General features: G+C 68.5%; 42 protein-coding genes. 21 read left to right on the top strand and 21 right to left on the bottom strand.

The features are described from left to right. Positions 1-196, bottom strand: a 196-nt coding sequence (locus tag ACYDAT_RS08850) for an acetyl-coenzyme A synthetase N-terminal domain-containing protein (protein ID WP_461440669.1), incomplete at its 3' end; no start/stop codon positions are given. 59 nt (positions 197-255) lie between these two features. Continuing rightward, positions 256-504, bottom strand: coding sequence for a hypothetical protein (locus tag ACYDAT_RS08845; protein WP_461440668.1), 249 nt, complete (start codon positions 502-504; stop codon positions 256-258). A gap of 105 nt (positions 505-609) precedes the next feature. Here ACYDAT_RS08845 and ACYDAT_RS08840 point away from each other — a divergent pair, with 105 nt between their 5' ends. From ACYDAT_RS08840 to ACYDAT_RS08820, 5 genes are all read left to right on the top strand, one after another. Then, positions 610-1,050, top strand: a complete 441-nt coding sequence (locus ACYDAT_RS08840) for a hypothetical protein (RefSeq protein WP_461440667.1) — start codon at positions 610-612, stop codon at positions 1,048-1,050. Next, a complete protein-coding gene (locus ACYDAT_RS08835; protein ID WP_461440666.1) occupies positions 1,047-2,213 on the top strand; it encodes a class I SAM-dependent rRNA methyltransferase in 1,167 nt (388 codons plus the stop codon). The genes ACYDAT_RS08840 and ACYDAT_RS08835 overlap by 4 nt, the downstream gene beginning before the upstream one ends. Positions 2,214-2,371: 158 nt before the next feature. Beyond that, on the top strand, positions 2,372-3,166 hold the full coding sequence (locus ACYDAT_RS08830) for a sulfite exporter TauE/SafE family protein (protein WP_461440665.1): 795 nt from the start codon (positions 2,372-2,374) through the stop codon (positions 3,164-3,166). Positions 3,167-3,326: 160 nt separating this feature from the next. Continuing rightward, positions 3,327-3,599: an EamA family transporter gene (locus ACYDAT_RS08825; protein WP_461449658.1), complete on the top strand. Its 273-nt coding sequence runs from the start codon at positions 3,327-3,329 to the stop codon at positions 3,597-3,599. 86 nt (positions 3,600-3,685) lie between these two features. Then, complete coding sequence (locus ACYDAT_RS08820) at positions 3,686-4,930, top strand: nucleoside recognition domain-containing protein (RefSeq protein ID WP_461438665.1); 1,245 nt, start codon at positions 3,686-3,688, stop codon at positions 4,928-4,930. A 91-nt stretch (positions 4,931-5,021) separates the two neighbouring features. On the opposite strand, the gene ACYDAT_RS08815 is transcribed toward ACYDAT_RS08820, so the two are convergent. The 4 genes from ACYDAT_RS08815 to ACYDAT_RS08800 all read right to left on the bottom strand — a co-directional run bounded on the left by ACYDAT_RS08815 (position 5,022) and on the right by ACYDAT_RS08800 (position 8,087). After that, positions 5,022-5,831 (bottom strand): DUF3014 domain-containing protein, encoded by an 810-nt coding sequence (locus ACYDAT_RS08815; RefSeq protein ID WP_461449656.1) that lies wholly within the window; start codon positions 5,829-5,831, stop codon positions 5,022-5,024. A 71-nt stretch (positions 5,832-5,902) separates the two neighbouring features. Next, complete coding sequence (locus ACYDAT_RS08810; protein ID WP_461438663.1) at positions 5,903-6,103, bottom strand: hypothetical protein; 201 nt, start codon at positions 6,101-6,103, stop codon at positions 5,903-5,905. A gap of 76 nt (positions 6,104-6,179) precedes the next feature. Then, complete coding sequence (locus ACYDAT_RS08805) at positions 6,180-7,058, bottom strand: cytochrome c oxidase assembly protein (RefSeq protein WP_461438662.1); 879 nt, start codon at positions 7,056-7,058, stop codon at positions 6,180-6,182. 42 nt (positions 7,059-7,100) lie between these two features. Beyond that, complete coding sequence (locus tag ACYDAT_RS08800; protein ID WP_461449654.1) at positions 7,101-8,087, bottom strand: pyridoxal-phosphate dependent enzyme; 987 nt, start codon at positions 8,085-8,087, stop codon at positions 7,101-7,103. Positions 8,088-8,206: 119 nt separating this feature from the next. Here ACYDAT_RS08800 and pepN point away from each other — a divergent pair, with 119 nt between their 5' ends. Beyond that, positions 8,207-10,876 (top strand): aminopeptidase N, encoded by a 2,670-nt coding sequence (gene pepN / locus ACYDAT_RS08795; protein ID WP_461438660.1) that lies wholly within the window; start codon positions 8,207-8,209, stop codon positions 10,874-10,876. A gap of 193 nt (positions 10,877-11,069) precedes the next feature. Here pepN and ACYDAT_RS08790 read toward each other — a convergent pair whose 3' ends face one another. After that, a complete protein-coding gene (locus ACYDAT_RS08790) occupies positions 11,070-12,551 on the bottom strand; it encodes a RimK family protein (protein WP_461438659.1) in 1,482 nt (493 codons plus the stop codon). Positions 12,552-12,724: 173 nt separating this feature from the next. Here ACYDAT_RS08790 and ACYDAT_RS08785 point away from each other — a divergent pair, with 173 nt between their 5' ends. Then, positions 12,725-13,198: a GNAT family N-acetyltransferase gene (locus tag ACYDAT_RS08785; RefSeq protein WP_461438667.1), complete on the top strand. Its 474-nt coding sequence runs from the start codon at positions 12,725-12,727 to the stop codon at positions 13,196-13,198. A 9-nt stretch (positions 13,199-13,207) separates the two neighbouring features. Here the strand turns inward: ACYDAT_RS08785 and ACYDAT_RS08780 are convergent, their stop codons facing one another. Beyond that, complete coding sequence (locus ACYDAT_RS08780; protein WP_461449652.1) at positions 13,208-14,206, bottom strand: chorismate transformation enzyme, FkbO/Hyg5 family; 999 nt, start codon at positions 14,204-14,206, stop codon at positions 13,208-13,210. A gap of 91 nt (positions 14,207-14,297) precedes the next feature. On the opposite strand from ACYDAT_RS08780, the gene ACYDAT_RS08775 reads away from it, so the two are divergent. From ACYDAT_RS08775 to fabG, 8 genes are all read left to right on the top strand, one after another. Continuing rightward, on the top strand, positions 14,298-14,576 hold the full coding sequence (locus ACYDAT_RS08775) for a phosphopantetheine-binding protein (RefSeq protein ID WP_461438657.1): 279 nt from the start codon (positions 14,298-14,300) through the stop codon (positions 14,574-14,576). A gap of 186 nt (positions 14,577-14,762) precedes the next feature. Then, positions 14,763-15,443 (top strand): hypothetical protein, encoded by a 681-nt coding sequence (locus tag ACYDAT_RS08770; protein ID WP_461442258.1) that lies wholly within the window; start codon positions 14,763-14,765, stop codon positions 15,441-15,443. Further along, complete coding sequence (locus ACYDAT_RS08765) at positions 15,440-15,742, top strand: hydroxymyristoyl-ACP dehydratase (protein WP_461438655.1); 303 nt, start codon at positions 15,440-15,442, stop codon at positions 15,740-15,742. Before ACYDAT_RS08770 ends, ACYDAT_RS08765 begins: the two co-directional genes overlap by 4 nt. Continuing rightward, entirely contained in the window at positions 15,739-16,683 is a 945-nt protein-coding gene (locus ACYDAT_RS08760) for an LpxL/LpxP family acyltransferase (RefSeq protein WP_461438654.1), read from the top strand. The genes ACYDAT_RS08765 and ACYDAT_RS08760 overlap by 4 nt, the downstream gene beginning before the upstream one ends. After that, positions 16,619-17,266, top strand: coding sequence for a LolA-related protein (locus tag ACYDAT_RS08755; RefSeq protein ID WP_461438653.1), 648 nt, complete (start codon positions 16,619-16,621; stop codon positions 17,264-17,266). The genes ACYDAT_RS08760 and ACYDAT_RS08755 overlap by 65 nt, the downstream gene beginning before the upstream one ends. Continuing rightward, complete coding sequence (locus ACYDAT_RS08750) at positions 17,263-19,623, top strand: MMPL family transporter (protein WP_461449650.1); 2,361 nt, start codon at positions 17,263-17,265, stop codon at positions 19,621-19,623. The genes ACYDAT_RS08755 and ACYDAT_RS08750 overlap by 4 nt, the downstream gene beginning before the upstream one ends. Then, positions 19,617-20,045 carry a phosphotransferase gene (locus tag ACYDAT_RS08745; RefSeq protein WP_461449648.1) on the top strand — a complete coding sequence of 143 codons (429 nt, stop codon included), beginning with the start codon at positions 19,617-19,619 and terminating at the stop codon, positions 20,043-20,045. Before ACYDAT_RS08750 ends, ACYDAT_RS08745 begins: the two co-directional genes overlap by 7 nt. Continuing rightward, positions 20,042-20,788, top strand: coding sequence for a 3-oxoacyl-ACP reductase FabG (fabG, locus tag ACYDAT_RS08740; RefSeq protein ID WP_461449646.1), 747 nt, complete (start codon positions 20,042-20,044; stop codon positions 20,786-20,788). Before ACYDAT_RS08745 ends, fabG begins: the two co-directional genes overlap by 4 nt. A 119-nt stretch (positions 20,789-20,907) precedes the next feature. Here fabG and ACYDAT_RS08735 read toward each other — a convergent pair whose 3' ends face one another. Continuing rightward, positions 20,908-21,384, bottom strand: a complete 477-nt coding sequence (locus tag ACYDAT_RS08735; protein ID WP_461449644.1) for an outer membrane beta-barrel protein — start codon at positions 21,382-21,384, stop codon at positions 20,908-20,910. 423 nt (positions 21,385-21,807) lie between these two features. Further along, positions 21,808-23,121, bottom strand: coding sequence for a glycosyltransferase family 9 protein (locus ACYDAT_RS08730; RefSeq protein ID WP_461449642.1), 1,314 nt, complete (start codon positions 23,119-23,121; stop codon positions 21,808-21,810). 426 nt (positions 23,122-23,547) lie between these two features. Between ACYDAT_RS08730 and ACYDAT_RS08725 the strand changes: the two genes are divergently transcribed. After that, entirely contained in the window at positions 23,548-25,929 is a 2,382-nt protein-coding gene (locus ACYDAT_RS08725; RefSeq protein WP_461449640.1) for a TonB-dependent receptor, read from the top strand. Positions 25,930-26,006: 77 nt separating this feature from the next. Here ACYDAT_RS08725 and mnmG read toward each other — a convergent pair whose 3' ends face one another. After that, complete coding sequence (gene mnmG / locus ACYDAT_RS08720) at positions 26,007-27,878, bottom strand: tRNA uridine-5-carboxymethylaminomethyl(34) synthesis enzyme MnmG (protein ID WP_461449638.1); 1,872 nt, start codon at positions 27,876-27,878, stop codon at positions 26,007-26,009. Between the two features lie 678 nt (positions 27,879-28,556). Between mnmG and ACYDAT_RS08715 the strand changes: the two genes are divergently transcribed. Continuing rightward, positions 28,557-28,748: a hypothetical protein gene (locus ACYDAT_RS08715; protein ID WP_461438645.1), complete on the top strand. Its 192-nt coding sequence runs from the start codon at positions 28,557-28,559 to the stop codon at positions 28,746-28,748. A gap of 184 nt (positions 28,749-28,932) precedes the next feature. Here the strand turns inward: ACYDAT_RS08715 and ACYDAT_RS08710 are convergent, their stop codons facing one another. The 8 genes from ACYDAT_RS08710 to ACYDAT_RS08675 all read right to left on the bottom strand — a co-directional run bounded on the left by ACYDAT_RS08710 (position 28,933) and on the right by ACYDAT_RS08675 (position 37,659). Beyond that, on the bottom strand, positions 28,933-29,523 hold the full coding sequence (locus tag ACYDAT_RS08710; protein ID WP_461449636.1) for a lysophospholipid acyltransferase family protein: 591 nt from the start codon (positions 29,521-29,523) through the stop codon (positions 28,933-28,935). Then, positions 29,520-29,942 carry an alternative ribosome rescue aminoacyl-tRNA hydrolase ArfB gene (gene arfB / locus ACYDAT_RS08705; RefSeq protein WP_461449634.1) on the bottom strand — a complete coding sequence of 141 codons (423 nt, stop codon included), beginning with the start codon at positions 29,940-29,942 and terminating at the stop codon, positions 29,520-29,522. The genes ACYDAT_RS08710 and arfB overlap by 4 nt, the downstream gene beginning before the upstream one ends. Before the next feature lie 203 nt (positions 29,943-30,145). Then, complete coding sequence (ubiB, locus tag ACYDAT_RS08700) at positions 30,146-31,807, bottom strand: ubiquinone biosynthesis regulatory protein kinase UbiB (protein ID WP_461438642.1); 1,662 nt, start codon at positions 31,805-31,807, stop codon at positions 30,146-30,148. After that, positions 31,804-32,448 carry a ubiquinone biosynthesis accessory factor UbiJ gene (locus ACYDAT_RS08695; RefSeq protein WP_461438641.1) on the bottom strand — a complete coding sequence of 215 codons (645 nt, stop codon included), beginning with the start codon at positions 32,446-32,448 and terminating at the stop codon, positions 31,804-31,806. The genes ubiB and ACYDAT_RS08695 overlap by 4 nt, the downstream gene beginning before the upstream one ends. 64 nt (positions 32,449-32,512) lie before the next feature. Continuing rightward, a complete protein-coding gene (locus tag ACYDAT_RS08690) occupies positions 32,513-32,977 on the bottom strand; it encodes a tRNA (cytidine(34)-2'-O)-methyltransferase (RefSeq protein ID WP_461449632.1) in 465 nt (154 codons plus the stop codon). A 13-nt stretch (positions 32,978-32,990) separates the two neighbouring features. Next, the gene (locus tag ACYDAT_RS08685) at positions 32,991-36,308 is read right to left on the bottom strand and encodes a S41 family peptidase (protein ID WP_461442061.1); all 3,318 of its coding nucleotides are present in this window, start codon (positions 36,306-36,308) and stop codon (positions 32,991-32,993) included. A gap of 157 nt (positions 36,309-36,465) precedes the next feature. Beyond that, a complete protein-coding gene (locus ACYDAT_RS08680) occupies positions 36,466-36,702 on the bottom strand; it encodes a hypothetical protein (protein WP_461442060.1) in 237 nt (78 codons plus the stop codon). Positions 36,703-36,792: 90 nt separating this feature from the next. After that, positions 36,793-37,659 (bottom strand): NAD(P)-dependent oxidoreductase, encoded by an 867-nt coding sequence (locus ACYDAT_RS08675; RefSeq protein WP_461449630.1) that lies wholly within the window; start codon positions 37,657-37,659, stop codon positions 36,793-36,795. 193 nt (positions 37,660-37,852) lie between these two features. On the opposite strand from ACYDAT_RS08675, the gene ACYDAT_RS08670 reads away from it, so the two are divergent. Beyond that, positions 37,853-38,386, top strand: coding sequence for a peroxidase-related enzyme (locus ACYDAT_RS08670; protein WP_461442059.1), 534 nt, complete (start codon positions 37,853-37,855; stop codon positions 38,384-38,386). 7 nt (positions 38,387-38,393) lie between these two features. Here the strand turns inward: ACYDAT_RS08670 and ACYDAT_RS08665 are convergent, their stop codons facing one another. Next, positions 38,394-39,359 (bottom strand): L-threonylcarbamoyladenylate synthase, encoded by a 966-nt coding sequence (locus ACYDAT_RS08665; protein WP_461449628.1) that lies wholly within the window; start codon positions 39,357-39,359, stop codon positions 38,394-38,396. Positions 39,360-39,372: 13 nt separating this feature from the next. Next, positions 39,373-41,283 (bottom strand): biosynthetic arginine decarboxylase, encoded by a 1,911-nt coding sequence (gene speA / locus ACYDAT_RS08660; protein WP_461449626.1) that lies wholly within the window; start codon positions 41,281-41,283, stop codon positions 39,373-39,375. Between the two features lie 190 nt (positions 41,284-41,473). Between speA and speE the strand changes: the two genes are divergently transcribed. The 3 genes from speE to ACYDAT_RS08645 all read left to right on the top strand — a co-directional run. Then, complete coding sequence (speE, locus tag ACYDAT_RS08655; protein ID WP_461449624.1) at positions 41,474-42,325, top strand: polyamine aminopropyltransferase; 852 nt, start codon at positions 41,474-41,476, stop codon at positions 42,323-42,325. A gap of 7 nt (positions 42,326-42,332) precedes the next feature. Further along, positions 42,333-43,244 carry an AEC family transporter gene (locus ACYDAT_RS08650; RefSeq protein ID WP_461449622.1) on the top strand — a complete coding sequence of 304 codons (912 nt, stop codon included), beginning with the start codon at positions 42,333-42,335 and terminating at the stop codon, positions 43,242-43,244. 37 nt (positions 43,245-43,281) lie between these two features. Then, positions 43,282-43,584 (top strand): hypothetical protein (locus ACYDAT_RS08645; protein ID WP_461449620.1); only part of this gene is annotated, 303 nt, incomplete at its 3' end.

The raw sequence follows: 43,584 nt of genomic DNA, 5'->3' as shown, positions 1-43,584 counted from the left end.
GGAAGTCCTCGCGCGCAAAGCTGGTGTCCTTGATGCGCATGGGAAAGCGCATCCAGTCCAGCCGCTGCGCGACGCGACTCCAGAAGCGCTCGGGATCACGCACCGATTCGGCATACAGGCGCGCGTAATCCGCGGCCTTGATGCGCGCGCGCGCGGCAAAGGCGGGATCAACGGGATGCAAAGGCTGGATAGGCATGGGAGACCTCGAATCAGAAGGAGCAACGCGGCCACGCACGGCGGCTGCGCGAATTGCGCTCAAGAGTGCGCGGGGGGTTCATCCGGCGGACGCTGCTGGCGCAGCATGTCGCGCAGCACCTGCATCTGGCTGTCGTTGAGCTGCTCCTCGCGTGCGCTGCCGGTGATGCGCGCGTGCGCCAGCGCCAGCACCGCCCAGATACCACCGACGAAACTCAGCAGCAAGCCCAGGCCAAGCCAGCCTGGGCCGCGCAGAACCAGCACGATCACGATGCCGCTGGCAAATACCAGCATACCCAACCACGGCATGGACAGCTCCTCGAAATGGATACGCACAAGGCAATTTAACCTGTAGCGCCGCGGCCGGCGCACGCTGCGCTGCGGCTATCATCGCGGTTTGATACGGAGACGCGCATGTCCGCGATGATTCATCGCCTGATCGGTGTGCCGCAAATTGCCGGTGGCTTCTGGGGGCTGTTCGAATTGACCGGTCACGCGTTCACGGTGCGCGAGCCGCTGTGGTTCGCGCTGCTGCTGCTGGGCGCGCTGCTGTTTCTGCTGATCCTGATCGCGGGCGTGTGGCTGATCAGCGGCGACGCGCGCGGCAGCGCGTGGTCGCAGTGGCTGCAACTGGCGCAGGTGCCGATCCTCGGCACGCCTTGGCTCAGTTATGGCTGGCATGTCGGCGCGGTGGCGGCGCTGGGCCTTGCGCGCGGTGGCCACTGGAGCTTCGGCTACCGCGTGCCGGACATCGGCTGGCAGTTGTACCCTGGCGGCAGCGCGCACTGGTTCCTCGGGCTGAACTTTCTGGCGCTAATCCTGTTTCTGCTGCTCAAGCTGACGCGCCGCGCATGAACGAGCCGCTGAGTCCGTATCCGCGCGTGCGCCTGCTGGCGCCGCGCCTGCCGCAGCATCCGGCCATTTTTCGCCGCGCACTGGAATCCGACGTGCGCTTGGCGCCGGGCAGCGTGGTTGATCTGGTGGATGACGGTGGCCATTTTCTGGCGCGCGGCTTCTGGAACGGCCACGCGCGCATCGGCCTGCGCGTGCTCACGCGCGACGCGCACGAAAGCATCGACGGCGACTGGATCGGCGCGCGCATCGCCGCGGCGCTGGCGTTGCGCGCGCAGCTCGATCTGGACGTGGAACAGGGCGCGCTGCGCCTGATCCACGCCGAGGGCGATGGTTTGCCCGGCCTGGTGGTTGATCGCTACGTCGATCTGCTGGTGATCGAATACTTCGCCGCCGGCATGTGGAAGCTGCGCGGCGCGGTGGAAGCGGCGCTGCGCGCGCGCTATCCGGAAGCGACGTTGTATCACTACGCCGAGGCGCATGTGCAGAAGCAGGAGAGCTTCGACTGCAGCGCGGCACCGCTGCCGGCGCCGCGCTGGGTGCGCGAGCACGGGCTGGAGTTTCAAGTGCAGCCCGGCATCCGCCACAAGACCGGATTCTTCGTCGATCAACGCGACAATCGCGCGCGCCTGGGTGCGTGGGCGCAGGGGCGCATGCTGGATTTGTGCTGCAACAGCGGCGGCTTCGCGCTCAATGCCGCGCGCGCCGGGTGCGTGGCGGTGACCGGGATCGATCTCGATCCGGAAGTGCTGCAACTGGCGCGCGCCAATGCCGCGCGCAACGCGCTGCGGGTGGAATTCATCGTCGCCGATTTGTTTCCCTATCTCGAACAGGCGCTGGCCGCCGGGCAGCGCTGGGACACCGTGGTGCTGGATCCGGCCAAGCTCACCCGCGATGCCGCCAGGTTGCCGCAGGCGCTGCGCACCTACGTGGCGATGAACGCGCTGGCGCTGCGCGCACTGGCACCGGGCGGCCTGCTGCTGAGCTGTTCGTGCACCGGATTGGTGGACGAGCCGGCGTTTCTGGAGGCGCTGCGTCGCGCCGCGGCGCTGGTCGGGCGCGAGCTGCAAATTCTGCATGTGGGCGGCGCCGGGCCGGATCATCCCTGGCGCGTGGCGGCCCCGGAAGGGCGGTATCTCAAGGCCGTGTTCGCGCGCGTGGTCTGAATGTTTTGCGCGCCACGTGGCTACAGTTCGCTTACGCGGGCTGGCTGCCAGCGGGTGTTGCGGAACTGTGGTGGGGCGGGACTGTCGTATCAGCAGGCGCTAATTTTAGCGTGGTGCGGCATGCGCTGGCGCCCTCCCCATTCGACAGGCGATGCGTGATGGTTCATCTGAGCTTGCTGCAGGATGTGCTGGCCGTGATTTCCGGCCTGGCGGTGGGATTTTCGCTGGGCTTGATCGGTGGCGGCGGATCGATTCTGGCGGTGCCGCTGCTGTTGTACCTCGTTGGCTACCCCGATCCGCACGTGGTGATCGGCACCACCGCGCTGGCGGTGTCGGTCAACTCTTATCTCAACCTGATTCCGCACGCGCGTGCCGGCAATGTGCGCTGGCGCGCGGCGATCGTTTTCGCCATTGCCGGCGCCATCGCCGCGCTGGGCGGTTCGATCCTGGGCAAGGCGGTGAACGGTCACAAATTGCTGTTCCTGTTCGCGATCCTGATGCTGGTGGTGGCGTTCCTGATGACGCGCCCGCGCGCCGAGCACAGTGGCGACGCGGTGCATCGCCCGCTGGCGGTGGAAACGATCTGGCTGATCGCAGTCGGCGCCAGCGCCGGATTGCTGTCGGGCTTCTTCGGCATCGGCGGCGGCTTTCTGATCGTGCCGGGCCTGATGCTGGCCACCGGCATGCCGATCCTTGCGGCCATCGGCACATCACTATTCTCGGTGGGCAGTTTCGGCATGACCACGGCGCTGAGCTATGCGTGGTCCGGCCTGCTCGATTGGCGCATCGCCGGGCTGTATATCCTCGGCGGCGTGGTCGGCGGCTGGGTCGGCGCAAAGCTCGCCACGCGTCTGGGCAAGAACAAGAAAGCCCTGAACTGGATCTTCGCGGTGATCGTGGCACTGACCGCGGTCTACATGTTGTACAGAAACCTCGCCGCGTTTCATCTGTGACCTCGCGCGGCGAACGCGGTGCGCTGCTGGCGCTGGCCGGCGGCTTGTGTTGGCATTGGGCACGGGCGCTGGCCAAGCGGTTGTTCGAGCGGCGTAGCGTGACGCCGCTCAACCTCAGTGCATCGCAGATGCTGCATGGCACCGTGTTGCTGGTCTGCTGGTGCCGCAGCCGATTGTGCCATGGACGCCGCCGTTCATTGTCGCGGTGGCCTACAACGTGCTGCTGGCCTCGGGCCTGGGCTGGGCGCTGTGGCTGTTGGTGGTGCAGCGCTTGCCGGCGCAGATGGCCAGCCTGACCAGCCGCGCCATCCCCATCGTCGGCGTGCTGCTGGCATGGCTGATCCTGCACGAGCGCCCGCGCGCATGGGAGCTGGGCGGCATCGGTTTGATCGCGTTAGTTTTGTTGTCGCTGCGCCGCGCGCCGGCGCGCTGAGCGCGGGTGCGTCTGGCGCCATGATGCGCGCCTGCTAGCATCGGCCGCACGCCGCAACGGCGCGCAGGGTGCAGCGCGGGAGTCCGATGCTCAACCGCCTCTGGCTGGGTTTTTTCCTCACCGCCGCGCTCGCCGCGCTGGCGCGCTGGTCGCTGGGCGATGTCGCCGTGTTCGCGGCCATCGTCGACAGTCTGTTCGCCATGGCCAAACTCTCGGTCGAGGTCATGGTGCTGCTGTTCGGCACGCTCACGCTGTGGCTGGGGCTGCTGCGCATCGCCGAGCGCGCGGGCTTGGTGAATGCGCTGGCACGTGCGCTGGGCCCGCTGTTCCGACGGCTGATGCCCGAGGTGCCCGCAGGCCATCCGGCCATCGGCCTGATCACGCTGAATTTCGCCGCCAACATGCTCGGGCTGGACAACGCCGCCACGCCGATCGGCCTGCGCGCCATGCGCGAGCTGCAAACCCTCAACCCCAGCAGCGATACCGCCAGCAACGCGCAGATCCTGTTCCTGGTGCTCAACGCCTCGTCACTCACGCTGCTGCCGGTGAGCATCTTCATGTACCGCGCGCAGCAGGGCGCGCCCGACCCGACGCTGGTGTTTCTGCCCATCTTGATTGCCACCAGCGCCTCGACTCTGGCGGGTTTGCTCAGCGTGGCATGGATGCAGCGCCTCAAGCTGTGGGACCCGGTGGCGCTGGCCTATCTCGGCGGCGGCGCACTGCTGTTGGGCGCGCTGCTGGCAGGGCTGGCGACATTGAGCACGGCGGCGCTGGCCAGTGTCTCGGCGCTGGTCGGCAATCTGGTGTTGTTCGGCGTGATCGTGGCGTTCTTGCTGGCAGGCGCGATCAAGCGCGTGCCGGTGTACGAGGCTTTCATCGAAGGCGCGAAAGACGGCTTCGGCGTGGCGCGCGATCTGCTGCCGTATCTGGTGGCGATGCTGTGCGCGGTCGGCGTGTTGCGCGCATCGGGCGCGTTGGGCTATGCGCTGGAGGGTATTCGCTGGGTCGTGCACGGCCTCGGCATGAACACCGATTTCGTCGCCGCATTGCCCACTGCGCTGGTGAAACCCTTCTCCGGCAGCGCCGCGCGCGCCATGCTCATCGAGACCATGCGGCACTATGGCGTGGACAGTTTTCCGGCACTCACCGCCGCGACCATGCAGGGCAGCACCGAGACCACGTTCTATGTGGTGGCGGTGTACTTCGGCGCGGTCGGCATCAAGCGCGTGCGCCACACCGTGGGTTGCGCGCTGCTGGCTGACTTGGCGGGGATCATTGCCTCGATCCTGGTGTGCGCGTGGTTCTTCGGCGGTGCGGCGCACCGTGGTTGAGCGCACGCCGCCGCGTCAACGCGGCGCAGAGTTGGACAAGGCACGCCGCCGCATCAACGCGGCGCAGAGTTGGACAAGGCACGCCGCCGCATCAACGCGGCGGCAGGGGCTGCCCGGCCAGATCGGCGCGGATGGCGCGCAGCTTGGCCTTGATCGTGGCGGAGTCGGCCGCGCCGATGCGCAACATCGTGCGCTGCCCGATCGACAGCGACTGCAGCGCCGGAGCGGCGTAGTCCCACATGCCGTTCTTGCCCGCCACCAGCTTCGGCAGCGTGGCGCGATCCGGTGTCGCCAGCAGGTTGTCGATCACCACGATCAGGCGGTCGTTGAAGTAGCCATGCGGATAACCGAGCTGCTGATACGCCTGCTGGAACAGCGGATAAAAATGCACGTACCAAGCCACCAGCACCGGTGTGGGGATGGCCTCGATCACGCGCATGTAGGGCGCGTAGCGCGCGTCATTGTCGAGGTTGATCGTGGTCTGGCCGCCATTGACGTTGACCAGAAACGCGCCCTTGGGATGGTGCACCGGCAGCACGTCGCTGCCCAACGAGCGGTCGGGCAGTGCGTTGACGGTGGCGACGATGTGCTGGATCAGCGCCCGCGGCTTCAGCAGCGCGCGCAAGCCTTCGCCACCGGGCAGCGCCGCCAGCGCATTGACGATGGCCGCGTCGTCATTCAGCGCCGGCAGCGGCGCCGACGACGTGGCGGCGGGCGCGCCGCGCACGTGTTCGATCGAATAATGCTGCGGCGCATTGGCGATCGCGCCCGCTGCGGTTTCGCCGGGCGCAGGGATGCTGACCAGGTGCAGCGCGCGTTGGTGGGCGTAGTACAGCCAGCCGCCCAGCGCCAGCACCGCCACCACCACGATGCCCCAGATCCAGCCTTTGCCTTCGCTCATCTTGATGCGCTCCGCGTTGCCTATCGAAATCGTTGGAGTTCCGCCCGCACGCCGGGTTCCACGGCGCCGCCTCAGCGCAGCGCCGGCCCGCGCAGCACGCGCGCCGGCAGCATGAGCAGCGCCGCGACCAGGGCCAGCACGCCGCCTACCGCGAAGCCGACCAGCCGAAACGGCAGCAGCAGCAGCCACAGCAGCGGATACAGCAGCAGCGCCAGCAGCGCCAGCGGCCAACACAGCACCAGCAGGATCAGCCACAGCAGAAAGGTGAACATGCGCGCGCGACCCTCGGAATGAGATCGTATCGTCGCGCGATCAGCACACGATTGCGAGCACCGCGGCGCGCGTGGTTCAGGGCGCGGCAGGCAGTGGGCGCGTGGTGTGGGCGCGGCGCGGGCGCGGCGACAGGCGCATCCAGGTGTGCAGCGCCAGCAGCGCGGCGATGGCCTCGATGATGGCCGCGGGCACCCAGGTGATCAGGCCGCCGTACTGCTGATCGGTCAACACGTTGATGTCGAGGGCGCGACCGCAAATCGAGAAAATCGGGTACAGATCGGTCTTGCTGAAGGTGATGATGGCGCCGACCAGGATTTGCGGCGTCATGCTCAGCGCCGGCGACAGCACGCGCAGACCCGGTGCCATGCGCGCCGGCGGGCGGCGGCGGTGATCCAGCACCAGACCCCAGTAGATCAGTCCGCTGAGCAGCATGCTCCAGTTCATCAGCAGATACAGTCGCCAGTCGAGCATGGCCAGCGTCATCACCCGCGGGATCAGCCACACCAGCACCAGCGCCACGAACAGCAGCGTGGCCAGCAGCGGGTTGAACAGCAGCGCCGCCACGGCACGCCATGGCCAGGCGCGCGCGAACGGCCGCAACAGGCGCGCGCGCCAGTGCAGCGGCAGCGCCGCGCGCCATACGCCCAGCGGATAGGCCAGCATGATCAGCAGCGGTGCCAGGTGATGCATCAGCACCTGCTGGATGCGATCGACGAAGAACTGGTGCAGCGCGTAGTAGTCGAAGTGCGTCAGCAGCGCGAAATACACCAGCGCCATGCCGCACCAGAACAGCGCTTGACGCGCGCGCGGCACGCGCCGGCGCTGCGCGCCCAGCGCATACAGCAGCGCCGCCGCCAGCCATACCGCCAGCAGCGTGGGTGAGAACTCCCATGGAATCAGCAAGTCCAACATGGTGCGTGCGCTCGCCTCGTACACCGCGGGGCAGGCCAGCATATCGCGCCACCCAGCCCGCGCGAGCCTCTGCGGCGGTGCGATTCAGCCGGTGCCGCAGCGCGCGCAAAAGGCGATGGCATCCAGATCGACATTGCCGCCGGAGAGAATCAAACCCACGCGGCGACCAGCGAAGCGCGCACGCTGCTGTAGCACGGCGGCGAGCACGGTGGCACTGGAGGGTTCAACCATTTGCTTGAGGTGCTGCCACAGCAGGCGCATCGCGGCGCGCGTTTCATCGTCGCCGACAGTGATCACCTTGGCGCCAGCTTCACGCAGCAGCGCGAAGTTGGGCGCACCGAGCGTGGCGCGCAGGCCATCGCAGATCGTGTCCGGGGTGAGCGCGGTGACGCGCGTGCCGCTGCGCAGCGACGCGGCGGCATCGGCCGCGCCCGCCGGCTCGGCGAGGATCAATTCGCAGCGCGGGGCGATCGCGCGCAGCGTCAGCGCGCTGCCGGCGGCGAGGCCGCCGCCACCCACCGGTACCACCAGCGCGTCGAGATCGGGCAGCACGTGCAGCAATTCCAGCGCGGCGGTGCCCTGACCGACGATCACCGCGCTGTTTTCGTAGGGATGGATCAGCGTGGTGCCCAGGGTTTGTGTGAGTTCAATACAGGCCGCCTCGCGCGCGGCTAGCGTGGGCGCGCAGCGATGCACGGTGGCGCCGGCGGTTTCGATCAGCGCCAGCTTGGCGCGCACCGCGCCCTCGGGCACCACAACGTGCGCGGGAATGCCGCGACTGGCCGCGGCTAGCGCCAGCGCGGCGCCATGGTTACCCGAGGAATGCGTGAGCACGCCGCGTGCGGCGCTGGCATCGGGCAGCGCCCACACCGCGTTGCAGGCGCCGCGGAACTTGAACGCGCCGCCGCGCTGCAGATGCTCGGCCTTGAAGTGCAGCGTGGTGCTGCTGCGCGCATTGAGTGCTTCATCGCGCAGGATCGGCGTCAGCCGCGCGTGCGGCGCGATGCGTGCGGCGGCGGCGAGCACCGCGGCGAAATCAGGTAGTGCGGCGGTGCGCGAGGCGTGCGACATGAATGCATCCGATACCGGTGATGCGAAATCATGCCGCAAGGCGTGCATCCAACGCACATTTCACCGCGGCGCGCGCGAGTCTCGCTACGCTAGGCGATCCCCCGAATTCGAGCAGCCCCATGTTGCAGCGCGATGCCGACGGCGCCACGACGCCCGCTCTGAAAATCCGTCTCGGCGACTACCAAGCGCCTGCCTGGCGCATCGCCGGCGTCGAACTGGTGTTCGATCTGGACATCGCCAGCACCGAGGTTTACGCCCGCCTCGAACTGGAATCCACCGGCGCCACGCCGGCGCCGCTGCGCCTCGATGGCGAGGGCCTGGAGCTGATTGAGCTGCGCCTCGACGGCAAGCGGCTCGGCCCTGCCGACTATCACGAGGACGTGCATGCGCTGCAACTGTCCAAATTGCCCGCGCGCTGCGTGCTGGAAAGTCGCGTGCGCATCCATCCGCAGGCCAACACCGCGCTGGAGGGTTTGTATCTGTCCGGCAGCGCCGAGCGCGGCTTTCTGCTGACGCAGTGCGAGGCGCAGGGCTTTCGCCACATCACTTATTTTCTCGATCGCCCCGATGTGCTGACGCGCTACTCGGTGGAGCTGCGCGCCGACGCCGCGCGCTTTCCGGTGCTGCTGGCCGGCGGCAACGCGGCCGGCAGCGGCGCGCTGGCCGACGGCAGGCACTGGGCGCGCTTCGATGATCCGCACCCCAAGCCCGCGTATCTGTTCGCGCTGGTGGCCGGACGCCTGCAATGCATCGAGCGGCCCTACACCACCGCCGAGGGCCGCGCGGTGACGCTGAAGCTGTGGGCCGAGGCTGACGCCATCGCACAATGCCAGTACGCGCTGGGCGCGCTGCAACACGCCATGCGCTGGGACGAGCGCGTATACGGCCGCAACTACGATCTGGACGTGTTCCATGTCGTCGCCACGCACGATTTCAACATGGGTGCGATGGAAAACAAGGGCCTCAACATCTTCAACGCCAAGTACCTACTGGCCGACGCCGACGCCACCACCGACGAAGGTTTCCGCGCGGTCGAGGCCGTGGTCGCGCACGAGTACTTCCACAACTGGTCGGGCAACCGCGTCACCTGCCGCGACTGGTTTCAGTTGTCGCTCAAGGAAGGCTTCACCGTGTTTCGCGAGCAGAGTTTCTCGGCCGACATGCACTCGCACGCGCTCAAGCGCATCGAGGACGTGGCCACGCTGCGCCGCGCGCAGTTTCCCGAGGATGCCGGTCCGCTGGCGCACCCGGTGCGTCCGGCCGAGTATGCCGAGATCAACAATTTCTACACCGCCACGGTGTACGAAAAAGGCGCGGAACTCATCCGCATGCTCGCCGCGCGCCTCGGGTCGGAGGCTTTCCGCCGCGGCACCGATTTGTACTTCGCGCGTCATGACGGCAGCGCGGCCACGGTCGAGGATCTGCTCGCCGTGCTGGGCGAAGCCGCTGGCGTGGACCTCACGCCCTACCTCGCCTGGTACGCGCAGGCCGGCACGCCGCGACTGTCGGCGCGTTGTCACTACGAGCCGGCCACGCGCCGCTACGTGTTGCGTCTGGCGCAGCACACCGCGCCCACGCCCGGTCAGCCCGACAAGCGCCCGCTGCCGATCCCGCTGAAGCTGGCGCTGTTCGCGCGCGATGGCCGCATGCTGCCGCTGCGCTTGGCCGGCGAAGCCGCACCCGCCGGCACCGAGCGCGTGGTGGAGCTGACCGATGCCGCCGCCGAGTTCGTGTTCGAGGACATCGACGAAGCGCCGCTGCCATCGCTGCTGCGCGGCTTCTCGGCACCGGTGATCCTGGAATGCGCCAGCGCGCCCGAGGATCTGGCGCTGCTGCTGCAGCACGATGCGGATGGCTTCAATCGCTGGGAGGCTGGTCAGCACCTGGCCGCCGATGCGTTCCGCACCGCGCATGCGGGCAGCGCGCATAACGCCGCGTTGGCGGCGTGGACCGGCGCGCTGAAGGCGTTGTTTGCACGCGCCGATTTCGACGACGAGGCGCTGCTGGCCGAACTGCTGGCCGCGCCCGCGGTCAGCGAACTGGAAGCGCTGGTCGAGCCGCACGACCCCGACGCCGTTGATGCCGCGCGACGCCAGCTCGAACGGGCGCTGGCACGGGCTCTCAACGCCGCGACGCTGGCCGCGCGCTACGCCGCGCTGCACGCCGCCGAGCAGGGCGCGCACGATGCGCGCGCGCAGGCGCGACGCCGGCTGAAACGCCGCGTGCTGGAGCTGTGGGTACTGGTCGATCGCGCCGCGGCGCTGGCCGCCGCCGAGGATCAGTTCGCGCAGGCCAGCGGCATGAGCGAGCGCCTCGCCGCGTTGCGCGTGCTGACGCGCCACGCCGATGCCGCTGCGCGTGCTGCTGCCCTGGCCGCGTTCCGCGCGCGTCACGCGCAGCAGCCGCTGGTGCTGGATGTGTGGTTCGCGGTGCAGGCCGAAGTGCCCGGCGGCGCCACACTGGACACGGTGCGCACGCTGCTGAGCGATGCCGCGTTCACGCTGCGCAATCCCAATCGCGTGCAGGCCTTGCTGGGCACCTTCGCGCGTCAGAACCGCACCGGCTTTCATCGCGTCGATGGCGCCGGCTATGCGCTGCTGGTCGAGCAGTTGCGCGTGCTGGATGCGCTCAACCCGCAAACCGCCGCGCGCATCGCGCAGGCGTTCAACGACTGGGCGCGATTGGAACCCGTGCGCCGCGCCGCGGCCGAAGCGCAGTTGCGCGCGCTGGCGGCCACGCCGGGGCTGTCGCGCAATCTGGCCGACATCGTGCAACGCAGTTTGGCTTGAAAACAGGGACTTGGGACTTGGGACGAAGCCTTGCGGGTTTCAGATCGGGGTCGTCATCCCCGGGCGCGCGCAGCGCGAGCCGGGGATCCAGTGCTGTTGCGAGAGCCGCTTCTGGATGCCCGCCAACGCGGGCATGACGCCGCACACGGACCCGGCCATGAGATGCTCATTCCGGTTTCCGAGTCCCGACTCCTCAGCCAACAATCCCCAGCCGCTTGCGTTCCAGACGGCGCAGGAATTCCTGCATCACGCGCAGGTACAAATCCTCGCCGAGATAAGCATCCTCGACGCCGGCATCGACCGAGGGATTGTCGTTGACCTCGATCACCACGGTGCGCTCGGGGGTTTGCTTGATGTCGACGCCATAGAAGCCGTCGCCGATGGGTTGCGTGGCGCGCAGGGCCAGCTTGATGACCTCGGGCGGCGCCTCGCGTACCGGCAGGGTCTTGAATCCGCCACTCTTGGCCGTGCCCTTGGCACCGTGGTTGTAGATCTGCCAGTGACCGCGCGCCATCGAGTACTGGCAGGCGTAAAGCGTTTCATGGTTGAGCACGCCGATGCGCCAGTCGAACTCGGTGTACAGAAACTCCTGCGCGATCACCAGCGCGGTGTGCTGGAACAGCTCGCTGGCGGCGCGATCCAGATCGGTGCTGGTTTCCACCTTGATCACGCCGCGCGAGAACGAGCCGTCGGGGATCTTCAGCACCATCGGAAAGCCGAGCCGGTCGGAAAGGTCGCGCAACTGCTTGGGATCGTCGCGGTAGAGGATTTCGGTGCGCGGCGTGGCCAGCTTTTTCGAGCGCAGCAGATCGTGCAGGTAGATCTTGTTGGTACAGCGCAGGATCGAGGTGGGGTCGTCGATCACCACCATGCCCTCGCGCTCGGCCTTGTGCGCGAAGCGGTAGGTGTGGTGATCCAGCGCCGTGGTCTCGCGGATGAACAGGCCGTCGTATTCGGCCAGGCGCGTGTAGTCGCCCTTGTCGATCGGATCGACCTCGATGCCCAGCTCCTTGCCGGCGGCGATGAAACTCTTTAGCGCCTTCTTGTTGGACGGCGGCATGACCTCGTTGGGATCGATCAGCATGGCGATGTCGTAGCGATACAGGCGGCGCGCGCGCGGCTTGCGCCACAACTTGCGCGCGAAACTGTCCAGGGTCTGCGCGAAGGCGTCTTCCTGCGCATCGTCCAGCGTGTGCAGACCGATCGGCTTGATCGCGCTGATGCGCCACATGCGCTCGCGCTCGAACTCGATGCGCAGCAGCGGCGCCGGGAACGACTCGAACACGCCACGCGCGAGATCGCGCAACTGCGGGTACGAGGTCTCGCCGAAGTACACGAGGATGCCGAAATCGGTGGTGTCGCGCCCGCCGGCCGGCAGAAAATTGGCCAGCTTCTGGTTGAGATCCTCGACATCCAGCCCGTACAGCGAGCGCCGGCGCAGGTCGTTGATGGTGCGCACCGAGGGGATCACGCGATGGCCGCGTGCCTCGCCGAGCAGGGAAACGTAGTAGCCGGTGCCGAGGTACTTGTAGCTGCGGCACAAATTGATGACGTGGGTGCGCTCGTCACCACCCACCGGCTCGCGCAGGTAGTCCGTGGCGGAAACGACATTGTCGGAGGGGTAGTACGAGCCCCAGTCCGTGCTTTTTTCGACAACGATGACCAGCCGGGCCATGACTCCTCGCGCGTGTGCTGCAGAACCGCGTGGGGACGTTCTCCAGCGCGCGGGCGGCGCGTTTTGGGCACCGCGCCGCGCGCGCGCAAGACCCGCGCGCGCCGCGGTAGCGGCCGGATCAGCAAAAAAGCTTGCAGCGGCGGCGCCATGTCACTACCGTGCGCGCCGTGCAGATGCCCCGCGATCCAGAACCTCCCGGCCGAGTCCACGTCCGCCGCGCCGACGCCGTTGATCTCGACGCGCTGCTGGCGCTGGAAACGCGCGTGTTCCGCTCCGACCTGATCAGCCGCGCGCAGTACCGCCGCCATATCGACAGCGACACCGCGCTGGTGCTGGTGGCCACGCAGGCCGGCACGCTGCTGGGCTCGGTGGTGGTGTTCTTTCGCCGCGGCAGCCGCAACGCGCGCCTGTACTCGCTGGCCAGCGCGCCGGAAGCGCGCGGTCGCGGCGTCGGTGCCGCCTTGCTGCGCGCCGCCGAGCAGGCCGCGCGCCAACGCCGCTGCCATGGCATGCGCCTGGAAGTGCGCGGCAGCAATCGCGCCGCGCAGCGTCTGTACGAGACGCGCGGCTACTGCCGCCACGGCCTGCACCGCGGCTACTACGAGGATGGCGCCGACGCGCTGCGCTACGCCAAGACGCTGGACTGAACCCGCGTCTCAAGCCCCGCTCAAGCCGCGCCAGCCATCGATCTCCACCAGCAGTTCGGCGCGGCACACGTCGCCCAGCACGATTTGCAGCGGCGTGGTCGCCGGCAGCCGCCGCGCCAGCGTCGCGCGCAAGGCGGGTAGATCCTGCGCGTGGCGCAGATACACCTTCAGCGGCGCGTGCGCATCGAAGCCTGCCGGCATGCCGGCCGCGCCCAGCAGCGCCTCGATGTTGGCCAGGCTTTCCTGCAACTGCGCGTTGAAGTTCCCCGCGTGCAGCGAGGCGTGGCCGACGATGCTGGCGGTGCCAGAAATCGCCAGCGCGCCATTGGGCAGGCGCATGCCGCGCGCGAAGCTTGGCGCGGTCGGGCCATACTGGCGCGGATAGCGCCACGCCGAAAGTTGGCGCGGATTCTCCACGCGCGTGCCGGGCTGCGCGCACGCCAGCCAGTACACGATCAGGCCGCGCACCGGATCGTGGTGACCGATCGCGGTGGCGGCCGGATAAGCGTCGACGAAACCGTCACCCAGGCCGCGACTGCGGCCCGCGCAAAACAGCTTGTAGCGCTCGACATCACCGGCGCCGGCGTTGATGTCGGCCAGGTAATTCCAGCCGCGAAGCACGTGGCGATCGGGCTGCGTCGCCTGGAAGGCGCGCAGCGCGGCATAGGCGGCGGCGGCGGCGGCCTCGATGCCGCCGTGAGCGGATTCGTCCAGTTCCAGCGCGGCCGCCAGCCAGCCGCCGCCGCGCGCCCAATGAATCGCGTCGCGTTGCCCGGTCGACACGGCTGCCTGCACGTGCCAGACCTCGTGCGCCGCAGCGTCGAGCAGCGGCGCCAGCGGCAGCCGCAAGTGCAGTGCGCCGGCGCTTGAATGCGCCGCCGCACCGCGGCCCGACGCGGCGCCAAAATCGAAACGTGCCAGCGTGCCGGTCGCCAGCGGCGCCGCGGCGGCGCTCAAACCGATGTGCAGGGCGGCGATCAGATCGGGCTGGGGTACGGGCTTGGGCATCGGAGCGTGGAACGAGTCCGGGCGGTCAAACGCGCAATGTTACAATGCGCCGCCGCCGCGCTTGCGGTCTTCCCTGACGCGCCCACGCTCCATGCCCATGCAAAGCCCCGCCGAACAGGAACTGGCCAAGCTGATTGTCAGCAGCCTCAACCTCGAACACCTGCGCGCCGCCGATCTCGATCCGGAAGCGCCGCTGTTTGGCGGCAGCCTGGGCCTGGATTCGATCGACGCGCTGGAGATCGCGCTGGCGGTGTCGCGCCACTACGGCATCCACCTGCGCGCGGACCACGCCGACAACCGGCATATCTTCGCCAACTTGCGCGCGCTGGCCCAGCACATCGAGCACGAACGCCGCGCCAGCGTGGTTTAGAACCTGTGAACCAATCCCCTTGCCTACTGCGGCTGAGCCTGAGCGTGGCCGGCAGCGTTGCGGGGGCCCCGAAGATCGCTCACGTGGCTCGCGCTACGCTCGTGATTTTCTGCACCCCGCGCCTTGCCGGCCACGCTCAGGCTCAGCCTCGCGACGGCAGGGGATTGATTCACAGGTTCTGAGCGCATGTCTCGCGCACTCGGCGCGCTGCTGTTCGTGGTCTGGGCGCTGGCCGCGCATGACGCCGGAGACACGGGCTCGGCCAGCGCCGCGACGCTGGCGCTGGGTGCGTTGGGCGCGCTGGTCCTGCTGCCCGCACTGGGCGCAACCCGTTCGCGGCTGCGCGCCACGCTATTGTTGCTGGCGTGGTGGCTGCTGCTGGCGTTGCTGCTGCGCGCCGCGGCCACGGCGCTGCCGCTGAGTTTGCCGCCGGTGCTGCTGCCATTGCTGCTGGCGTGGTTCTTCGCGCGCACGCTGCGGCCAGGGCACGAGGCGCTGATCACGCACTTCGTGCGCTTGAGCGAGGGCAGCGAGCAGGCCGCGCATCCAGCAGTGCGCCACTACACGCGCCGCCTCACCGCGTTATGGGTGCTGCTGCTGCTGGCGCTGGGTCTGTGCGCGGCGGTGTTGGATGCGCTGCGCGTGCCGCAGGGCTGGCTGGCATTGCTCGGCGTGCAATCGCCGTGGCCGCTGTCGATGCACGCCTGGAATGCATGGGTCAATGGCTGGGCTTACGTGGTGCCCGTGGCCGCGCTGCTGCTGGAGCTGGCGCTGCGTCGTCGCTTGCTGCCCGAGGCACCGCCGCCGCATCCGCTGCGCTTCGCGCGCGCGCTGCTGGGCCATTGGCGGGAGTTGCGCGCGCCATGAGCACGCGGATCCTGCGCAGCGCGCTGTGCATCGCGCCGACGCACGCGTGTCTGGCCGGGCATTTTCCCGGACGTCCGCTGGTGCCGGCGGTGCTGCTGCTGGATGCGCTGGCGGTGCTGCTGGAAACACACCGGCTGCACATGGTCGGCCTGCCCGAAGCCAAGTTTCTCGCGCCGCTGGCGCCTGGCGTGAGCGCCGAACTGGAGGTCGAGGCCAGCGACGCCACGCAGTGGCGCTTTCGCATCAGCCACGCCGATACGCTGATTGCGCGCGGTCGCGTGCAGGTGGTGCCGGCATGAGCGGCTGGCAGGGTCGACGCGAGGGCGGCGGCTGGTTCGCGCTGTGGCTGATCCGTTTCATCGGTCTGCACCTGGGGCGCGCGCCGGCGCGGCTGCTGCTGTATCCGGTCACGCTGTATTTCTTCATGCGACGCGGCAGTGAGCGCCGCGCCTCGCGCGCCTATCTGACGCGCATGTTCGGCCGCCCGGCGCGCACGCGCGAGGTGCTGCGCCACTTCCATGCTTTTGCCGCGACCACGCTGGACCGCGTGTTTCTGCTGGCGCGCGGCGCGCGGGGCTTCCACTTCGAGATCAGCGGGCTGGATGCGCTCGAACAAGCCTTGGCCGGAGGTCGCGGTGCGTTGCTGATCGGCGCGCATGTCGGCAGTTTCGAGGCGCTGCGCGTGCTGGCCACGCGTCGCCCTGATCTGGATCTGCGCCTGGTGCTGGATCGGCAGCAGACCCCGGCGTTGAACATGCTGCTGGAAGCACTGGCGCCGACGCTGCGCGCACAGGTCATCGACGCCGCGCAAGGCGGCGTCACGGTGATGCTGGCGCTGGGCGAGGCCGCGCGGCACGGCGCGCTGCTGGCGTTGCTGGGCGATCGCGCACGTCACGGCGAGGCCACCTGTCGCGTGCCGCTGCTGGGCGCCGCCGCACCGCTGCCCGCGGCACCGTGGCGCGTGGCCGCGGCGCTGCAGGTTCCGGTGCTGTTGAGCTTCGGTCTGTATGCAAGCCGCAGCCGCTACCATCTGCGCTTCGAGGCTTTCGCGGAGAGCATCGAATTGCCGCGCGCGGCGGATGCGCGCGCCGTGGCGATACAGGCCTGCGCCGCGCGCTACGCCGCACGCATCGAGGCGCAGTTGCGCGAGTCCCCCTACAACTGGTTCAACTTCTATGATTTCTGGCAAACACCTGAGTTTGTGCCTGCTGCTGGCGACGCTGCCAGCGCTGGCGGCTGAGTCGGATCCCGCCGGCGCCGCGCGCGCCATGGCGCTGGTGCGCACGCTGGCGCGCCCGGCGCCGGCGCGCACCGCGTACACCGAGGTGCGCTTCGTCGGCATGCTTGATCGCGCGCTGGTGCTGCGCGGCGAGATGACCTGGCTGGGTGGCAGCCGGCTGCAGCGCAGCGTGGTCACGCCGTACCCGGAAACCACCACCATCGATGGCGACACGGCCACCTTGCAACGCGGCCAGCGCGCGCCGCAGAAGTTCTCGCTGGGGCGCGCGCCGGAGCTGAAGGATCTGCTCGGCAGCTTCATCGCGCTGCTGTCCGGCGACGCGCTGGCGCTGGCGCGCAACTTCACCCTGCACGCTTATGGCAATCAAACGGCATGGACGCTGGATCTAGCCCCGCGCGATGCCGCGGTGGCGCGGCGCATCCGCGATATCAGCATCGACGGTAGCGGCAAGACCATGCGTTGCATGCGCGTGGATGAAACCGATGGCGATACCACCTTCACCCTGCTTGGCCCGTTGGGCGATGCCAAGTTGCCGGATGCGCCCACGCCCGCGGGCCTGGCCACGTTGTGCGCGGGCGCGTGAAGAACGAAATTCACGCGACCGATCCGCCACGGCGCGCTGCACGCGGCGTCATCGTGCTGCTGCTGTGGCTGCTGGCGCTGGGCGCGCTCGGCGCCTACAGCGCGTGGCAGTTGCGCATCAGTTCGGACTTGCGCGCGTTTCTGCCGGCGCCACGCACGTCGCTGCAGCATCTGCTGCTGCGCGAGCTTGGCCAGGGCGCCGGTGCGCGCACGCTGCTGCTGGCGATCCGCACGCCCGACGCCGAACGCGCGGCGGCGCTAAGCAGCGCGCTGCGCGCGCGCCTGGTTGCCAGTGGCCAGTTCAACACCGTGCAAAACGGCAGCGGCGATCTGCAGCAGATCGCGCCGGCGTTGTTGCCGTATCGCTATCTGCTGGCGCCGACGCTGGATCATCAGCGCTTCGATGCCGCGTATCTGCGCAGCGAGCTGGAGCAGCGCCTCGACGATCTCGGCGCGCCCGGCGCCAGCGTGCTCAAGCCGCTGTTGCCCAGTGATCCGACGCTGGAAACCCTCAAGCTGGCCGAGCGCTGGGCGCCACGCCACGCGCCGCCGTTGCGCCATGGCGTGTGGTATGCCGACAGCGCCGCGCTGTTGCTGCTGGAAACGCGCGCCGCCGGCTTCGATCCGGATGCGCAGGCGCGCGCGGTGCGCGTCATCGAGCAGGCTTGGACCGGTCTGCCGCAGCACGCGCAGGCGCATCTGGAATTGAGCGGTCCCGGTTACTTCGGCGTGGTGGTGCAGGCACTGACCCGGCACACCGCCGAGCATCTGGGTTGGGCGGCGGGCGGCGGTCTGGTTTTGCTGCTGCTGCTGGCATATCGCAGTGTGCGCGCGGTATTGCTGGCGGCGCTGCCGCTGCTGAGCGCGGCGCTGGTCGGCACCACGGTGCTGGCGCTGGTGTTCGGCGGCGCGCATGGCTTGACACTGGCATTCGGCATCACTCTGCTCGGCGTGGCGCAGGAATATCCGTTGCGCCTGCTCAGTCATCGCCGCATCGGCGAAGACCCGCGCGCCAGCGCGCGCGCGCTGGGTCCGGTGCTGCTGCTGGCGATGGCGTCCACGGCGATCGCTTATCTGGCGTTCTTCGCCTCGGGTGTGGCTGGTCTGCAGCAACTGGCGTTGTTCACGCTCAGCGGCATCCTCGCCGCCGGGTTGAGCACGCGTTACCTGTTGCCGATGCTGCTGCCGGTGGCGCGCCACGATGCCGGCGCGCAGCGCTGGCTGGCGGCGCTGGCGCGTGGCCTGACGCGGCTGCCGCGCGCGCGTGTCTTTGCCGCGCTGCTGGCGCTGGCCGCCGTGTTCGTGCTGCTGCTCGCGCCGGGGCCGTGGTGGCAGAACAATCTCGCCGCGCTGACCCCGGTACCGCGGCCGCTGCTGCAACGTGAAGGCGTTCTGCGCAAGGCACTCGGCGCGCCGGATGTGCGCTATCTGCTGGTGCTCGAAGGCGACAGCGCCGAGCAGGTACTGCGCCACAGCGCGGCGGCCGCGCCCGCGTTCGCGCCGCTGCTGGCGCAGGGGACGCTGGAGACCTTGATGTTGCCGAGTACTTATCTGCCGCCGCTGGCGGTGCAGCGCGCGCGCCAGGCGCGGCTGCCCGATCGCGCGCAATTGCAGGCGGCGCTGGATCAAGCCTTGCATGGCCTGCCGTATCGCGCCGGTTTGTTCGCACCGTTCGTGCGCGATGTCGAAATTGCGCGCACCTTGCCCCTGCTGACGCCGCAGGCTTTCGAGCACACGCCGCTGGGCGGGCTGCTGCGCGCGCTGCTGATCGAGCGTCACGGGCGCTGGTTTGGCCTGGGCCTGGTCGGCGGCGTGCGCGATCCGGCCGCGTTGGCGCGCGCGGCGCAGGCCACGCACGGCTTGGTGCGCCTGGTCGATCTGAAAACCGAAACCGAGTCCTGGGTGGCCAGCTATCGGCAGCGCATTCTCGCCGCGCTGGGGGGCGCCGCGCTGCTGCTGATCGCGGTGGTGACGCTGGGCCTGCGCCGCTGGCGCGCGGTGCTGCGCATGCTGGCGGCGCTGGCACTGGCGTTGTTGTTGACGTTGGCGGCGCTGCGTTTGCTGGTCGGCGCGCTGAATTTGTTTCATCTGGTGGCGCTGCTGCTGGCGGCGGGGCTGGGCCTGCACTACGCGCTGTTCTTCGAGCGCGCACGTCATGCGGCCGCCGACGAGCGCCTGCGCACCCTGCACGCCACGCTGCTGTGCGCGGCTTCGACCCTGCTCGCTTTTGGCGTGTATGCGCTGGCCTCGCTGCCGGTGCTGCGCGCGCTGGGCCTGACCGTGACCCTGGGCATCGCCGCCAACCTGCTGGCCGCGGCGCTGCTGACCTGGCCGCGTGTGACGCCGCCCGCATGCTGACGCGTGCCGATTGGGCAGGACTGATTCCGCACGCCGGGCGCATGGATGTGCTCGATCGCGTGCTGCACTGGGATAACGAGTGCCTGCAAGCCGAGGCCATGGCACCAGATGCGACGCACCCACTGGCGCGCGCCGGACGTGTGCACGCGGTGCATTTGTGTGAGTACGGCGCGCAGGCCGCGGCGGTGCACGGCGCGTTGTTGGCGCGCGCGGTGCACAGCACGGCGCCGGCCGGCCTGCTGGCGGCGCTGCGCGCGGTGCGGTTGCATGGCCAGTGGATCGACGCCGCGGCGCCGCTGCATATCGCGGTGCGGCGCCTGGCGGCGTTGCCCGAGGCCGTGCAGTATCGTTTCGAGGTCGCGCAACTGGGCGCGACACTGGCGCAAGGCCAGGTACTGATCGCCTTCGGGGCCGTGCCATGAATCCCACCGCGCGCAGTGATTTTCCGCGTCGCCTGCTGCTCACTGGCGCCAGCGGCACGCTGGGCACCGCCTGCGCGCGCGCGCTGGCGGCGCAAGGCTGGGCGCTGCTGCTGCACGCGCATCACGGCGCGCAGCGTGTCGCGGCGCTGATCGATGAACTGCATGACGACGGCGCGCAAGCCGAGGCGCTGATTTGCGACCTCACCCATGCCGCGGCCACGCACGCGGCCATCGCGCACGCGCTGGCGCAGACGCCGATCACCGCGCTGGTGCACGCCGCCGGCGTGCACGACGACGCACCCATGGCCGGCATGCGCGCCGAGCAGTGGCACGGCGTGATCGACCTCAGCCTGCACGGTTTTTTTCATGCCGCGCAGCCGCTGCTGCTGCCGATGGCGCGCGCGCGCTTCGGACGCATCGTGGCGCTGGGCTCGGTGGCGGCGCGTCTGGGCAACCGCGGCCAGACCAATTACGCCGCGGCCAAGGCCGGGCTGGAAGGCGCGGCGCGCTCGCTGGCGCGCGAGATGGCCAATCGCGGCGTCACCGTCAACGTGGTCGCGCCCGGCATCATCACCTCGCCGATGAGTGCGGCCGCGTTCGCTGCCGAGCAGATCAAGGCGTTGGTGCCCGCGCAGCGCGCCGGCACGCCCGAGGAAGTGGCCGCGCTGGTGGCATTTCTATGCTCGGACGCCGCCGGTTACATCAACGGCCAGGTGATCGGCGTCAACGGCGGCATGGCCTGAGCGCCACGCATCGCGCAAGGTGCGCGCAGCCAGGATCTGGTGAGCGCGCCACCACGCGCGCATGCCGGTACGGTTTCGCCCAGTCCTTGCACGTTGAAAACGCGAACGCCGTATTTTGTTCAGAAGCGATAATTGACGCCAATCAGAAACGTATTCAAATTTGTGCCGAGGCCGTTGAAATGAGGCACGAATTGGTATTCAGCGCGAATACTCACGGCCCTGGTCAAGCTGTAAGACAACCCCAAACCCAGCAGTGGATCGACGCCGCTGGCTTTGTACTTTCCGGTTGGACTCTCGGTCCAATACGACATGCCCAATAGACCAAGCAGATGGATGTGGTCTGCAATCCGATAACGACCGAGCGCACTCACGCTCAACAGCGTCATTTCATAGCCCATCAATGACTCATAGCCACCCTCCACGCCTATCGATTGGTTGAAATTATAACCTGCAGTCAATCCGAAATCAGACGAATTTCCATATCCGGAGGTTGTCGTCCTTGCAATGTTTGCTCCGAAATCAAAGCCGGGGCTGGCGTACGCTGCGGGCGCAGCCACTGCTGCCGTCAAAAGCATCGCCATCATGAACTTTTTCATCAATTGCATCCTTCTTGGGTGGATAAAATCGGACTTCTACGGACCGCAGTTGGCCGCGCTGGGTAATGGTCCGGCAGGTTCGGCAACGCTTGACAGTCGTGCGCCGACGCGGGTGTTACCGTGTCATCGTGGAAGCCATGCGCGACGGGTGTTGAGGGGGTTCTTGCAGCCAAAGTAGCGGCGGCCGTTTTTTTCTCTGCCCAACAAGTTTCGCCATCGCGATCTCTTGGGGTTTCCGTTGGTCGTGCGGTGGGCAGCCGCCCTTGCGTGGATCGTGGCCCGCGTTGCGCACCGATTCCAGTGTCACGGCGCGATCGTGTTCAGCTTCATCAGCGGATCACCCAGCGCCTGCAGCTTGCGCTGCCGGATCTCCTGATCGAACAATCCCAGTGGCGAGCAGTCATCCGGCAGGCTCCAGGCGAGTCACTTCACTTCGACATTAGCGGCGATCATGGGTTCCGCAAATTGACCGGAGATGGAGGTCAGGGGAGAGTCTCTCTCCGGCGCGATTGGCGTTGTGCTCACCAACGACGTGGTTTTGGGTACGGTGGCCAGCACGTTCAGGGAGCGCCGCCACATGCCGGCCGGCTGCTGCGCCAGCAGTTCCTGTACCGCCACCAACACCGCATGGTGTGCGATGTCGCGCGCGTCCGCCGCACACACCTGGCGATGCTGTACACCCTGTGGGGCCCAGCCCAGCACGAACGGATCCGTGCACACCATCACGGTCGGCGTGCCGACCGCGTCGGCCAGATGCAACGGCCCGGTGGGCGTGGACACCCAGAGATCGAGCCGACGCTGCACGCCAGCCATCTCCGCCAGGGACAGCTTCGGCAGCACCCGCGCCTGGGGCACGACCGCGCGGATGGCCGCCGCTTCCACTCGCTCCACGCCCGCCGCGAACAGGACGACGCATGCGCCGTCGGCCACCAGTGCCCTCACGAAACTCACCAGCACGTCCGCTGACCACGCCCTGTTGCGGTGTCGCCGGTCTGTGCGGTTGGGGATGGCGACCCCGACCAAGGGCGCGCCCTCCGGCACCATCAGCGCGCGCACCATTTCGGCCCCGCAGCGATCAGCCGCCTCTGGCACCTCGATGATGGGTCGTGGTTCGGGAAACGCGACGCCCAGCCGCTGCGCCGCCAGCCAGTAACGGCGCAGGTGGTGCGTGTCCTCGCAGCCCAGCACGAGGTTGAACGCAGGTGCTGTCCGCGGTGATGCGTTGGCCACCATGCGCACCGGTGTCCGGCTCGCCGCCGCGATCAGCACGCCCGACAGCACCTCGGTGCGCAGACTGACCGCGAGGTCGAAGCGCTGGCGCGGCAGCCACGCAGCCAGGCGTCCCCATGCCAGCGGGTCGCGGCGAAACTCCGGGCCGCGCGTCAGGTAAGGCAGCAGTGGCGCGACCGCCCGGTTCTTCGGGCTGCCCACCAGCGTGATCTCGGCTTCAGGCCACTTGCGATGCAGCGCCGCGATCAGCGGCGTGCTGCACAACAAGTCGCCGATGCGATCGCAGCGGACCAGGAGGATCCGGCGTGGCGGCCGCGCATCCAGGTCTTCCACCACCCGCGGGCGCCGGTCGAGCAGCCACGTGGCCAAGCCCGATGTCCATCGCATCAGCGGCACCTTCACCCGTATCCGCAGCGTCTTGAGCGCACCGCGCAGCGCCCTGCGGCGCCCAGCGGCGTTGCGGCGGCGGGGGTCACTTGCATCGCTACGCGGCATGCTTTTGAACATTGGAGCCTCTGGGGAAAACGGGTCGGTTCAAACCGGTTTGGCGGGTCGATTCCGGCCATGGTGAAAGCAAACTGCCGTTCGCCTTCCGCGAGCAAGAGGCTGCAGATTACGTGTTCCTGAAAACGGCGTATACCACATGAACGAACGGATGCATGGCCGCGCTACGCGCTTCGATCATGTTGCGTCACGGGCTCGTCCGCCGTGCTCGCCGCATGCGCGGCATTCCTGCGTTCGGACACCGCCGGCTACATCAACGGCCAGCGATCGGCGGCAATGGCAGCATGGCTTGCGCGCGACTTCAGCGGGGCGCATCGGCAGTCTTACGGAAACTTAAGTAAGCCGCCAGCTTTCCTTGAGTACAGTGACACGGCGCGGCAATGCGCAACGTCAAGCATGCGATCTCTGTCCCGAACCCAGAGGTCCGTCATGACCCGCAGCAGCGTACACCGCATTCACATTGGTCCATCCGCATCTCGCACGCTGGCCGCGACCATCGCGCTGGTGCTGGCCACCGCTGTCCACGCGCAAACGGCGCAGCCTGCACAAGACAAGGCGCAAGCCCTGCGGCGCATCGTCGTGCACGCCAAGGTGCTGGAGCCCGAAGGCATCAACGTGCGCGGACTAAGCCAGCGCGCCATTTTCAAATCGGCGCTGGGCGACAAGGTATTGGACCGGCAACAAATCGCCGCGGCCGGACCGGTCGGCGGCTCCGCGCAGGCGCTGGCGTACGCGCCCGGCGTGGCGGTGAGCAGCTACGGCGCTACTGGCAGTACCAAGTACCAGATCAGCATCAACGGCATCAAGCAGGGCTGGGGCGGATTTTCCGGCGGCGAGGTCGACAACGGCAGCATCGCCGTCAGCTTCGACGGCGTGCCCATGGTCAACCCGGCCACCGGATTGTGGGAGTCGCCCGAGGTGCCGCAGACCGGCCTGCTGGCAGGCATCCGCGTCACCTACGGCCCCGGCGATCCGGTCGATCGCTGGTACAACAATATCGGCGGCGCGATCGCCTTCGTGCCGCTGCAGCCCAGCGCGCAGCCGGGTGGCGAGCTCGCGCTGAGCTACGGCAGCTTCAACACCCGGAACGTGGCCTTCAATCTGCAGACCGGCAGCGTTGGCGGCTGGGAGACGGTGATCGCCGGCGGCGCCGGCAGCGCCAACAGCTTTCGCCGCTCGCCCGATGGCTACGCCTGGCCCAGCAAGAACTTCGCGGCATTCATCAAGACACGCAAGACCTTCAGCAACGGCGACATCAGCTTCGGCGGCTATATCGGTGACGGCCATGGCTGGCGTCCGACGCCGATCCCGCTGACGCCCGTGCCCGGCATCAGCGTCAACGGCCAGGACGCCAACGGCAATCCCAATCCCGGCCCGCTGCTCAGCCAGCAGACCACCGGCTACTACAGCGCGCTGAACCAGAACGTCTGGGCCAAGGATGACTACAACCGCACCTGGATGCTGTATGCGCGCCAGAACCTGCGCCTGGATGAGCACACCACCCTGCACAACCTGGTCTGGTATCGCCAGGGCAACCGCCTGCACAAGCACTTCAACAACTACGTGACCGGCGCCAGCAACCTGTACGAGTACAACAATCCCTACTCGAAAACCTACGGCGACAAGCTGTGGACCGAGTTGACGCTGCCGTACAACGACATCGCGCTGGGCGGCTATTTTCTCAACAGCAAGTACAACTCGCGCAATGCCTTCTACAGCCCGCTGGCGCCTTACTTCGGTTCGTATCTGGTGCCCAACGCCAAATTTCGCAGCGATTACTGGTACGTGACCGATCTGGCCGCCTTCATTCAGGACACCATCACCCCGGTAGCCGGCTTCAGCATCACCCCGGGCCTGCGCGCGGTGAGCTTCCACACCGACTACTACCCGCGCGGCAACGTCGATTTTGCCCAGGCTTATGCGCTGTATCCCGGCAATGACCAGGGCAAGCTGCCGGCCGCGAGCACCCGCTATGACAAGCTCGAGCCGTCGCTGTCGGCGCGCTGGCAACCGCTGCGCTGGCTGGCGCTGTATGGCAACTGGGGCGTGGCCTATCGCCTGCCCCCGGTAGGCGGCGGCGGCGGTCTTTATCAGAGCCAGCCGGTGGGCGGAAACATCCTCGAGCGCGGCCTCGAGTGGCAGGCCGGTGTCAAGATGCACTGGTACCAGGCGGGTGCGTTCCGCGATGTGTTGCTCAACGCCAATTACTACCACCTGCACTTCAGTAACCAGTTCATTGGCGTCAGCAGCGGCAATGGCCAGTTCCTCGGGCTGGGCACAGGCGATTCCAACTACCACGGCGTGAACCTCAGCGCCGAAGGCGCACTGGGCGTAGCGCATTTGTTCGGCAACGCCAACTTCGAGCAGGCGCACTTCAACCACTACGCATTCAACGGCACCAATTACGACGGTCTGCCGGTGTCTTATGTGCCCGACACCACGTTCAACGTCGGTGCCTATTACCGCGCGCCGATGGGCGGCGGCATCGTGCTGAAGCCGCGTGCCTGGTACCAGTACACGGGCAGTCAGCATGTCTTCGACAACAATCTCGGTGCGCCCAGCCAGCAGACCATGCCGGCCTATGGCACCTTGAATCTGTCGGTGGGCGCGGAGCTGCCGCGTGAACTGGCCGGCGGCCTCGCGCATTCGATCGAGCTGAACCTCGAGGTGCTCAACGCGCTGGGCAAGCGCTACAACGCCTTCGAGGAAATCTCTTCCGGCGGCTTGTACAACACGCCCACGGCCGGCTACGTACTGGCGCTGCCGGGTACGCCGCGCGTGATCTATGGCACGCTGGACGTGAAGTTCTGAAGATTGATCGGCACCCGGCACGCAACGCAATGAAAGCCGCGCATGGACGCGCAACCCACCCAGGCTGCGCGCGGCGTTCAGGCCGCGCGGCTGCGGCGCTTCAGATGCACCAGCAGCAGACCGATGGCGGCGGGGGTGACGCCGCTGATGCGCCCGGCCTGACCGACGCTGGCCGGACGGATCGCCTGCAACTTGCCCTGCGCTTCGGCCGAAAGCCCGCGCACGCTGGCGTAATCGAAATCGCCGGGGATCGGCGTATCGGCCTGGTGGCGCTGGCGTTCGATCTCGTCCTGCTGACGCTGCAGATAGCCCGCGTAGCGCGCCTGCACGTCCAGTTGCAGCGCCGCGGCGGCATCCTCGAGACCCGGACCGAAGCCGGGCACCTGCATCAGGCGCGGATAGTCCAGCTCGGGTCGGCGCAGCAGATCCAGTGCGCTGCATTCGCGCGTCAGGCTCACACCGCTGGCCGCCAGCGCGGCGCCCAGCGCGTTGCCGGGGCCGGCCCACAGCGCGCCCAGACGCGTGCTTTCAGCGGCGATCGCGATCTGCTTGCGCTCGACACGCGCCAGAGCTGCGGCGTCGATCAAACCCAGCGCGTGGGCTTGCGCGCTCAGGCGCAGATCGGCGTTGTCCTCGCGCAGCAGCAGGCGGTATTCGGCGCGCGAGGTGAACATGCGGTAGGGCTCGCTGGTGCCGAGGGTCACCAGATCGTCGATCAGCACGCCGATATAGGCCTGCTCGCGGCGCGGCGTCCACGGCGCCTCGCCGCGCACGTGGCGCGCGGCGTTGAGACCGGCGATCAGGCCCTGCGCGGCGGCCTCCTCGTAGCCCGTGGTGCCGTTGATCTGGCCGGCGAAAAACAGCCCGGCGATGGCCTTGGTTTCGAGTGAACTTTGCAGGCCGCGTGGATCGAAATAGTCGTACTCGATGGCGTAACCGGGGCGCGTGATCGCCGCGCGTTCAAGACCGGGAATGCTGCGCACCAGCGCCAGTTGCGCGTCGTAGGGCAGGGACGTGGAGATGCCGTTGGGGTACAGCTCGCCGCTGTCCAGGCCCTCGGGCTCGATGAAGATCTGATGCTGGTCCTTGTCGGCGAAACGCACCACCTTGTCCTCGATCGAGGGGCAGTAGCGCGGGCCGACACCTTCGATGCGTCCGCTGTACAGCGGCGAGCGGTCCAGCGCGGCGCGGATGATGGCGTGGGTCTCGGGTTGCGTATGCGTGATGTGGCAATGCACTTGCGGCGGCGCGGGCGCGCCGCGGCCGTCCAGCGCGAAGCACGGCAGCGGCAGCTCGCCGGGCTGCGTCTGCATCGCGCTGAAGTCCACCGTGCGCTTGTCCAAGCGCGGTGGCGTGCCGGTTTTCAGTCGACCCACGCCCAGATCGAGTTCGCGCAGGCGTTCGGCCAGACGCTGCGCCGGTGCCTCACCGGCGCGACCGCCGGCGTATTGCTCCAGTCCCACATGGATCTTGCCGGCCAGAAACGTGCCCGCGGTCAGCACCACGGCACGTGCATGAAAATCCAGGCCCATGGCGGTGCGCACGCCAACCACGCGCCCACCTTCGAGCAGCACGTCATCGACGGCCTGCTGGAACAGACGCAAGTTGGGCGTGTTTTCCAGCACGCGACGCACATGCGCCTTGTACAGCGCGCGATCGGCCTGACAGCGCGTGGCGCGCACCGCCGGACCCTTGGAGGCATTCAAGGTGCGCCAGTGGATGCCGGCGGCATCGGCGGCGCGGCCCATCAGCCCACCCAGCGCCTCGATCTCGCGCACCAGGTGCCCCTTGCCGATGCCGCCGATGGCCGGGTTGCAGCTCATCTGCCCCAGCGTATCGATGCTGTGGCTCAGCAGCAGCGTGCGCGCACCGCTGCGCGCCGCGGCCAGGGCGGCTTCGGTGCCGGCGTGACCGCCACCCACCACGATGACGTCGAAGATTTCCATCATGCGTACTCGTCAGTGCTCGATTCGCGTTGCGCCGGTGGCGGTCCCGGCGGTGACTACGCTCGCGCATCCTGCGCTCGCCGAGTCACCCGGCCCTCGGCAATCCTGCCGCGCGCGCGCGGCATGCGCCGCGCCGTGACGTGCCGGTCTGCGCCGCGCCGAGTGTCACCCCGCACTAGCGCGTGAATCACGCAAGTGCCTCTGCCGCAGCAGGCTAGGCCAACGTGGCATGGAACCTGCTGCAACATTCTCGCACTTCCATCCCGCAACGCGTTCGCGAGCACGCCAAGACCGGAATTCAGGGGCCGGTCGCGCGAGGGTGGGAGGAAGCGTCGGCCCGGGCTTGCCCGGGCCGTTTTCTTTGGTGCACGCGCCACGCAGGCACGCGCGATGCGCCCGTGCGGGGCGCAACAACTGCGAAGAAGATCTGGCGCCCGGCGGTCACAGGAACAGGGGGAATCCAGGATGACCGTTTGAGCCGGGCGCCAGAAGCCTGAAAAGTGGCGGCCTGCGCGCCGTAACACCCCGTAACACGCAGGAATGGTCGCAAGTTGTCATCGGCTGCCCCGCAGTGTCAAGGCGAACCCCGCGCTGTCGCGTTTTTGGTGCAGTCGGTGTTCATTCTCCGGCTTGGCATGCGACATGCATCACACCTCCCGTCAATTACCGGGAGTCCACGTCATGACCGCCATGAGCCTCAATTTGAACCTGATCCGCCAGCGCCACGACCTGATGGTCGAAGTCGGCACGCTGGAGTTGGCCCTCGATGCCATCCAGCAGCGCAAGGCCGCGGACGAGCGCGCCAAGCTGATTCCGCAAATCCAGGCGCGCATGCAGCGTCTCAACGACACGCTGGCGCATCTGCCGGCCTGAGTGGTACCCGCCGCGAGCACTGCCGGCGCAGCGAATCCTAGGGCGTCTTCCGCGCTCAAGCGGAAGCGCCGCGGTCAGGGATGACCTTGGCAGGCCACGCCGAGCGTGGCCTGCGCTTCGTGGCTGAAAGCGCAAGCGGGAAGCCGGCAGCCGGCAGGGCTTGCAAGGATGCATATCCCGCTCTTCACGCCCCGCGATACTTGCCGCGATAGGGCGCGTAGAAAGCGCGGATGCGCGCCATTTCGGCGTCGAGGTCCGGACCCATCTGCAACAGCGGGCCGAAGCCGATGGTCTTGCTCGGGTAGTCGAAGTACACCAGTTGCACCGGCACTTGGGCGCCGCGCGCGATCTGCCAGAAACCGGATCTCCAGCGCTTGACCGCGCGCCGCGTGCCTTCCGGGGTGATGCCCAGCCACAGCGCGTCGCTGTCGGTGAAATGCTGCACCATCTGCTCGACCACGCCGTAGGCGCGCTTGCGCTGCACCGGGATGGTGTCCAGTTTGCGCAGCAGCCAGCCCAGTGGCCCGCGAAACAGCTCGGCCTTGATCATGATGCCGACCTTCAGGCCCAGCGCGATCTTCATCAACATGCCCCAGACGCCATCCCAGAACGAGGAATGCGGCGCGCCGATCAGGATCACCTTGGGCACGTTCGGCAGCGTGCCCGCGAGACGCCAGCCGGCGCGCAGCAAGATCCAGCGGCACAGTCGCGCGCCGAAGCCTGGCGTGTGCTGTGGCGCGCGCGGCGGCGCGGCAGGTGGCAGATAGCCGCTCACGCGTCGGCGTCCGGACGACCGCGCGCGCGTTTGCGCCGCGCGCCGATGCGCTTGGCTTCGAGGCGGCGCTCCACCGCGCCGCGCGTCGGGCGCGTGGCCTTGCGCGGCTTCGGCACGCGCAGCGCGGCGCTGATCCACGCCGTCAGGCGCGCGCGCGCGTCGCTGCGGTTGCGCGCCTGATCGCGGAAGCGCCGCGCCTGCAGCACCATGATGCCTTGCTGATTCAGGCGCCGGTCGTGCAGCGCCAGCAGTCGCGCGCGCAAATCCTCCGGCAGTGCCGTGGAATGCGCGACGTCGAAGCGCAGTTCCACCGCGCTTTCAGTGCGGTTGACGTGCTGCCCGCCGGGGCCGTCGGCGCGCAGAAAACGCTCCACCAATTCGTGCTCGGGCAGACGCAGGCTGGGGGTGATGATCAGCATGGCACGAGCATATCAGTGGTGTCTTGCGGCTCGGAGGGCCGCTGCGCGTATCGTCGCTTCGGCCGGCGCGCTGCTGTCCAGTACGCAGCGCAGGCGGATTCGGAGGCAAACACATCGAGTGCATCGTGACGCCCGTAGCCCTTGCGGCGGGCGCTGGCGTAGCGGCCGGGCGGCAGCACGTCGAGGTCGCTGCGCAGCGCTGATCAGCCGCGCGGCGCGGCGCGGCGCGGCCACGCGCGCCACCATGCGAGCGAGCCCAGCGCGGCGAGCACGGCAGGCGCCACGACACCGAGCTGCGGCTGCAGTGTCCACAACAGCACTGCGAGGATCAGCAGCGTGCTGCCGAACAGGCCGCCGGCGAGCAGGCGCTGCGTGACGCGCGTGTTCGCGGCCAGCGCTTCCAGTTCGCGCGCGCGGATCACCAGTTCGCCGCGCCCGCTGGCGGCCTGCTCCAGCGTCTGGATGAGCAGCTCGGGCAGGCGCGGCGCCTGACGCATCCATTCCGGAGCGCGGCGCTTGATCTCGCGCAGCCACGCGCGCGGTCCGTAACGGCGGCGCAGGATCTGGCGCAGGATCGGCTCGGCCACCGCCCAGATGTCGATCTCCGGGTCGAGCTGGCGGCCCAGACCTTCGATATTGAGCAGGGTTTTCTGCAACAGGATCAGTTGCGGCTGCAGGGTCAGCTCGTACTCGCGCGCGGTCTGGAACAGTTTCATCGTGACCTCGGCGATGGAGATCTCGCTCATCGGGCGCGTGAAGTACGGCTCGCACACCGCGCGCGTGGCGGCTTCCAGTTCGTCCAGGCGCACGCTGGCCGGCATCCAGCCGGCGGCGACGTGCAGCTCGGCGATGCGCCGGTAATCGCGCTGGAACAGCGCCATGAAATTTTCCGCCAGCAGGTACTGGTCGGTCTCGGGCAGGGAACCCATGATGCCGAAATCCAGCGCGATGAAGCTGGCATCGGCGGGTTCACGCGGGTCCACCCAGATATTGCCGGGGTGCGCGTCGGCATGGAAAAAATTGTCGCGGAACACCTGCTCGTAGAACAGGCGCACACCCTTGCGCGCCAGCGCCTTGCGGTCCACGTCCAGCGCATCCAGCGCGGCGATGTCGTCGGCGGGGATGCCGTGCACGCGCTCCAGCGTCAGCACGCGCTCGGCGCTCCAGTCCCAATGAACCTCGGGCACGTACAGGTCGCGCGGCGCGTGCGCGAAATTGCGCCGCAGCAGGCTGGCGTTGGCGCCCTCGCGCTGCAGGTCCAACTCGTGTTCGAGGGTTTTCTCGATCTCGTCGACCACGTCCAGTGGGCGGATCTTGTCGGCGCGCGGGTGCCAGCGCTGCGCCAGATTGCCCAGCGCGCGCAGCAGGCGCGTATCGCGCGCGATGCGCTCGGCGATGCCGGGGCGCAGCACCTTGACCACCACCGCGCGGCCGTCGGGCAGGCGCGCGGCGTGCACCTGCGCGATCGAGGCCGAGGCCAGTGGCGTCTCGTCGAACTCTGCGTAGAGCTGCGCGACGGGTTTGCCCAGTTGCTGCTCGATCGTGGCGCGCGCCTGCGCGCCGGGGAATGGTTCGACCTGATCGCGCAGCTTGGCCAGCGCATCGGCCAGATCAACCGGCAGCAGGTCGCGGCGCGTGGACAGCACCTGCCCGAACTTGACGAAGATCGGCCCCAGTTCGGTCAGCGCCAGGCGCAGGCGTTCGCCGCGTGGCAGGCCGCGTGCATCGCGCGCGCGCGGCAGCAGCGCGGCCAGCAGCGCCAGCGGTCGATACAGGCGTGTGCCCTGCGCGAACTCGTGCAGACGCCAGCGCAGCGCGATCACCAGCACGCGCAGCAGCCGCGGCGTCGAGGACAGCGCGCTCATCGGCGCGCGCCTTCGAGGCGCGCACGCAAGGCTTCAAGACGCGCGGCGTAGCGTTCGCTGCGCTCGCGCACGCGGTCCACTTCGTCGAGAAAATCCGCGATCTCCTCGCGCGCCGGGGTCAGCCGCGCCTCGTCGCGCAACCACGCGGCGCCATCCTCGACGCCTTGCGCCGCGAACGTGCGTGCGTGCGTCAACGCGCCCAGCAGCGCGCGCGCCAGCGGCACGCCCAGCACTTCGCCGAAGCGCGCGGCGAACGCGGCTTCGAGATCCGGCTGATAACCGCGCGCGAGTTTTTCCAGGCGTCGCGCCAGATCGGCGTCGCCGGACAGATTCACCGCGCCCGGCGGCAGCGCGCCGTCGCCTTTCAGCGCGGCGGCGACGAGGCTGGCCGGACGCAGCTTCACTTCCAGCTCGGCCGTGTCCGCCGGGCCCACGCGCAGGCGCCCGTCCCGCACATGCAGGCGCAGCGCCAGTGGCGGTTGCTGCAGGCGCACGCACACGCTGCGCCCATCCAGCGCGGCCAGCGCGTCGCGGCTGTCGGCATCCAGCGCCAGCGCGCGATTCAGGGCTTCTTCCAGGGTGCGCCCGAGCAGGCGCTTCAGCGGCGCCGGCAGCAGCGCATCGAGTGTGGATTCGGACATGCGCGGATTGTAGCCCGCGTCCCGCGTGGCTCGCGTGCCGGCCATGCGCGGGATCGATCGCGGCTCACACCGCGCCGGCGTAGCCGAGTTGGCGCCACGCCGCGTACACCGTCACCGCCACGGCGTTGGACAGATTCAGGCTGCGGCTGCCCGGCACCATGGGCAGGCGCAGGCGGCGTTCGGCGGGTACGGACGCCAAGACATCCGCCGGCAGACCCTTGCTCTCGCTGCCGAACAGCAGCGTATCGCCGGCGGCGAATTGCACCTGATCGGGATGCGCGTGGCCCCTGGTGGTCAGCGCGAACACGCGCGGCGCGCCCAGCGCGGCGAGGCAGGTCTCCAGATCGGAGTGCACCGTGACGCGCGCGTACTCGCGGTAGTCCAGTCCGGCGCGGCGCAGCTTGGCGTCGTCCAGGGCGAAGCCCAGCGGCCGCACCAGATGCAGCGCGCAGCTGGTGTTGGCGGCCAGGCGCATGACATTGCCTGTGTTGGGCGCGATTTCGGGATGCACCAGGACGATGTGCAGCATGGCGGGCGCGCGGTTATTGCCCTCCAGGTGCAGGGCTTGCCACGGGTTGCGGCAGCGGCGGCAGTTGCGGGTGGTAATCGCGCCACGGCGCGTGCGTGTAGTGCGGCAGCGGATGCGCCTTGAGCTGCTGCAGCGCGATTTGCACCGCGCGCTGGAGCTGCGGATCCTGCCCCTCGCGCACCAGCTTCGGGTTCTGCCACACGGTCACATCCGGCGCGATGCCGTGGTTTTCCACCGGGAAATGTCCGTTGAGTCCTTCCACGGCGACGCGCGGCGCGGTGATGCCGCCGCCATCCATCAGTTTCGGATAACCGCCGATGCCGACCAGCCCGCCCCAGGTGCGCTCGCCGACCAGCGTGCCGACATGGTCCATCTTGAAGTACCACGGCAGCGCGTCGCCGCCGGAGCCGGAGAACTGGTTGATGATCATCACCTTGGGGCCGAAGATGGCCATCGGCGGCGCCAGCTGCGGGTGGCTCCAGCGGGTGACGACCAACGCCATGGGTTTGCGCTGCAGATACTGGATGATGTAGTCGGAAAGATCGCCGCCGTGGTTGAAGCGCTCGTCGATGATGACGCCCTGCTTGTCCACCTGCGAGAAGAAATAGCGGTTGAAATTCTTGTAGCCGCCCCACTCCGTATCCGGCAGATAGACGTAGCCCAGCTTGCCGCCGGAGAGCCGGTCGACCAGCCTGATGTTGTGGTCGATCCAGGCGACGTTGCGCAGCGCGTGCTCGCTGGGAATGGTCTTGACGACGATCTGGTGCGCGCCAGCCATGCCCGGCTGCGGTCCTACAGTCAACGTCACGTCCTTGTTGGCCAGGTTCTGGAATGCCTGGTAGATGTTGGCGTCGCCGCGGATCGGCAGGCCGTTGACCGCGAGCAGGTAATCGCCAACCTTGACCTTGAGCCCCGGCTGCGCCAGCGGCGCATACAGCTGCGGATTCCACGCGCCGCCGGTGAAGATCCGGGTGATGCGGTAGTGGCCGTGCTCGATGGCGTAATTGGCGCCCAGCAAGCCCACATGGATGTCCTGCATCTTCGGCTCGTGGCCGCCATAGATGAACATGTGACCGATCGAGAGATAGCCGGTCATCTCGCGGAACAGGAAACTGAGCCCGTCGCGGCTGGCGAGACCGGGCAGGTAGTGCGCGAATTCGGCCTCGGCCTGGTCGATGTTCAAGCCGTCGTATATGGGGCTGTAGAAAAACGCGCGTTCGATGCGCCAGGCGTCGCGATACATCTCGGCCCATTCCTCGCTGGGCACCACGAACACGCGCAGCGATCGCGTGGCCAGTTTCTCCGGCTTGGCCTTGGGCTTGGCGGCGGCGATGAACCAGTTGCTGCCGCGCTGATACAGCATCCTGGCGCCGTCGGCAGCGAGCCGGAAACTGGTGATGCCGCTGACCAGCGTGGCGGTCTTCTTCGAGGCCAGCTCGAAGCGTTCGATCGACACCGGCACGCCGAACGGCGTGACGTCCGACGGCATCGTCACCAGGGGCGCCTTCTGCAGATAGAGCACGCCGCTCTTGCCGGCTGCGAGGCCCACATAGTTGGCGGCGCTGATCGGCAGCGGCAGCGCGCGGGCCTGCAGGCCGCTGAAGTCGATCGCGACCGTCACCGCGGTTTTGCCGGTCTTGCCATCGACATGCCCGGCGCCGCCTGGGCCGGAAGGTTCAAACCCCGCATCCGGCGCCAGCGGCGAAGGCGTCCCCGGCAGCAGCGTGGCGGCGTACACGTGGCGCGTGACCGGCCGCTCCATGCCGCTCATTTCCCACAAGCCCGATGTCAGCGCGGTGTCGGTACTCGAGGTGAAGTACAAGTACTTGCCGTTGGCATCGAAGACCGGATCGCGGCAGTCGCTGCTGGCGTCGGTCACTTGCTGCGCGCGGGCAGCGGCCAGCGAGTAGATGAAGATCGCATGCAGGTAGTTGGGCATCACCTGCGAGTAGACGATCCAGCGGCTGTCCGGTGACCAGCTGGGATGGAAGTGCTGCAACGTGGCATAGCCATTGTGGGCGACCTTGATCGGGTGCGGATCATGCGCGGCCAGATCGACATACCAGAGATTCAGCTTTTGATCGCCGAACACCAGCTTGCGGCTGTCAGGCGACCAGGTCAGGCCGTAGTAGAAGGCATCCTTCTGGCCGAGCACGATGCGGCGCGGCGTGCCGGTGCCGTTCTGCGCACGGATGTACAGGTCGTATTCGCCCGCGCGGTCGGAGAAATAGGCGATCGAGCGGCCGTTGGGTGACCAGGCCGGATCGCGATCCATGACCCCGGGGCTGTGGGTGAGGTTGACGAAGCTGCCGTGCCGGGTGGGCACCGAAAGGATGTCGCCGTTGGCCTCGAACAGCGCGCGTACTCCGCTGGGCGAGATCGCGGCGTCGTCGATCAGCTTGGCGACGTTGATGAAACGCGGGCGCAGCTGCGGCAGATCCCCGGACACCGTCACCGCCAGCGCGCGGCTTTGGCCGCTGGCGAAGTCGTACACATGCAACTGGCCGAACTGCGAATAGACGATGCCGCCCGGCCCGGCGCTGGCCGAGGTGATGTCGAAGCCGGTGTTGTCGATCACGCGTCGCACCTGGCGGCTGCCCGTGTCGTAGGCGAACAGGGTGATCGGCCCGTCGCGGTCGGACAGGAAATACACCGTGTTGCCGACCCACATCGGATCGCTCTCGTTGGCGTTCAGGTCGGGAATGCGCACGACGCTCGAATCGGACAGCCGGGCCAGCCAGATCTGCGTGTGCTGCCCGCCCTTGTAGTACTTCCAGAACGGCTCCCACTGGAACTCCGGCACGTAGGCCAGGTGCGTGCCGTCGGCCGAGTACGAACCTTCCTCGGCCATCGGCAGCGGCAGTTCCCGGGGGAAGCCGCCGGTCACCGGAACGGTGAACAGCTGGTCCGGATCGGAATAGCTGTAACGGTGCGAGCGGAACAGCACCGCTTTGCCGTCTGGCGTCCAGCCGACCGCCACATTGGGACCGGGGTAATAGGTCAACCGGCGCGGCTCGCCACCGCTGGTCGGCACCACATAGACATCGGTGTTGCCGTCATAGGTTCCGGTAAAGGCGATCATCGAGCCATCCGGCGAGAAGATCGGCTTGGTCAGCATGTCCATGCCGCTGGCCAGCACGTGGGCCTGCCCGCCGGCGCGCGGCACTTCCCACAATTCGCCGCCATATTCAAAGGCGATCTGCGTCTTCGACAGCGTCGGATAACGCAGCAACAGCAATGGCTGCGCGGTGGCGGCGCGCGCCGCGTGGCCGCAACCGATCGCGACGAGGCACGCGAGCGCCAGCAACAATGCGTAAGTCCGATTGGACATGGACGACTCCCCTGCAGACAGGAACTGGCCCGCTGGCCTTTTGAAGCGGCGCAACTGACGGCAACGAGCGTCAGGCGCCATTCACGCCACGCTCAAGTGGACCACCGGCTACCCGCGAAGTTCCCCCCTCCAAGGTCGTGGTCACCCCCGTCGGCGGTCAAGCCGGCGGCTGTGCCACGGCTGGCGAGAACGACGCGCGATGGCATGCCATCGCGCCGCGTCCGGGCAGATCGGTCAGTCGCAGCGCCTGCGGTTCACGCGCCAGCCACGCGGCCGATTTCCCGCCCGACGTGGTGATGCCCTGGCCAGGATCGATGTCGTGCCACCACCAGCCGGGCGCCGCGCGATTGCGCTGCGATTCATCGAGGTTGCTGGATGTGCGGGAGAGCGACATGGATGCAATCCCGGCGCGCAGGCGAAGCGCGGATTGTCGGGCCTGCGCCTGCGCGCACCAGCACCGACCGCGCGTGCCGCGCGGCGTATCTCAGCGTGCGTGCTTGAGCCGGATCAGCGCCGAGATGTCCTCGTCGCCGTGGCCTTGCGCCATCAGTTGCGCATAGTCGGCCAGCGCCTTGTCGATGACGCTGTGGTCGCTGCCGGCGTCGCGCGCGATGCGCTGCACGATGCCCAGATCCTTGTGCAGCAGGGCCAGCTTGAAACCGACATCGAATTCGCCGCGCAGCATGCTTGCGCCGCGCTTGTCCAGAAACCAGTTGCCCGCGGCGCCCGCGGCCAGCGTCGGCAGCAGGCGTTCCGGCGCGAGGCCCAGCGCCGCGCCCAGCGCCAGACCTTCGCACACTGCCGCGGCGATGCCGGCGACCAGCACCTGATTCACCGCCTTGGTGGCCTGGCCGCTGCCACTGGGTCCCATCCAGGTGATGCGCGCGGCGTAGCACTCCAGCAGCGGCCGCGCGCGCTCCAGCACGGCCGCGTCACCGCCGACCATCACCGACAGCTTGCCGTTGCGCGCGCCCTCCACGCCGCCGGACACCGGCGCATCCAGAAAATGCGCGCCGACCTCGACCAGCATCGCCGCCGCGCGTTGCGCGGTTTCCGACGCCACCGTGCTGTGGTCGATCACGATCGCGCCCTTGCGCAAACCCGGGCGCAACGCCGCGACGCAGCCCAGCACATCGGCATCGGCGGTGACGCACATCGCGATCACATCGCACGCTGCGGCGAGCTGCGCCAGCGTGTCCGCAGCGGCCACGTCGAGTTCTGCGGCCAGCGCCTGCGCCTTGACCGCGCTGCGGTTGCCGACCGCCGCCAGCAGGCCGCGCGCGTGCAGATGACGGGCCATGGGCTGGCCCATGGCGCCCAATCCGATGAAACCTGCGCTGCGATGAGTCATGCGTGTCGTTCCGATCAAGGTTGATAAATGCGCGCGATTGGGCGAACCGTCCCTGGTGCGTGGCGCCATCCGCGTCGAAATCCAGCAGGCTTCATTGTGCGCGATGCGGCCCCGCGCTTGCTCAGCGCGCGGTGGCGCATGGGAAGATGCGCGCCACTGCCGCGCGTCGGCGCGGCGCCGAGGGAGTCGCCGCATGGCGTGGATTGAAAGCATTGACGAAGCCCACGCCGAGGGCGCGCTGGCCGCGTTCTATGCCGATCTGCGCGCGCGTCGCGGCCATTCCACGCCGATCCTCGAAGTGCAGGGTCTGGACCCGGAGGCGTTGCAGCAGCACCTGGTGCTGTATTCGCACCTGATGTTCGCGCCGGGCGGCTTGTCGCGCGATGAGCGCGAGATCATCGCGGTGGCGGTGTCGGCGGCCAACGGCTGCGGCGACTGCGTGCGCGAGCACCTCGAGCGCCTGCAGCACTACATCGAGGAGCCGGAAACGCTGGATGCGGTGCGCGCCGCGCCCGAGAACATCGCCGATGCGCGCCAGCGCGCGATCGCGCTGTACGCGCGCAAGCTCACCCTGCAACCGCATGCGATGCGCGTCGAGGACATCACCGCGTTGCACGCGCAAGGTCTGGACGATGCCGAAATCCTGCGCGTGAACCTGATCACCGCGTATTTCAATTTCGTCAACCGCATCGCGCAGGGCCTGGGCGTGGATGCGCACGCGCGGTGATACCCGCTCAAATTGTTGAGCCCGCGCCCACCCCCGCCGCGGCGCGCATGAGGCGATCGCGCACGCCGGCCCACTCGGGCGCGGCGGGCGGCCGCTCGACCAGCAGCATGCGCGCGCCGCGCGCATCCAGATCGCGCAGCGCCGCGTACAGCGCCCGCGCGTAAGCGGCCGCGTTCGCGGGCAGGCGCAGGCCGGCTTCGGGCGACACATCGAAACCGTGGCTCAGCAGCAGCGCGCCGGGTTCCTGCGCCTGCGCGAGTAATTCCTCGCGATCGAGCAGACGCAGCGGCGTGCGCGGCGCGTAGTGCGCCGCCAGGCTGCCGGATACGCGCGGGCTGTCGGCGGCGGCATGCTCGGCCACCGCCACGCCCAGCGCGGCTTCGAGCATCGCGCGCGTGATCGCGCCCGGGCGCAGGATGCGCGGCGTGGCGCCGCTCAAATCGAGGATGGTCGATTCGATGCCGACCGCGCACGGCCCGCCGTCGAGCACGCAGGGCACCACATCGCCGAACTCGGCGCGCACGTGCTCGGGTCGGGTCGGGCTGATGCGCCCGAAGCGATTGGCCGAGGGCGCGGCCAGGGCGCCGCCGAAGGCATCCAGCACGGCGCGCGCCAGCGGATGCGCGGGCATGCGCAGCGCCACCGTGTCCTGCCCACCGGTGACGGCATCGAGCACCCGCGCGGCGCGCGGCAGCACCAGGGTCAGCGGCCCCGGCCAGTAGCGCGCGGCCAGCATCCGCGCCGCTTCCGGCACGCTGCGCGCCCACTGCGCGAGCTGCTCCGGCGCGCCCAGATGCACGATCAGCGGATGCCCGGCCGGGCGCTGCTTAAGCGCGAACACGCGCGCCACCGCCGTGGCGTTGCCGGCATCGGCGGCGAGGCCGTACACGGTCTCGGTGGGCAGGCCGATCACTTCTCCGCGGCGCAACGCAGCCACGGCCTCGGCCACGTTGCAGGGCCGCGCCGCGTTCATGGCGCACGCGTGTTCATGGCGCCGGCGCGGGTTCGGTGGCGAGGTAGGTGTAGCCGTTCAGGCCCACCTCCAGTGCGGCCAGCAGCGGCGCGGCTCGTGCCGCGTCCACGCCGACCTCGGCTAGGCGCTGGCGATAGCCGGAGCGCAGCGCGGCAAGGTCGTAGCCGACGTACTCCAGCATCAGCGCGGCGCTGTCGCCGCGGCGCTGGTGGCTTAGCGCGGGCCGGCCATCGGCGCCGACGCGCACGTTCACCGCATCGGTGTCGCCGAACAGGTTGTGGATGTCGCCGAGAGTTTCCTGATAGGCGCCGACCATGAAAATGCCCAGGCAATACGGCGCCTCGCCGTGTTCGGGCAGCGCGTGCAGCGGCAGGCTGACATCGATGCCGCCGGCGTCCACGTACTGATCGATGCGCCCGTCCGAGTCGCAGGTGAGATCGGCGATCACGCCGCGCCGTGTCGGCCGCGCATCGAGCCCGGCGATGGGCACGATCGGGAAGATCTGGTCGATGGCCCAGACGTCTGGGATCGACTCGAACACCGAGAAATTGACGAAGTACTTGTCGACCAATTTCTCGTCGAGTTCGTCCAGCAGCGCGCGGTGCGCGCGTTCCTGCGGATCGAGCCGCGCGCGCACCGCGTGGGCCAGCGCGTGGAACACATCATCCAGCGCCGCGCGTTGCGCCAGATCGAGCTGCCCCCGCGCGAACAGCGCCAGGCCCTCGGCATGGTGCTGCTGCGCCTCCAGATAAATCTCGGTGGGCGGACGCGCCGCCAGCTCGGCGTGCAGCGCGTGCAGATGGCGCAATACCGCGGGCGCATCGGCGGCCAGCGCGCCGCGCGCGCCGCGCGGCGCGGTTTCCACATCGCTGACGTTGGTGATCAGCACCGCGTGGTGCGCGGTCATGGCGCGCCCGGCCTCGGTGACGATGCGCGGCGGCGTCAGCGTGGCGCTGGCGCACAGTTCGGCCAGCGGCTGCACGATGGCCTGCGCGTATTGTTCGATGGCGTAGTTGATCGAGCAAGACGAGCGCGAGCGCGTGCCTTCGTAATCCACGCCGAGGCCACCGCCGACATCGATCCAGCGCAGGTTCACGCCCTGCTGCGCGAGCTGCACCAGGTATTGCCCGGCCTCGCGCATGCCCGAGGCGATGTCGCGCAGGTTGGACAACTGCGAACCCATGTGGAAGTGCAGCAGTTGCAGCGCAGCGCCCAGACCCGCCGCGTGCAGGCGCGCCAGCAGGTCCAGCAACTGGCGCGGGGTCAGGCCGAACTTGGCCTTGTCGCCGCCGGTGTTCTGCCACTTGCCGGCGCCCAGCGTGGCCAGACGCATGCGCACACCCAGCAGCGGCGTCACGCCCAGCGCGGCGGACTCGCGCATCACATGATCGAGTTCGGAGGGTTTCTCGATGACGATGACCGCATCCAGGCCCATGCGCCGGCCGATCAGCGCGAGGCGGATGTACTCGGCATCCTTGTAGCCGTTGCACACCACCAGGCTGCCCGGCTTGGCCAGCGCCAGCACCGCCAGCAGCTCGGGCTTGGAACCGGCCTCCAGACCGAAATCGGCGGCATCGCCGCCGGCGGCCAGTTCGCCGGCCACGCCGCGCTGCTGGTTGACCTTGATCGGATACACCGCGGTGTAGCCGCCGCCGTAGCCATGCGCATGCATCGCCGCGGCGAAGGCCTGCTGCAAATGCCGCCGGCGGTGGTGCAGGATTTCTGGAAAGCGCAGCAGCAGCGGCAGGCGCAGGCCCGCGCCGCGCGCCGCGGCCACGGCCTCGGTCAGCGCCAGCGCGGGGCCGTCGGCACCCTGCGGGTGCGCGCTCACGCGGCCAGTCTCGTCGATATCGAAATAGCCATCGCTCCAGTAAGGCATGGCATAGGTGTGGCGCGCGGCGTCGCGGTCCCAGCGTTCCGTCATGGCGGGCTCTCCCGTGGTCATCGAGTGGATGGCGTCGCAGCGGCGGGCCTGGACGCGCGGGCAACCTCGACCGGAAGCCTTGCACGCCGCGGGGTCGAAACCGCGCGTAGTGTAGCCGGCAGCGGCGCGGCCATCGCGAAGCGCGCACGGGCCCCGGCTACAATCGCGTTTCATTTTCGAGCGCGCCACTATGAGCGAGACCTGGTTCACCGAGCATCACGCCCCCAGCGGGTCGTCCATCGGCTTTCGCGTGCGCGCCAAGCTGCACGAGGAAAAGACGCCGTTCCAGACCATCGCCATTTACGACAGCACCGACTGGGGCAAGCTGATGGTGATCGACGGCTGCATGATGGTCACCACGCGCGACAATTTCCTGTATCACGAGATGATCGTGCACCCGGCGCTGTACACGCATGCGGCGCCGAAGCGCGTGGTGATCATCGGCGGCGGCGATTGCGGCACGCTGCGCGAGGTGCTGCGTCACGCCGAGGTCGAACACGCGGTGCAGGTGGAGATCGACGAGCGTGTCACGCGCCTCGCCGAGGAGCACTTTCCCGAGTTGTGCGCGGCCAACGGCGATACGCGCGCCGAGCTGCGCTTCGACGACGGCATCCGCTACATGGCCGAATGCGCGCCCGGCTCGGTGGATGTGGTGATCGTCGATTCGACCGATCCGGTCGGTCCCGCCGAGGGTTTGTTCAACGCGGCGTTTTATCGCAGTTGTTTCCGCGCGCTGGCCGATGGTGGCGTGCTGGTGCAGCAGTCCGAATCGCCGCTGGCGCATCTGCCGCTGATCCAGGCCATGCGCGCGGCCATGCAGCAAGCCGGTTTCGGGCCGCTGGCGACCCTGCCGTTTCCGCAGCCGTGCTATCCCACCGGCTGGTGGAGCTGCACGCTGGCGCGCAAGGGCGCGGCGGCGATCGAGTCCTTCCGCGAGGCCGACGCCGCGGCCAAGCCCTTCGCCACGCGTTATTACAATGCCGGCGTGCATCGCGCCGCGCTGATCGCGCCAGAGTTCCTGCGCGAGGCGCTGTGCGCCTGAGCGGGTCGTGCAATTGCCGCTGGCCACCTTCGCGTTTCTGCTGCTGCTGATCGCGATCGGGCGCTTGCTGGCGTTGCGGCGCGTGCTGCCCGAGCGCGCCGCCGACACGCTCAATCTGGTGGTGCTGTACGTCAATCTGCCGGCGATGGTGTTGCTGTACGCATCGCGTCTGCAGTTGAACCGCGCGCTGTTGGCGGTGGCGGCGATGCCATGGCTGCTGCTGCTGATCTCCGCCGCTGTCGTGTGGCTGCTGGCGCGCGCATTGCGCTGGCCACGCGCGGTGACGGGCGCGCTGCTGCTGACCGTGCCGCTGGGCAATACCTCGTATCTGGGTTATCCGCTGACGCGCGCCATCCTCGGCGCTGCGGCGCTGCCGTATGCGGTGGCCTACGACCAGTTCGGTTCGTTCCTGATTCTGTCCACGTACGGCGTGCTGATCCTGGCCTGGTACGGCCACGGCGTGCGCCCGCGGCCCTGGCACATCGCGCGCCGCGTGCTCACCTTTCCGGCGTTTCTGGCGCTGCTGCTGGCGCTGGCCATCGCGCCGACCCCGCTGCCGCACTGGCTGACCGCCGTGCTGCACCCGCTGTCCGTGGCGCTGCTGCCGCTGGTGGCGCTGGCGATCGGCGTGCAGCTCAAGCTCAAGCCGGATCGCGAGCATCTGGCCGCGCTGGGCACGGGTTTGCTGTTGAAAATGCTGGCGCTGCCGCTGCTGGCGCTGTCGCTGGCGCCGCTGCTGGGCCTGCACGGAGCGGCGGCGCATACGGCGGTGCTGGAGTCGGCGATGCCGCCGATGATCACCGCTGCGGCGCTGGCCTCGATGGCCGGGCTGACGCCGCGCCTGGCCGCGGCCATGGTCAGTTATGGCATCGTGCTGATGCTGTTGATCCTGCCGCTGGGCCTGCGCCTGCTGCACTGAGCGAATTTCTTCCCGCACCACACGACGGAGTCGCATCATGTCGCGTCAATACACTTTTTCACTGCTCGCCACGGCGCTGCTCAGCCTGGCGCCGCTAGTCGGAGCCGCCCCCGCGCCCGCGGCCAGCAGCGCGCCGCCCGCGCGCGCGTCATTGCGACAGTTCGAGCACGATGTGCTCAGCATCGTCGCGTTGCGCAGCGAGGCGGACCGCCTCGCCGGCGCCGCGGTGCTGGCGCGCGCGGTGCCGGACTTGCCCACGGTACTGACCTATCAGACTTTCCTGGCGCGCGCGAAAGCCGCGCCCGGCGCCGGCGCCGCCGAGCAGTGGGAGGCGGTGGGC

The sequence above is a fragment of the Metallibacterium sp. genome (assembly GCF_054637675.1).
This window is presented reverse-complemented; position numbering and strand designations above follow the sequence as displayed.

Coding starts and splice junctions, on each gene's coding strand:
- arfB (WP_461449634.1), bottom strand. CDS start 29,942: ATGCTGATCATCACCCCCAGCCTGCGTCTGCCCGAGCACGAATTGGTG.
- ACYDAT_RS08815 (WP_461449656.1), bottom strand. CDS start 5,831: ATGAGCGAAGGCAAAGGCTGGATCTGGGGCATCGTGGTGGTGGCGGTG.
- ACYDAT_RS08685 (WP_461442061.1), bottom strand. CDS start 36,308: ATGTCCAATCGGACTTACGCATTGTTGCTGGCGCTCGCGTGCCTCGTC.
- ACYDAT_RS08810 (WP_461438663.1), bottom strand. CDS start 6,103: ATGTTCACCTTTCTGCTGTGGCTGATCCTGCTGGTGCTGTGTTGGCCG.
- speA (WP_461449626.1), bottom strand. CDS start 41,283: ATGACGGAACGCTGGGACCGCGACGCCGCGCGCCACACCTATGCCATG.
- ACYDAT_RS08835 (WP_461440666.1), top strand. CDS start 1,047: ATGAACGAGCCGCTGAGTCCGTATCCGCGCGTGCGCCTGCTGGCGCCG.
- ACYDAT_RS08755 (WP_461438653.1), top strand. CDS start 16,619: ATGATTTCTGGCAAACACCTGAGTTTGTGCCTGCTGCTGGCGACGCTG.
- ACYDAT_RS08670 (WP_461442059.1), top strand. CDS start 37,853: ATGGCGTGGATTGAAAGCATTGACGAAGCCCACGCCGAGGGCGCGCTG.
- ACYDAT_RS08780 (WP_461449652.1), bottom strand. CDS start 14,206: ATGCCCAAGCCCGTACCCCAGCCCGATCTGATCGCCGCCCTGCACATC.
- ACYDAT_RS08840 (WP_461440667.1), top strand. CDS start 610: ATGTCCGCGATGATTCATCGCCTGATCGGTGTGCCGCAAATTGCCGGT.
- ACYDAT_RS08695 (WP_461438641.1), bottom strand. CDS start 32,448: ATGTCCGAATCCACACTCGATGCGCTGCTGCCGGCGCCGCTGAAGCGC.
- ACYDAT_RS08675 (WP_461449630.1), bottom strand. CDS start 37,659: ATGACTCATCGCAGCGCAGGTTTCATCGGATTGGGCGCCATGGGCCAG.
- ACYDAT_RS08805 (WP_461438662.1), bottom strand. CDS start 7,058: ATGCTGGCCTGCCCCGCGGTGTACGAGGCGAGCGCACGCACCATGTTG.
- ACYDAT_RS08730 (WP_461449642.1), bottom strand. CDS start 23,121: ATGTTCAAAAGCATGCCGCGTAGCGATGCAAGTGACCCCCGCCGCCGC.
- ACYDAT_RS08765 (WP_461438655.1), top strand. CDS start 15,440: ATGAGCACGCGGATCCTGCGCAGCGCGCTGTGCATCGCGCCGACGCAC.
- mnmG (WP_461449638.1), bottom strand. CDS start 27,878: ATGATGGAAATCTTCGACGTCATCGTGGTGGGTGGCGGTCACGCCGGC.
- ACYDAT_RS08830 (WP_461440665.1), top strand. CDS start 2,372: ATGGTTCATCTGAGCTTGCTGCAGGATGTGCTGGCCGTGATTTCCGGC.
- ubiB (WP_461438642.1), bottom strand. CDS start 31,807: ATGAGCGCGCTGTCCTCGACGCCGCGGCTGCTGCGCGTGCTGGTGATC.
- ACYDAT_RS08845 (WP_461440668.1), bottom strand. CDS start 504: ATGCCGTGGTTGGGTATGCTGGTATTTGCCAGCGGCATCGTGATCGTG.
- ACYDAT_RS08775 (WP_461438657.1), top strand. CDS start 14,298: ATGCCCATGCAAAGCCCCGCCGAACAGGAACTGGCCAAGCTGATTGTC.
- ACYDAT_RS08715 (WP_461438645.1), top strand. CDS start 28,557: ATGACCGCCATGAGCCTCAATTTGAACCTGATCCGCCAGCGCCACGAC.
- ACYDAT_RS08770 (WP_461442258.1), top strand. CDS start 14,763: ATGTCTCGCGCACTCGGCGCGCTGCTGTTCGTGGTCTGGGCGCTGGCC.
- ACYDAT_RS08665 (WP_461449628.1), bottom strand. CDS start 39,359: ATGAACGCGGCGCGGCCCTGCAACGTGGCCGAGGCCGTGGCTGCGTTG.
- ACYDAT_RS08790 (WP_461438659.1), bottom strand. CDS start 12,551: ATGGCCCGGCTGGTCATCGTTGTCGAAAAAAGCACGGACTGGGGCTCG.
- ACYDAT_RS08680 (WP_461442060.1), bottom strand. CDS start 36,702: ATGTCGCTCTCCCGCACATCCAGCAACCTCGATGAATCGCAGCGCAAT.
- ACYDAT_RS08725 (WP_461449640.1), top strand. CDS start 23,548: ATGACCCGCAGCAGCGTACACCGCATTCACATTGGTCCATCCGCATCT.
- fabG (WP_461449646.1), top strand. CDS start 20,042: ATGAATCCCACCGCGCGCAGTGATTTTCCGCGTCGCCTGCTGCTCACT.
- ACYDAT_RS08690 (WP_461449632.1), bottom strand. CDS start 32,977: ATGCTGCACATCGTCCTGGTGCATCCCGAAATCGCGCCCAACACAGGC.
- pepN (WP_461438660.1), top strand. CDS start 8,207: ATGTTGCAGCGCGATGCCGACGGCGCCACGACGCCCGCTCTGAAAATC.
- ACYDAT_RS08760 (WP_461438654.1), top strand. CDS start 15,739: ATGAGCGGCTGGCAGGGTCGACGCGAGGGCGGCGGCTGGTTCGCGCTG.
- ACYDAT_RS08820 (WP_461438665.1), top strand. CDS start 3,686: ATGCTCAACCGCCTCTGGCTGGGTTTTTTCCTCACCGCCGCGCTCGCC.
- ACYDAT_RS08800 (WP_461449654.1), bottom strand. CDS start 8,087: ATGTCGCACGCCTCGCGCACCGCCGCACTACCTGATTTCGCCGCGGTG.
- ACYDAT_RS08745 (WP_461449648.1), top strand. CDS start 19,617: ATGCTGACGCGTGCCGATTGGGCAGGACTGATTCCGCACGCCGGGCGC.
- ACYDAT_RS08735 (WP_461449644.1), bottom strand. CDS start 21,384: ATGAAAAAGTTCATGATGGCGATGCTTTTGACGGCAGCAGTGGCTGCG.
- ACYDAT_RS08785 (WP_461438667.1), top strand. CDS start 12,725: ATGCCCCGCGATCCAGAACCTCCCGGCCGAGTCCACGTCCGCCGCGCC.
- speE (WP_461449624.1), top strand. CDS start 41,474: ATGAGCGAGACCTGGTTCACCGAGCATCACGCCCCCAGCGGGTCGTCC.